General features: G+C 45.5%; 69 protein-coding genes and 1 pseudogene (2 of these 70 only partly in view). 26 read left to right on the forward strand and 44 right to left on the reverse strand.

The annotated features are described in order from the left end of the window. Positions 1–217, forward strand: partial view of a hypothetical protein gene (locus MJ595_RS19825; protein ID WP_263079816.1) — the 3' portion only. It extends 47 nt beyond the left edge of the window; only the last 217 of its 264 coding nucleotides appear in the window; its start codon lies off the left edge, out of view; the stop codon is at positions 215–217. Positions 218–417: 200 nt separating this feature from the next. Here MJ595_RS19825 and MJ595_RS19830 read toward each other — a convergent pair whose 3' ends face one another. The 3 genes from MJ595_RS19830 to MJ595_RS19840 are packed head-to-tail and all read right to left on the reverse strand — an operon-like array spanning position 418 to position 2,852. Beyond that, positions 418–1,743, reverse strand: a complete 1,326-nt coding sequence (locus tag MJ595_RS19830) for a transposase (RefSeq protein ID WP_263078492.1) — start codon at positions 1,741–1,743, stop codon at positions 418–420. Between the two features lie 60 nt (positions 1,744–1,803). After that, the gene (locus MJ595_RS19835; protein ID WP_263322427.1) at positions 1,804–2,457 is read right to left on the reverse strand and encodes an IS630 family transposase; all 654 of its coding nucleotides are present in this window, start codon (positions 2,455–2,457) and stop codon (positions 1,804–1,806) included. After that, a complete protein-coding gene (locus MJ595_RS19840) occupies positions 2,379–2,852 on the reverse strand; it encodes a helix-turn-helix domain-containing protein (protein ID WP_263078037.1) in 474 nt (157 codons plus the stop codon). Before MJ595_RS19840 ends, MJ595_RS19835 begins: the two co-directional genes overlap by 79 nt. Positions 2,853–2,977: 125 nt before the next feature. Between MJ595_RS19840 and MJ595_RS19845 the strand changes: the two genes are divergently transcribed. Then, entirely contained in the window at positions 2,978–4,312 is a 1,335-nt protein-coding gene (locus MJ595_RS19845; protein WP_263078000.1) for a transposase, read from the forward strand. Positions 4,313–5,549: 1,237 nt separating this feature from the next. Here the strand turns inward: MJ595_RS19845 and tnpA are convergent. Both tnpA and MJ595_RS19855 read right to left on the reverse strand, forming a co-directional pair. Continuing rightward, positions 5,550–5,753, reverse strand: a pseudogene (gene tnpA, locus MJ595_RS19850) (IS200/IS605 family transposase); the annotation flags it as partial. Positions 5,754–5,855: 102 nt separating this feature from the next. Further along, positions 5,856–6,095, reverse strand: a complete 240-nt coding sequence (locus MJ595_RS19855; RefSeq protein WP_263079817.1) for a helix-turn-helix domain-containing protein — start codon at positions 6,093–6,095, stop codon at positions 5,856–5,858. A 505-nt stretch (positions 6,096–6,600) separates the two neighbouring features. Here MJ595_RS19855 and MJ595_RS19860 point away from each other — a divergent pair. The 3 genes from MJ595_RS19860 (at position 6,601) to MJ595_RS19870 (ending at position 10,974) form a co-directional block, all read left to right on the forward strand. Then, positions 6,601–8,478, forward strand: a complete 1,878-nt coding sequence (locus MJ595_RS19860; RefSeq protein ID WP_263079818.1) for a S8 family serine peptidase — start codon at positions 6,601–6,603, stop codon at positions 8,476–8,478. Between the two features lie 21 nt (positions 8,479–8,499). Beyond that, the gene (locus tag MJ595_RS19865; RefSeq protein ID WP_263079820.1) at positions 8,500–8,949 is read left to right on the forward strand and encodes a hypothetical protein; all 450 of its coding nucleotides are present in this window, start codon (positions 8,500–8,502) and stop codon (positions 8,947–8,949) included. 138 nt (positions 8,950–9,087) lie between these two features. After that, positions 9,088–10,974, forward strand: coding sequence for a fructose-specific PTS transporter subunit EIIC (locus tag MJ595_RS19870; RefSeq protein WP_263079821.1), 1,887 nt, complete (start codon positions 9,088–9,090; stop codon positions 10,972–10,974). A 97-nt stretch (positions 10,975–11,071) separates the two neighbouring features. Here the strand turns inward: MJ595_RS19870 and MJ595_RS19875 are convergent, their stop codons facing one another. The 11 genes from MJ595_RS19875 to galE form a co-directional block, all read right to left on the reverse strand. After that, the gene (locus tag MJ595_RS19875) at positions 11,072–11,671 is read right to left on the reverse strand and encodes a cyclase family protein (protein ID WP_263079822.1); all 600 of its coding nucleotides are present in this window, start codon (positions 11,669–11,671) and stop codon (positions 11,072–11,074) included. Positions 11,672–12,103: 432 nt separating this feature from the next. Next, the gene (locus tag MJ595_RS19880) at positions 12,104–13,066 is read right to left on the reverse strand and encodes an ATP-binding cassette domain-containing protein (RefSeq protein WP_263079823.1); all 963 of its coding nucleotides are present in this window, start codon (positions 13,064–13,066) and stop codon (positions 12,104–12,106) included. Between the two features lies 1 nt (position 13,067). Then, entirely contained in the window at positions 13,068–14,066 is a 999-nt protein-coding gene (locus tag MJ595_RS19885; protein WP_263079824.1) for an ABC transporter ATP-binding protein, read from the reverse strand. Between the two features lie 18 nt (positions 14,067–14,084). After that, on the reverse strand, positions 14,085–14,999 hold the full coding sequence (locus MJ595_RS19890; protein WP_263079825.1) for an ABC transporter permease: 915 nt from the start codon (positions 14,997–14,999) through the stop codon (positions 14,085–14,087). 10 nt (positions 15,000–15,009) lie between these two features. Then, a complete protein-coding gene (locus MJ595_RS19895) occupies positions 15,010–15,936 on the reverse strand; it encodes an ABC transporter permease (RefSeq protein ID WP_263079827.1) in 927 nt (308 codons plus the stop codon). Positions 15,937–16,008: 72 nt separating this feature from the next. Further along, complete coding sequence (locus MJ595_RS19900) at positions 16,009–17,526, reverse strand: glutathione ABC transporter substrate-binding protein (RefSeq protein ID WP_263079828.1); 1,518 nt, start codon at positions 17,524–17,526, stop codon at positions 16,009–16,011. Between the two features lie 512 nt (positions 17,527–18,038). After that, complete coding sequence (locus MJ595_RS19905) at positions 18,039–18,398, reverse strand: VanZ family protein (protein WP_263079829.1); 360 nt, start codon at positions 18,396–18,398, stop codon at positions 18,039–18,041. 1 nt (position 18,399) lies between these two features. Further along, entirely contained in the window at positions 18,400–19,197 is a 798-nt protein-coding gene (locus MJ595_RS19910; RefSeq protein ID WP_263079830.1) for an undecaprenyl-diphosphate phosphatase, read from the reverse strand. 313 nt (positions 19,198–19,510) lie between these two features. Next, positions 19,511–20,398: a DUF368 domain-containing protein gene (locus MJ595_RS19915; protein WP_263079831.1), complete on the reverse strand. Its 888-nt coding sequence runs from the start codon at positions 20,396–20,398 to the stop codon at positions 19,511–19,513. Between the two features lie 394 nt (positions 20,399–20,792). Further along, positions 20,793–21,623 (reverse strand): UTP--glucose-1-phosphate uridylyltransferase GalU, encoded by an 831-nt coding sequence (gene galU, locus MJ595_RS19920; RefSeq protein ID WP_263079832.1) that lies wholly within the window; start codon positions 21,621–21,623, stop codon positions 20,793–20,795. A gap of 174 nt (positions 21,624–21,797) precedes the next feature. Next, a complete protein-coding gene (gene galE, locus MJ595_RS19925; RefSeq protein WP_263079833.1) occupies positions 21,798–22,814 on the reverse strand; it encodes a UDP-glucose 4-epimerase GalE in 1,017 nt (338 codons plus the stop codon). A 145-nt stretch (positions 22,815–22,959) separates the two neighbouring features. On the opposite strand from galE, the gene MJ595_RS19930 reads away from it, so the two are divergent. From MJ595_RS19930 to MJ595_RS19945, 4 genes are all read left to right on the forward strand, one after another. Further along, positions 22,960–23,877 carry a hypothetical protein gene (locus tag MJ595_RS19930; protein WP_263079834.1) on the forward strand — a complete coding sequence of 306 codons (918 nt, stop codon included), beginning with the start codon at positions 22,960–22,962 and terminating at the stop codon, positions 23,875–23,877. Between the two features lie 116 nt (positions 23,878–23,993). Beyond that, positions 23,994–24,935: a KTSC domain-containing protein gene (locus tag MJ595_RS19935; RefSeq protein ID WP_263079835.1), complete on the forward strand. Its 942-nt coding sequence runs from the start codon at positions 23,994–23,996 to the stop codon at positions 24,933–24,935. A gap of 161 nt (positions 24,936–25,096) precedes the next feature. Beyond that, positions 25,097–25,690 (forward strand): hypothetical protein, encoded by a 594-nt coding sequence (locus MJ595_RS19940; RefSeq protein WP_263079837.1) that lies wholly within the window; start codon positions 25,097–25,099, stop codon positions 25,688–25,690. A 78-nt stretch (positions 25,691–25,768) separates the two neighbouring features. Continuing rightward, complete coding sequence (locus MJ595_RS19945; protein ID WP_263079838.1) at positions 25,769–25,969, forward strand: hypothetical protein; 201 nt, start codon at positions 25,769–25,771, stop codon at positions 25,967–25,969. Here MJ595_RS19945 and MJ595_RS19950 read toward each other — a convergent pair. Then, positions 25,941–26,795, reverse strand: a complete 855-nt coding sequence (locus MJ595_RS19950) for a transposase (RefSeq protein WP_263079839.1) — start codon at positions 26,793–26,795, stop codon at positions 25,941–25,943. The two genes, MJ595_RS19945 and MJ595_RS19950, sit on opposite strands and share 29 nt — an antisense overlap. A 164-nt stretch (positions 26,796–26,959) precedes the next feature. On the opposite strand from MJ595_RS19950, the gene MJ595_RS19955 reads away from it, so the two are divergent. The 6 genes from MJ595_RS19955 (at position 26,960) to MJ595_RS19980 (ending at position 29,053) form a co-directional block, all read left to right on the forward strand. Continuing rightward, complete coding sequence (locus MJ595_RS19955) at positions 26,960–27,181, forward strand: hypothetical protein (RefSeq protein ID WP_263079841.1); 222 nt, start codon at positions 26,960–26,962, stop codon at positions 27,179–27,181. Continuing rightward, complete coding sequence (locus MJ595_RS19960; protein ID WP_263079843.1) at positions 27,157–27,495, forward strand: type II toxin-antitoxin system PemK/MazF family toxin; 339 nt, start codon at positions 27,157–27,159, stop codon at positions 27,493–27,495. Before MJ595_RS19955 ends, MJ595_RS19960 begins: the two co-directional genes overlap by 25 nt. A gap of 119 nt (positions 27,496–27,614) precedes the next feature. Further along, the gene (locus MJ595_RS19965) at positions 27,615–27,812 is read left to right on the forward strand and encodes a type II toxin-antitoxin system VapB family antitoxin (protein ID WP_263079844.1); all 198 of its coding nucleotides are present in this window, start codon (positions 27,615–27,617) and stop codon (positions 27,810–27,812) included. Then, positions 27,809–28,219: a PIN domain-containing protein gene (locus MJ595_RS19970; RefSeq protein ID WP_263079845.1), complete on the forward strand. Its 411-nt coding sequence runs from the start codon at positions 27,809–27,811 to the stop codon at positions 28,217–28,219. Before MJ595_RS19965 ends, MJ595_RS19970 begins: the two co-directional genes overlap by 4 nt. A 260-nt stretch (positions 28,220–28,479) precedes the next feature. Then, the gene (locus tag MJ595_RS19975) at positions 28,480–28,734 is read left to right on the forward strand and encodes a toxin HicA (RefSeq protein WP_263079846.1); all 255 of its coding nucleotides are present in this window, start codon (positions 28,480–28,482) and stop codon (positions 28,732–28,734) included. After that, positions 28,727–29,053, forward strand: coding sequence for a type II toxin-antitoxin system HicB family antitoxin (locus tag MJ595_RS19980; protein ID WP_263079848.1), 327 nt, complete (start codon positions 28,727–28,729; stop codon positions 29,051–29,053). The genes MJ595_RS19975 and MJ595_RS19980 overlap by 8 nt, the downstream gene beginning before the upstream one ends. Positions 29,054–29,121: 68 nt before the next feature. On the opposite strand, the gene MJ595_RS19985 is transcribed toward MJ595_RS19980, so the two are convergent. Then, positions 29,122–29,994 carry a transposase gene (locus MJ595_RS19985; protein WP_263079849.1) on the reverse strand — a complete coding sequence of 291 codons (873 nt, stop codon included), beginning with the start codon at positions 29,992–29,994 and terminating at the stop codon, positions 29,122–29,124. Positions 29,995–30,153: 159 nt separating this feature from the next. Here MJ595_RS19985 and MJ595_RS19990 point away from each other — a divergent pair, with 159 nt between their 5' ends. Both MJ595_RS19990 and MJ595_RS19995 read left to right on the forward strand, forming a co-directional pair. After that, entirely contained in the window at positions 30,154–30,393 is a 240-nt protein-coding gene (locus MJ595_RS19990; protein ID WP_263079850.1) for a DNA-binding protein, read from the forward strand. Beyond that, on the forward strand, positions 30,380–30,796 hold the full coding sequence (locus MJ595_RS19995) for a type II toxin-antitoxin system VapC family toxin (protein WP_263079852.1): 417 nt from the start codon (positions 30,380–30,382) through the stop codon (positions 30,794–30,796). The genes MJ595_RS19990 and MJ595_RS19995 overlap by 14 nt, the downstream gene beginning before the upstream one ends. Positions 30,797–30,878: 82 nt before the next feature. Here MJ595_RS19995 and MJ595_RS20000 read toward each other — a convergent pair whose 3' ends face one another. Together MJ595_RS20000 and MJ595_RS20005 are read right to left on the reverse strand one after the other, a co-directional pair. Continuing rightward, positions 30,879–31,286: a hypothetical protein gene (locus tag MJ595_RS20000; RefSeq protein WP_263079853.1), complete on the reverse strand. Its 408-nt coding sequence runs from the start codon at positions 31,284–31,286 to the stop codon at positions 30,879–30,881. A 77-nt stretch (positions 31,287–31,363) separates the two neighbouring features. Next, a complete protein-coding gene (locus MJ595_RS20005; RefSeq protein WP_263079854.1) occupies positions 31,364–31,681 on the reverse strand; it encodes a hypothetical protein in 318 nt (105 codons plus the stop codon). 16 nt (positions 31,682–31,697) lie between these two features. Between MJ595_RS20005 and MJ595_RS20010 the strand changes: the two genes are divergently transcribed. After that, positions 31,698–31,841, forward strand: coding sequence for a hypothetical protein (locus tag MJ595_RS20010; RefSeq protein WP_263079855.1), 144 nt, complete (start codon positions 31,698–31,700; stop codon positions 31,839–31,841). Between the two features lie 185 nt (positions 31,842–32,026). Here MJ595_RS20010 and MJ595_RS20015 read toward each other — a convergent pair whose 3' ends face one another. The 4 genes from MJ595_RS20015 to MJ595_RS20030 all read right to left on the reverse strand — a co-directional run bounded on the left by MJ595_RS20015 (position 32,027) and on the right by MJ595_RS20030 (position 34,453). Continuing rightward, the gene (locus tag MJ595_RS20015; protein ID WP_263079856.1) at positions 32,027–32,314 is read right to left on the reverse strand and encodes a putative addiction module antidote protein; all 288 of its coding nucleotides are present in this window, start codon (positions 32,312–32,314) and stop codon (positions 32,027–32,029) included. After that, positions 32,307–32,612, reverse strand: a complete 306-nt coding sequence (locus MJ595_RS20020) for a type II toxin-antitoxin system RelE/ParE family toxin (protein WP_263079859.1) — start codon at positions 32,610–32,612, stop codon at positions 32,307–32,309. The genes MJ595_RS20015 and MJ595_RS20020 overlap by 8 nt, the downstream gene beginning before the upstream one ends. Positions 32,613–32,727: 115 nt before the next feature. Beyond that, complete coding sequence (locus MJ595_RS20025; protein ID WP_263079861.1) at positions 32,728–33,582, reverse strand: transposase; 855 nt, start codon at positions 33,580–33,582, stop codon at positions 32,728–32,730. A gap of 277 nt (positions 33,583–33,859) precedes the next feature. Next, a complete protein-coding gene (locus tag MJ595_RS20030) occupies positions 33,860–34,453 on the reverse strand; it encodes a GDP-mannose 4,6-dehydratase (RefSeq protein ID WP_263079862.1) in 594 nt (197 codons plus the stop codon). A 216-nt stretch (positions 34,454–34,669) separates the two neighbouring features. Here MJ595_RS20030 and MJ595_RS20035 point away from each other — a divergent pair, with 216 nt between their 5' ends. Beyond that, positions 34,670–35,002 carry a type II toxin-antitoxin system RelE/ParE family toxin gene (locus tag MJ595_RS20035; protein ID WP_263079863.1) on the forward strand — a complete coding sequence of 111 codons (333 nt, stop codon included), beginning with the start codon at positions 34,670–34,672 and terminating at the stop codon, positions 35,000–35,002. 5 nt (positions 35,003–35,007) lie between these two features. Then, a complete protein-coding gene (locus MJ595_RS20040; RefSeq protein ID WP_263079864.1) occupies positions 35,008–35,331 on the forward strand; it encodes a transcriptional regulator in 324 nt (107 codons plus the stop codon). Between the two features lie 184 nt (positions 35,332–35,515). Here the strand turns inward: MJ595_RS20040 and MJ595_RS20045 are convergent, their stop codons facing one another. From MJ595_RS20045 to MJ595_RS20080, 8 genes are all read right to left on the reverse strand, one after another. Then, positions 35,516–35,779 (reverse strand): DUF2442 domain-containing protein, encoded by a 264-nt coding sequence (locus tag MJ595_RS20045; RefSeq protein ID WP_263079865.1) that lies wholly within the window; start codon positions 35,777–35,779, stop codon positions 35,516–35,518. Then, positions 35,772–36,038 (reverse strand): DUF4160 domain-containing protein, encoded by a 267-nt coding sequence (locus MJ595_RS20050; protein WP_263079866.1) that lies wholly within the window; start codon positions 36,036–36,038, stop codon positions 35,772–35,774. The genes MJ595_RS20045 and MJ595_RS20050 overlap by 8 nt, the downstream gene beginning before the upstream one ends. A 194-nt stretch (positions 36,039–36,232) precedes the next feature. After that, on the reverse strand, positions 36,233–36,562 hold the full coding sequence (locus MJ595_RS20055; protein WP_263079867.1) for a hypothetical protein: 330 nt from the start codon (positions 36,560–36,562) through the stop codon (positions 36,233–36,235). A 117-nt stretch (positions 36,563–36,679) separates the two neighbouring features. Beyond that, positions 36,680–37,839 (reverse strand): IS3 family transposase gene (locus MJ595_RS20060; RefSeq protein WP_263079868.1). Its coding sequence is split into 2 segments (ribosomal slippage): positions 36,680–37,569 and positions 37,569–37,839, totalling 1,161 coding nucleotides; the frame shifts between segments, so codons are not numbered across the junction. A 53-nt stretch (positions 37,840–37,892) separates the two neighbouring features. Beyond that, on the reverse strand, positions 37,893–38,306 hold the full coding sequence (locus MJ595_RS20065; RefSeq protein ID WP_263079870.1) for a glycosyltransferase: 414 nt from the start codon (positions 38,304–38,306) through the stop codon (positions 37,893–37,895). An 89-nt stretch (positions 38,307–38,395) separates the two neighbouring features. After that, complete coding sequence (locus MJ595_RS20070) at positions 38,396–38,947, reverse strand: WcaF family extracellular polysaccharide biosynthesis acetyltransferase (protein WP_263079872.1); 552 nt, start codon at positions 38,945–38,947, stop codon at positions 38,396–38,398. After that, entirely contained in the window at positions 38,944–39,846 is a 903-nt protein-coding gene (locus MJ595_RS20075; RefSeq protein WP_263079873.1) for a glycosyltransferase family 2 protein, read from the reverse strand. Before MJ595_RS20075 ends, MJ595_RS20070 begins: the two co-directional genes overlap by 4 nt. Before the next feature lie 36 nt (positions 39,847–39,882). Then, positions 39,883–41,358 (reverse strand): hypothetical protein, encoded by a 1,476-nt coding sequence (locus MJ595_RS20080; protein WP_263079044.1) that lies wholly within the window; start codon positions 41,356–41,358, stop codon positions 39,883–39,885. Positions 41,359–41,585: 227 nt separating this feature from the next. Between MJ595_RS20080 and MJ595_RS20085 the strand changes: the two genes are divergently transcribed. Then, a complete protein-coding gene (locus tag MJ595_RS20085; RefSeq protein ID WP_263079874.1) occupies positions 41,586–42,419 on the forward strand; it encodes a transposase in 834 nt (277 codons plus the stop codon). Positions 42,420–42,449: 30 nt separating this feature from the next. Here the strand turns inward: MJ595_RS20085 and MJ595_RS20090 are convergent, their stop codons facing one another. The 10 genes from MJ595_RS20090 to MJ595_RS20135 all read right to left on the reverse strand — a co-directional run bounded on the left by MJ595_RS20090 (position 42,450) and on the right by MJ595_RS20135 (position 49,095). Beyond that, entirely contained in the window at positions 42,450–42,782 is a 333-nt protein-coding gene (locus tag MJ595_RS20090; protein ID WP_263079875.1) for a type II toxin-antitoxin system RelE/ParE family toxin, read from the reverse strand. After that, on the reverse strand, positions 42,779–42,994 hold the full coding sequence (locus MJ595_RS20095; protein ID WP_263079876.1) for a hypothetical protein: 216 nt from the start codon (positions 42,992–42,994) through the stop codon (positions 42,779–42,781). Before MJ595_RS20095 ends, MJ595_RS20090 begins: the two co-directional genes overlap by 4 nt. A 420-nt stretch (positions 42,995–43,414) precedes the next feature. After that, on the reverse strand, positions 43,415–43,750 hold the full coding sequence (locus MJ595_RS20100; RefSeq protein WP_263079878.1) for a nucleotidyltransferase domain-containing protein: 336 nt from the start codon (positions 43,748–43,750) through the stop codon (positions 43,415–43,417). Between the two features lie 3 nt (positions 43,751–43,753). Continuing rightward, positions 43,754–44,182, reverse strand: a complete 429-nt coding sequence (locus tag MJ595_RS20105) for a nucleotidyltransferase substrate binding protein (RefSeq protein WP_263079879.1) — start codon at positions 44,180–44,182, stop codon at positions 43,754–43,756. 274 nt (positions 44,183–44,456) lie between these two features. Further along, positions 44,457–45,740 carry a UDP-glucose/GDP-mannose dehydrogenase family protein gene (locus tag MJ595_RS20110; RefSeq protein WP_263322550.1) on the reverse strand — a complete coding sequence of 428 codons (1,284 nt, stop codon included), beginning with the start codon at positions 45,738–45,740 and terminating at the stop codon, positions 44,457–44,459. 268 nt (positions 45,741–46,008) lie between these two features. Next, positions 46,009–46,398: a hypothetical protein gene (locus MJ595_RS20115; RefSeq protein ID WP_263079881.1), complete on the reverse strand. Its 390-nt coding sequence runs from the start codon at positions 46,396–46,398 to the stop codon at positions 46,009–46,011. A gap of 70 nt (positions 46,399–46,468) precedes the next feature. After that, positions 46,469–46,786: a UPF0175 family protein gene (locus MJ595_RS20120; RefSeq protein WP_263079882.1), complete on the reverse strand. Its 318-nt coding sequence runs from the start codon at positions 46,784–46,786 to the stop codon at positions 46,469–46,471. A gap of 325 nt (positions 46,787–47,111) precedes the next feature. Further along, positions 47,112–47,276 carry a hypothetical protein gene (locus MJ595_RS20125; protein WP_263079883.1) on the reverse strand — a complete coding sequence of 55 codons (165 nt, stop codon included), beginning with the start codon at positions 47,274–47,276 and terminating at the stop codon, positions 47,112–47,114. Positions 47,277–47,315: 39 nt separating this feature from the next. Continuing rightward, entirely contained in the window at positions 47,316–48,503 is a 1,188-nt protein-coding gene (locus MJ595_RS20130) for an AAA family ATPase (RefSeq protein ID WP_263079884.1), read from the reverse strand. A gap of 91 nt (positions 48,504–48,594) precedes the next feature. After that, on the reverse strand, positions 48,595–49,095 hold the full coding sequence (locus tag MJ595_RS20135; RefSeq protein ID WP_263079886.1) for a hypothetical protein: 501 nt from the start codon (positions 49,093–49,095) through the stop codon (positions 48,595–48,597). A 301-nt stretch (positions 49,096–49,396) separates the two neighbouring features. On the opposite strand from MJ595_RS20135, the gene MJ595_RS20140 reads away from it, so the two are divergent. Together MJ595_RS20140 and MJ595_RS20145 are read left to right on the forward strand one after the other, a co-directional pair. Then, complete coding sequence (locus MJ595_RS20140; RefSeq protein ID WP_263079887.1) at positions 49,397–49,831, forward strand: nucleotidyltransferase substrate binding protein; 435 nt, start codon at positions 49,397–49,399, stop codon at positions 49,829–49,831. After that, positions 49,806–50,174, forward strand: a complete 369-nt coding sequence (locus MJ595_RS20145; protein ID WP_263079888.1) for a nucleotidyltransferase domain-containing protein — start codon at positions 49,806–49,808, stop codon at positions 50,172–50,174. Before MJ595_RS20140 ends, MJ595_RS20145 begins: the two co-directional genes overlap by 26 nt. A 38-nt stretch (positions 50,175–50,212) precedes the next feature. Here the strand turns inward: MJ595_RS20145 and MJ595_RS20150 are convergent, their stop codons facing one another. Further along, on the reverse strand, positions 50,213–52,300 hold the full coding sequence (locus MJ595_RS20150) for a hypothetical protein (protein WP_263079889.1): 2,088 nt from the start codon (positions 52,298–52,300) through the stop codon (positions 50,213–50,215). 496 nt (positions 52,301–52,796) lie between these two features. Further along, complete coding sequence (locus tag MJ595_RS20155) at positions 52,797–54,134, reverse strand: ATP-binding protein (RefSeq protein ID WP_263079890.1); 1,338 nt, start codon at positions 54,132–54,134, stop codon at positions 52,797–52,799. Positions 54,135–54,211: 77 nt separating this feature from the next. On the opposite strand from MJ595_RS20155, the gene MJ595_RS20160 reads away from it, so the two are divergent. The 3 genes in view from MJ595_RS20160 to MJ595_RS20170 are tightly spaced (at most 40 nt apart) and all read left to right on the forward strand, a layout consistent with a single transcriptional unit that may run on beyond the window. Next, positions 54,212–54,490 (forward strand): toxin-antitoxin system HicB family antitoxin, encoded by a 279-nt coding sequence (locus MJ595_RS20160; protein ID WP_263079891.1) that lies wholly within the window; start codon positions 54,212–54,214, stop codon positions 54,488–54,490. Positions 54,491–54,511: 21 nt separating this feature from the next. Further along, on the forward strand, positions 54,512–54,748 hold the full coding sequence (locus MJ595_RS20165) for a hypothetical protein (RefSeq protein WP_263079892.1): 237 nt from the start codon (positions 54,512–54,514) through the stop codon (positions 54,746–54,748). A gap of 40 nt (positions 54,749–54,788) precedes the next feature. Then, positions 54,789–55,059: the 5' portion of a hypothetical protein gene (locus MJ595_RS20170; protein ID WP_263079893.1), read on the forward strand. 338 nt of this gene lie beyond the right edge of the window; the window shows 271 of its 609 coding nt (coding positions 1–271); its start codon is at positions 54,789–54,791; the stop codon falls past the right edge of the window.

A 55,059-nucleotide genomic window follows, 5' to 3' on the forward strand; every position in this document is an offset into this window, starting at 1 on the left:
CATTTCGGTTGTTGATAACGAAATAAAAAAAGAACCACCTGATCCTTCAGACGCAGCTTTGCGCGATTTCACCAATAACAAACCTTTATTTTTAGGTGAAGAAGGTTTTTTAGAAAGATTCAATGAAAGATTAAACCCTAAAAAAGAAAGTTTATATTTGGGTGCAGAACATCAACATGTCTTAAAAAAAAAACAAGATATATATTTAAACAAATAAAAGCGATTATAGCCAACCCTAAAATAGATACAGGTGAAACGGTTATGGATATATTTTTAGAGGTGGTGTTGCATCAATCTTAACTTTAGAGTTATTATGACATGAACGTTTGGTTATATTTTAAAAATTGTGTGCAAAAATACATCCAAACGTTTTTTCAGATTCGGTATTATTCTTGATTATTGCGTTGTTGCCGCTATTTATGCCGCTTTTTTCTTTTCTTTGACTATTCCGTCAGTCAAACTATTAAAATTGAACTCATATTTTTGGCTATATCGGTTCCAGCCCTCACGAATAGGTAATCTGGGGATAATTCCTGCGAGTGCAAATCTTAGCATGCCAGCGGTGGTTGTATCCTGATCCCGCCAAGGAATCCTTGAAATGCCCACGCTTGCTTGATTTTTACAGACGGTCAACAGTTGCAATAATGCGTATCCAGCCATCTTCAGATGCATCCACCGCAACAGAGTTCTCAGCTTTTGCTGCCATAACTGGCGGCAACCAAATGAATGTTTAATTTGCTGAAACATGGGTTCAACCGGCCATCTTTTCGCATAAATACGAAGGATGTCTATACCTTCAAGTCCAGTATTGGTTGCAATGAATATACGGCTTTCTGTCAGTCCTTTATCATTTTCAAACCGACCCCAGACAACCCGAACCTTGCGGCCTTTCAGGAAGCGAGCCCGACATACCCGGGTGCGATAACGTATCTTTCGAAATCTGCCGTATATTCTTACGGTTGTTTGATATTCCGGTAGCTTCTCCACTTCCGGGGGCGTCATTTTGATGCCATACTTTTTGGGTCGCCCACGTTTTTTTGCAGTGGACTCCAACGGTAAGGCATACAATGCCCGGTTTAACGGGATTTGCCCTACTACTTCATAGCCCATTTCCAGAACGGGTTGCATTAGCGTCCAGTTCATATACCAACAGTCTGTCAGCAAGCGCAGTCCTTGCACCTTCACCTCTTGCCTCACTACTTTTAGCATGGCAACAGCGATTTTTAGCTTACTGGCATTGCCTGAAGCAGGAGATGGAAAGGAAAGCACAGGGATGGCAGTAAATACTTCATCTTTAGCCCGCTCAAATACAACAGCCAGGGATACCCAGCATTGTCCCCAGATATACGTTGGCCGGTTCCTTTTTTTACTGTGCTGGTGATGGGTTCGGCAAGCGGGAGCCTTGTCAGAAAAACGCTCCACCACCCAATCATCAAGACCAATGTTGATAAGTTCACCCCGTGGTACTTTTGAGCATACCAGCTGAATGAGCCGGCATGCGAGGCTCCTCCACCGCCACTTGCCTTGAGAGAGCCAATGGTGGTAACTGCTCCATACGCATTGAAAGTTATTAATAGATAACAGCGCCTGAGTGACAAAGCCTTGCCCGGATAGCATGCAGCCAAAAAGAAGTTCGCAGAACGTAGGTACTGCTGTTGGGGATAGCGCTGAAGCAAGAAACGTTGTATATAAGGCAAGCTCCCGGAGGATCTCTTTATGATCTGAAGTGAGCATAGCAACCATCTTTGTATTTTGTTTGGAGATGGTTGCTATTAAGTAGTGTATAGATTGCTTTCGAATAATTTAACCATCCAGTCGGACAGTATTAGAAAATGAGATCATATACTCCTCTCCAAATGAAAAAAGCACCCGTTCAACTTCTTTTTCAAATTCCGCAAAGCTCTTGATTGACAAGAGGTTGAGCCATTCATACTTTATTTTCCTCCACAGGATTTCAATCAGGTTGAGCTCAGGTGAATATGTTGGCAGAAAGCAGACCAGCAATTTCTTTTCAATCATCCAGTCATCAATTCTGGCACAAAACTTTTTGCTGGTGTGAATGCTGGCATTATCCACCATAACTACCGTGTAACGATCATTTGAGCTGTATTTTTCATCTGCCATTTTCTCTGCAAAGTCATCAAAGGCCGCAATCACCGTATCGCTATTCACTGAACCCACAACAGGATAATGAAATAGCTCACAGCTTCGGTTCATAAACCCCAGTACGTTGATGCGTTTACTTTTGACTGATGGTATTCTGAGCTGCTTTCCTTTTTCCTGCCAACCGTATGGCACACAAGGTTCCTGGGTAAAGCCGGACTCATCAAAATAAAATAAATTGATTAACCCTTTGCTCTCGGCTTCCTGGGCATCTTTCAGAGCAGTTTTACAGTCATGGAATTGCTCTTCGTCCCGTTTATGTTTGCATGATTTACGGAGTCTTTTGTAAACCAGCCCTGCTTTTTTACAATGTTTGCCAGAGTAATTTTTGATGAAGATTTACCGGTTTCATCCTCGATCTTGGATTTGACATACGATAAGCGACGAGGCTCTTCAGCCACTAATTCTTTTATGCGTTGCACTTCGGATTCGTCATATATGCACGGCCTACCGCCACCATGCCCCTTGTACAAGGCACGAATACCATATTCTTCCCAATCATCAATCCACTGAGAAGCAGTTTGATATCTAATTTCAAGTATTTCGGCAATTTGCTCAAGGGTAAAGCCACGATTGCTCAATAAAAGGCTATGGGCTCTTTCCCTTATACATCTCAGAGGTCCGTAGTGTTTGGCGAATTTCAAAGTTAATAAAACAGCTTCATCAGTGATTGTAGTGACGTACTTCATAGCAGCAATTCCCGCAGACTTGATTAAAGCCCTTAATAACAAGGGCTGTAGCTTGGTAGCCTCTTGCTAAAATCGCAGACTATCCGGTAGAATTTCACCACAATAATAATAACGATGCTCATGTTGTGCCGCTAACGAAACCAAGAACCATTGCTGAAAAACTGCTCAAAATAGTCTCTGATGAAGCGGGTCAAATTCCAGACTTTCGCAAGAAAAGCCAACATGACAAAATTGTCCTTCATGATGCGGTCATGAGTGGCCTGGCAGTCATGCACCTGAAATACCCTTCATTACTGGCTTTTGATCAGGATTGTGTCAATAACCCAGATAGGCTCAAGAACTTAAAGTCGATGTACAATGTCAGCTGTGTCCCCAGTGATACCTATCTGAGGGATCTGATTGACCCTATCGAAACACGCTATTTAAGGAAGTTCTTTACCCGCCTGTTTGCCTTTGTGCAACGATCTGGGCGGCTTAAGCAGTTCACTTATTTTGAGGAAGGGTATCTTGCGCCTATCGATGGTACGGGGCACTTTTGCTCAGGGAAGATTAGTTGTCCTGAGTGTTGTGTAAAAAAGCCAGGCAGCAAAAATCCGCAATACTACCATCAGTTACTGGCCTGCTGTCTGGTAAAGCCGGGCAAGAAAGAAGTATTACCTTTAATGCCTGAACCCATCATCAAACAAGTTGATGCGTCAAAGAATGATTGTGAGAAGGTAGCGCTCAAGCGGCTATTGGCGAATTTATCCAGAGAGCATCCGCACCTGCCACTGGTTCTGACTTTTGATGACCTGTACTCAGATGGACCGACCATCAAGTTGGTAAAGTCCTTTGGCTATAGCTTCATTATGGTGGCAAAGGATTCAACCCATGAGTCGTTATACCAGGCCGTCGATGAGCTGGATTGTGCAGACAAAGTGGTGCGCTATGAATATACCGATGATAAAGGGTTTACGCACTGGTTCCGGTTTGTGAATGGTGCCCCCATTAACAAGTCACACCCGGATGTGCTGGTTAACTTTCTCGAATATATAGAAATTGATCCAGAGGGCAACAAGAAGTACGTCAACACCTGGGTCACGGACATTGAGCTTTCAGCCGAGAACGTGAATAAATTCATGCGAGGAGCACGCGCTAAATGGAAAATTGAAAACGAAACGTTCAATACACTGAAAACACAGGGCTACCATCTCGAACACAATTACGGGCACGGAAAGCAGCATCTGGCCAGCAATCTGGCATGCCTGACTTTTACGGCCTTCCTCATCAACCAGATAGAACAACTGTCTTGCAAGCTCTTCCAGGAAGCGCTCAAGATAAAAAAGTCTAAAAAGGCATTCTGGCATGCCATACGAGGGCTGTTTGACTGGTTCTGCATTGATAACTGGACAGACGTATTTACAGCTATCATTGAAGGGCGAAGTGTGAGCTTGAAGTTGCTGACTGTCGATACGACATAGAGCGTTGATGTTAGCCCTGTGACCTGTGTTACCTGTCATTAAAACCGACTGCCGATATAGCAGCAGTCTGGCTCTGTTCATCCGCGATAAAATCATTTTTAATTAACTGAAAATGTGCCAGCCGGAATCTGGTTTGCGGGAATTGCTGACTTCATAGGGAGAGGGATTTAAAGACCAGTACTCTCTTTATAATAGAGTAAATGTATCATTCAATAGCTATCTGATCGTTAGATCAAGAAGTAGATTTCTCGTACTGGCCGAACATCCAGTTTATTTGAAACCAAACTATGACCTACTTAACCGATTTCAGATGAAAATCGTACTATTGTTCTTTGGTAACTCTAAAGTCGAGATCAAGAAAAACACCTTGAAAAAAGAAGAAAAAACAATGATACTTTAAAACGATGGCGCCTTAATAAGGCCAGAAAGATTGACTGTTTAAAAAAAGAACTTGAGACAGTCGAGATATTACTTAACACCGAAAGAAAAAAACCTGGAAATGGCGGCTCAATGACAACCTGGCAGAAATAGAAATTTATCATTGACAGTATGATTCAAGGGGCTTTATCTCTATAGGCTAGTTGAATTCATAGAAACCCATGAAATCAGCAAATTGTAGTAATTCTATAAATCACACATATCAAAAGGCGCTAACATGTGTGATTCATAGACATCATTTCACTATTATTCAGTGTTATGAACAGAGAAGTACAGCAGCGTCTTGGATGATCTGCTAGCTGAGTGGCAACACTACTACAACTAGCAGCAGCCTCATAACGCCCATTACTGAAAAACGCCGATGGATAGACTATCTGAGCTTATAGATAAAACGCCATATGCAGAAGAAGTTCAAGCTGAATACGAACCTGCACTGGAGCGCACTCAGCATCCTGTTTACAAAGTGAACCTAGAGCTTAGAACGTTGAAACGATGTCTATGAATCACACACTGGCATTGGTTTAGACTCAAATTCACAGAGCATGGAGACAAAATAACGTCCGGACTTGTCCTTGCTGATAGTGACACTTGAAGGTTCAGAAGGCCGCTCTCTGCTCCATTTGATAGCCAGTGGCTCTTTACTCTTGGCAATAAACAACTGGCTGCCTTTCATATTGAAAGCAGCCTTTGTTAATCGAATACTTTGCCTTGCTGTTTTCTTTTTGAAGCTTAGGTACTTTGCTCTGCCAGCCCAGAAATTCTTAAAGGCTTCCTGCTGATCTCGTAGGCACTGCTGAAGAATCATCAAAAGCATATGGATATAATCCCGCATTGCATACCCTTCAACCAACTCAACACCCTGCTGACAACAGAGTTCTCGCAATATTTTTCCAATATCTCGACGCAATGCCCCATAAATAGCCTTTTTCCGATATTTCGGAACAATAACAACGTGATATTTGCAATAATGCTTCACGTGAGTCTGGCTTTGCCAATCTCGCATATGGCCTCCTTCAAGAACTTGCCGGTTCAAAGGAGGCCATTTTCCTACTCTGCACGCCGTTTCGGCAGAGCCTATTCGAGTCTCACCGCCAAAAGCGGTGGTTTACCAAGATTTAATTACACTGGAAAAGTCTTTTAGAAAAGGAAATTCTTTCTTGAGTGAAACAAGCCTTTTTTCAGCTTGTGAATGAGAAATACTGGTGCCGTCTTTGTAGTAGGCATCAGTACGAAAACGCAGTGTATTGTTATAAACAAAGCGAACGCAACCAAACGACTGAGCGAGTAAATTGGCTTGCTCTGGTGTTGGGTAGAATCGTTCTTTATAGGCTCGTTTATAGTTCATATCCCAAACATCACAGAAACTCTAAGCTTCTGTAAAGTCTCATAACTTCCGGTTTTGCAAGCCCTCTGGGGGTTTGTTGCTTATATCACCACCCGACTGGGTGATGCTTTACGCAAAGTTTGGTAAAGCCGTCAAACCCATCGAAATAATGCACCAGTTCACATTATCTCCACCCAAGGTGAATAACACCTTAACACCTCACAACAGGCAACAAACCTTTACAACACTTATTACCCTTATTGCCTGACCTAATGGTTAACATAGATATAAATCAATAAAAAAAGGTAAGCATTCTGTCATGTTTAAGGGGTTTTTTAGTAATTCTCTGTCTTGTACTTTGTAAACAGAGAATCACAAAAAGACCTACACCTCCCCCTTATGGATGCACAGCAATATCAGTTACAGGACTGCAGGTTTTATATCCAAGGCTCCCTGTCGCCCTTATTGTCCGGGAGTGTAGCCTTCGCCAGGGAAAATAGAAAAATTGATCTTGTTAAGGCTGTAAATGAACAAGAACAGATTACTGCTGTTAACTCTATGTGCGGTGTTTGCCCAAAACACAATAGCGGGAACCGACAAGCTGGATCGGAATTATCCCGGACGAAAGCTGGAGTCAGGAGATCCACTGACTTACCAGCAATGGTATCTATTAAACACGGGGCAAGATGCCTTTGCTAAAAACGGGGGTGTTCCAGGCATCGACCTGAACCTCTGGCAAACCCATAAAAAAGGTATTTACGGCAAAGGAGTGACCGTTGCCGTTGTAGACGACGGGTTAGCCATTCGCCACCCTGATCTGTCACCCAACATAAAGCAGGGTTCCTACAACTTCCTGGATGGCAGCAGCGACCCTACCCCTGCCGATCCTAATTCTGCCCACGGCACCTCTGTATCTGGCATTATTGCCGCCTCCGGGTTTAATAATGAGGGTATCCGCGGCATCGCACCAAGAGCAGGACTGAAGGGCTTTAACTGGCTCAAGAGTCAAAGCCATCAAAACTGGTTGCTGAGCCACGGCCTGGATAACCGTTCCTCCGATGTGCGCATTTTTAACCAAAGTTATGGTTCATCCCCCATCAGCAGTGATCCTTATGATTCTGATGTTCCTTTTGATCCGGACAACGTGATGAAAGTGGAACAAATGGATTATCAATACAAGGATATGTCCCTGAATGCATTCAAAGGCAAAGGGGCCCTTTTTGTAAAATCCGCCGGTAATGGTTATCACAAATTTAGCGGGACCGTTCGGGGAATACGGTTTAATTTCTTACCTGCCGATTATGATTCCGACAATCCTAACGAAGGCTTACCCTGGCAGAACAGTAACTTTACCCACGATAATGCCAACTTCTGGAATATGACTGTCAGTGCCATTAATGCAGATGGCGTACGCTCTTCCTATTCCAGCGTGGGCAGCAGTGTTTACCTGACAGCTCCCGGAGGAGAGTACGGTGTTGACAAACCCGCTCATGTGACAACAGACCTGATGGGCTGCTACCGGGGTTACAACACCTACGAAAATGTATCCAATGGCCTCCACGGGGGAACTCCGGAAGCGCCTAACTGCAACTATAACGGTCGCATGAACGGAACCTCTTCCGCTGCACCTAACACCTCTGGTTCTGCCGCGCTGTTGATGTCCGCCTATCCAAAACTCTCCCAGCGGGATATACGTGGACTGTTGGCTACTACAGCCACCAAGGTTGACCCGGATTATGGCGATATCGATATCACCTATACCACTAACGATGGCACAAAACGCACAGTTACCGGTCTGGAAGGCTGGTCCACCAACGCCGCAGGTTACGACTATAGCCCCGTCTATGGATTTGGCCTGATTGATGTGGATCGTGCCATGAAAATGGCTAAAACCTGGCATAAACTACCCAAGCTTAAGATGACTGACTGGGCCATTCGCACTCCCCGGATGCCTATTCCCGATGCAGGTAACCAGCCTGTAGCTGATTCTGTCTGGGTCAAGAAGGATCTTGTGGTTGAAGCCGTACAGGTTAAAGTGGACATTGACCATGACCGTATCTCTGACCTGCTGATTGAACTGGTATCCCCTTCCGGAACCCGCAGCGTGTTAATGTCCCCAAGGAATGGCCTGGTGGGTCGCTCCCTCAAGGAATACTTGCAGGAAGAGCCAGGCGAACTGGAACGGGGCTATCGTGATCATTTAATGCTTAGTCATAAGTTCTTTGGTGAACAGGCCAGGGGAGACTGGCGCCTGGAAGTAACCGATACCAGCGGCGAAGACCAGACATGGGTGTTACAGGAATCCGATCACAGGGAAAGAATCCGTACCGTACCATTGAAGAACAACAGCAAGCCTGGCCTGATCAATCATTGGTCCCTGCGTGTGCTTGGTCATAAGCAATAAAGTTGATTCAATTAGAGGGAAATGATGATGAAGTTTAAAGCTGCTTTTTTGGCATGCTCTCTGGCATGTGGGTCAGTGATGGCAGATTCTGGCTTACCCAATCCTGCCACCAACGGGCAGCCCGTGGTAATTAATGGTCAATCCTTCCACAAGGTAGTCCCCAAAAACGGGACTACCCTGTTCTTCGCCAGGCAAGCCCCTGATAAAGGCGTTTATGCTGGCGACAAACTGATGGATCCTGCCGGTATCAAGGACTATACGGCCACTGGTACCATTTTTATTCGAATTAGTGGTAATGATGCCCGACAACTGGCTAATAAGCATGGCCTGAAAATTATTCTTTCAACCGATAGCATTACTTCTTTCCAGACAAAAGAAGGTACAGAGTTAACGGGCTTAATGAATCGGCTAAAAGAAGAAGGACGGCAGGCACAACTGGAGCTGGCTAATGAAACAGCAAGCCCCATGTAAGGTGAAGGTGTCGTAAAAAAACAAACCCTCGTTCCCATGCTCTGCATGGGTCGGGGGTTTGTAACAACCGCGTGGAAACATCCGCTTTATTACCCTTTGGATAGTCTCTTCCTTACCACCCTTCCTTAGGGGCCATAGATGAATATAAACGAACTCACACACCCCAAACTGATTGTTCTGGATCAGGGATTCAACCACCGTGATGAGGTGATTCACTGTCTTGCCAATAAACTGGAAGAGGCAGGAAAACTGGTAGATAAAAACCGGTTTGTTGAAGTAGTCATGCAGCGGGAACAGGAAGGTCCCACCGCCCTGGGTGAAAGCCTGGCAGTACCCCACGGTAAGAGTAATGGCGTCAAAGAAGCCGCTTTTGCTGTGGCACGCCTGAAAAATAACCTGGCCTGGGAAGGCGTCGATGGCCCGGAACCTGTCAATCTGGTTATTATGCTGGCCATTCCCCTGGCTGAACAGGGCACAACCCATATTGAAATATTAACCGAACTTACCCGTGCCATTGCCGATGATGAACTACGCAATAAACTGATGGAAGCCAGCACACCTGAGCAGTTTCTGGCATTACTAACAGGCAATACATCGGGTAACAATACCCCTCAAGAACATCAACAAACTTCAGATAATGAAAAAGTCATCGTTGCGGTAACCGCCTGCCCTACCGGTATCGCCCACACCTATATGGCGGCAGATTATCTGGAAAAAGCGGCAAAGAGAGTGGGTATAACCCTCTTTGTGGAAAAGCAGGGAGCAAAAGGCATTGAAACCCCCATTACAACAGAACAGCTTCATCGTGCTGATGCTGTTATTCTCGCTTCCGATGTGGCATTAAAAAACACAGAGCGATTTAATCACCTCCCTGTTTTAACGATAAGTGTCGCAGAACCTATTCGAAATGCAGATGCAGTGATTAAAAAGGCCCTGCAACTGCCCAAGTCTGCCCGACAAATAAAACATCCCAAAGACTCCAACGCTTCCCAAAGCCACAATAAAGAACAGGGCAGCATCAAACAGGCATTGCTAACCGGGGTATCCCACGCCATTCCATTTATTGCCGCTGGCGGTATCATGATTGCCACGGCCATCGCCTTTGCTCCCATGACAAGCCAGGGCCCGGACTTTTCACAGCACGCCATTCTCAAACTGGTTTCTGAAATTGGTGGGGCTGCCTTCGCAGTACTCTTACCAGTACTGGCGGGATACATTGCTTATGGTAAATCCGGCAAACCAGGCCTGGTGCCCGGTTTTATCGGCGGCTATCTGGCGGGCACCACAGGAGCCGGTTTTTTAGGGGCCATTCTCGCCGGATTGTTTGCAGGTCTTATCGTTAATGGCATCAAGAAACTGCCGGTCCCTCCATTACTGCAACCATTAATGCCCATCATCATTATCCCGATTATATCCTCACTGATTATTGGCTCAGTGATGCTGGAGCTCATAGGAGTGCCCATAGCCAATATTATGTCTTTTATGGGTCATTGGTTACGCTCTATGGGGGATGCCAATGCGCTTATGCTGGGCCTGATTCTTGGGGCAATGATTGCTTTTGACATGGGGGGGCCCATTAATAAAACCGCCTTCTTTTTTGGTGCAGCCATGATTCAGGAAGGCCATTATGCGGTTATGGGGGCGGTTGCCGCAGCCATCTGTGTACCTCCAATAAGCATGGGACTGGCGACTACTATCAGAAAAAAACTCTGGAGTGAACAGGAAAGGGAAGCAGGTACGGCAGCCATGGTCATGGGCATGATCGGGATTACAGAAGGCGCTATTCCCTTCGCAGTGGCTGACCCACTTAGGGTTATCCCCTCCATTGTCACAGGTTCATCCATTGCGGCCGGCATTGCCATGGTCTCCGGAGTGGGTAATCACGCTCCCCACGGTGGGCCTATAGTTCTCCCTGTGATTGATGAACGATTAATGTATATTGTTGCCATTATCACTGGTGTGCTTGTCAGCGCTGTTATGATTAATTTGCTGAAGTCCTATGGTCAATTAAAAACCAGACATTAAGTACCCAGCCTGATGAAATCCTATATTTCTGGCTGATTGATGGTGACGAGTTAAAATGATTGATTCGTCACCATCAATGATTAATTATTCAAAAATATTAATGAACCATCGCTGCTGCCCTGACTGGACAACCTTCCCCTTTAAACTTGAGCGGGAAACAACTGAAAAAGAACTCTTTATCCAACAACGGTTTCAAACCGGTCAAGTTTTCTACAATAATTTTACTCTTGGCCAGTATCTGATGATGAATTGAGAAGTCCGTTGATGTCACCGGGTCAACAGAAATCATATCCAAACCAATGCCTTTTAAATTGGAATCAGCAATCTTTTGGGCAGCTTCTCTATCCAACACTGGAAAATCATTAAAATACTGGTCATTGTTCCAATATTGATCCCACCCCGTATAAAGCAATAAATAATCAATTCCCGTTAAATCCGTTGTAGCCACTTTATCCAAAGGCACACACTTTCCTTTTCCACAAAAGTCAGCCACCGAATAGTCCGCCAGGCCTTTTGCCCCCTGTATCATATGCATGGGGGTATCAAGATGAGTACCAATATGTGTGGTAAATGTCAGGGACATTTCATGATAACCATCTTTTTCTACAGAAAAGGCCTCTTGTATACTCGGCTGGGGAGCTCCAGGGTAAACCAGTATATCGTTATTCAGTTCGTGGGTAAGATCAATAACTTGCACGTGACAACCTCCTATTTAAAAAAACATCAAACAGGTACTTATTACTATTTAGGTAAAACAGCTTTTACAAGCTGTTTAAAAAATAATATTTTCTACATATCTATGAAATAAATTACGCATATTCTAACCACCGTAATAAACATAGCTATCTGAATAGCCCTGCTTCTAAAGTTCAGGGCAATACCTGATAACTATTTACGTTTGATCAAGAATCCAGCGGCTCGTGAAGTGTTTTTCCGTCAGGCAAACTGGCGCAATAGGCCTCAACATAGACAGGTATTCTGACTACCAGTACAGTGGCGTAGTTAGAAAACGTAGACGAGATTATACTACCACCCGCAAGGCAGGTGGTATGGTTTTTTTTGTTATCAGTCGTTTAATTATGTATTAATTTGAAATAGCTCGAATCAAATCACTTAATCCAGCCCAAGGTTAGTGAAGGATGCCTGCCGCCTGGTAACAAGCAACAAAATGCCCTTCACGTACTTCTGCTAAATCCAGATCAGTGCCCGTACACTGTTCTGTCGCATATCGACACCGCTTGGCAAAACGACACCCCGGGGCAGGATCAACAGGTGACGTAATTTCTCCCTCCAGCACTTCCCGCTCCATCAGATGATCCAGGTTGGTCGTGGGAATAGCTGACAACAAAGCCCTGGTATAAGGGTGACTGGGTTTCTCAAACAAATCACGGGCAGATGCTTTCTCAACCAGTTGCCCCAGGTACATGACCGCAATATCATCTGAAAAATGCCTGACTACTGACAAGTCATGGGTGATAAAAATATAGGTCAGCCCCAGTTTATCCTGTAGATCCTGCATCAGGTTTAACACCTGCGCCTGAATAGATACATCCAGGGCAGAAACCGGTTCATCACAAATAATAAACTTTGGGTTTAATGCCAGCGCCCGAGCAATACCAATACGTTGACGTCTGCCTCCATCCAGCTCATGAGGGTAAGTATTAATCAGACGTTTGCTAAGTCCCACTAACTCCATCAACTCTTCAACCCGTTCAGCCAACTCGACCTTATTTTGTACCATCTTATGAATAATCAGTGGTTCACCAATAATCTCACTGGCTGTCATTCGGGGATTAAGGGAAGCAAAGGGATCCTGAAAGATTATCTGCATCTCTTCCCGTAGCTTGCGCATCCGCTTCTTATTAAACTGTCTGATGTCCTGACCTTCAAACAAAATATCGCCACTGGTAGCCTCCAGCAAACGTAAAATCACCCGTCCCGTAGTCGATTTACCACAGCCGGATTCCCCAACGATCCCCAGCGTTTTTCCTTTCTCCAGTTGAAATGTCACCCCATCAACAGCATGCAACATACCTTTAGGGGTTTTAAAATGCTTTTTCAGATTTCTAACTTCCAATATGACATTGGACATATTACTGCACCTCCATTGCCATTGACATTTCTGTAACCCGTTGTGACATATGACACTTGACCGCATGCCCTGCCTCAGTAATCACTGCATGAGGTTGAGCCGTAGCACAGGTTGCCACTGCTTCTGGACAGCGGGGGTGGAATTTACAGCCTGATGGCAGATGGGTGGGATCAGGCATTAACCCTTTAATAGGATTTAATCGATCGGCGCTACTCTTAAGATCAGGGATTGAGCCAAACAGACCTTTCGTATAAGGATGCCGGGTATTTTGATAAACGTCACGAATATTGCCACTCTCAACCACTTCCCCAGCGTACATAATCGCTACCTTGTCACAAACCTGGGCTACTACACCCAGATCATGAGTAATGAGAAGCATGGCAGTGTTGTATTTACTTTTCAGCTCTTTCATCAAGTCCAGCACCTGAGCCTGAATGGTGACATCAAGAGCCGTGGTGGGTTCATCTGCAATTAACAAATCAGGACTACAGGCCAGGGCAATAGCAATGACTACCCGCTGCTTCATACCGCCTGAGAACTGATGGGGATAGTCCCCTGCCCGTTCGCCCGGGATTCCCACCAGCTCAAGCATTTCCCTGGCCTTAGACTCAGACTCTTCCCGGGAAACATCGTCATGAATCAAAATAACTTCAGCAATCTGCTCCCCAACGGTCATCACCGGATTTAAAGATGTCATAGGGTCCTGAAAGATCATGGAAATCTTATTGCCACGAATCTGTCGCATTTCATCTTCTGAAAGTTGTAATAAATCCTTGCCCTCAAAAACAACCCGACCGTTGATAATTTCACCCGGAGGATTTGGTACCAACCCCATAATACCCAATGCTGCGGTGGTTTTTCCCGCACCGGTCTCACCAATCAATCCTAGTGTTTCACCTTTTGCCAGGGTGAAATTCAACCCGGTTACGGCTTTAACAATGTCTCCATCGGCTTTATAAATGATGCTTAGGTCTTCAACCGATAATAATTCGTTATTCATTGTCATTTTTCCTCCCTGTTAATGCTTCAATCTTGGATCCAGTGCATCACGCAGGCCATCCCCCAACAAGTTCAAGGCGAGAATGGTGATCATAATGGCCAAACCGGGGAATGTTGTGACATGCCACGCATGACGGAGATATTGACGACCACCGGCAAGCATTGCTCCCCATTCAGGATCGGGAGGCTGGACACCCAAACCGATAAAGCTAAGACCAGCCGTCGCCAGAATTGCACCAGCAACACCCAGCGCACCCTGCACAATAACCGGAGCCAGGCAATTTGGAACAATATGACAAAAAATAATCCGGGCATCGCTGGCACCAATGGCCCTGGCTGCTTCAATAAACTCCTGATCCCTTAAAGACAGAACCGAAGCCCTGACAACCCTGGCATAACTGGGAATAGAGGACACTGCAATAGCTAACATCAGGTTCATCAGGTTGGCACCCAATGCAGAAACAATGGCTATTGCCAGCAAAATACTGGGAACCGCCAGAAAAATATCCATGATTCGCATGATGATATTATCAAAACGACCACCGTAATAACCGGCAACAGCACCCAGCGCGCCCCCCAGGATAATGGAAATACCCACAGAAAAAATGCCCACCAACAAGGACACCCGGGCACCATGGATCATCCGGGCAAAAATATCACGGCCAAACTCATCTGTGCCTAACCAGTACTGGGCGCTGGGTCCCTGCAATCGATCCTGCAAGTTCTGGGCAATAACCACCGTGTCATAATCAGCTATATAGTCTGCAAAGATAGCCACAAAGACTACAATAGAAAGAATAAACAGCCCCAACATGGCCATCTTATTCTTTTTCAGGTGATACCAGACTTCCATCCACTGACTTCTTTTTTTCGGCGCGGCTCTCACCACACCCTGCTCATCCCGGCAGTTTTCTAATGTCAGATTCTCAGACATAACAGCGGCCCTACTTATATTGAGACTTGATACGTGGATCGACAAAACCATAAAGAATGTCAACCATCAGGTTTACAAGGCTGAAGGTTGTAGCAAGAAAGACCACTGTACCCAAAACAGTAGGAGTATCCTTCTGCCGGATGGCATCCACCATCATTCTTCCAACACCGGGCCATGAATACACCGTTTCGGTCAACACGGCGCCCCCCAGCAGATAACCAAACTGCAGGCCGACTACGGTAATAATCGGAATCATCGCGTTTTTCAGGGCATGACGGTTGATGACCACGCTCTCTGAAACACCCTTGGCCCGAGCAGTCCGGATATAATCCTGGCGAACCACTTCCAGCATAGAAGAGCGAGTCATGCGGGTAATAATGGCAGCAGATCCCGTACCCAGAGTAATGGCTGGCAAAATCAGCGAACTCCAGCTGGAGTAACCCCCAGAAGGCAGCCAGCCCAGACCCACAGAAAAGGTCAGTATCAACATAAGGCCAAGCCAAAAATTCGGCATTGAGACCCCCAGCAAGGCAATGACCATGGAGGAACTATCAATCAGGGAATACTGTCGGGTGGCTGAGATAATGCCCACGGGTATGCCTATTAACACGGCGATAAGCACCCCCAGCCCTGCCAGGATTAAAGTATTGGGAAAGCGGGAAAAGATTTCGCCAGCCACCTCCCTACCCGTAGCGTAAGATCGGCCAAAATCGCCGATCATGGCATTACCCACAAACCGAACATAGCGGATGATAAAAGGATCATTCAACCCCATTTCTTCCCTAAGGTCTTCAACCGCTTCTACTGGTGCATTTTCACCAAGAATCAACTGAGCCGGATCACCGGGGGTAAACGACAAAATAGCAAATACCAGTAAAGATACCCCCATCAGCACTGGTATCAGAAAGGCCAGCCTTTTGAGTATGAATTTATACATATTTCACCTGAACAGGATAAAAAATGTCTTTCAAGGCCTGTTACAGGCCTTGAAAATCAGCACTGTAAAGTATCAGCTTGAGAAATGAACACCACGGATTTTATAGTGGCCTGTAGGTAACAGACTGAAGCCTTCAACATTTTTTTGCATGCCGGCATTGTAGTATTGGTAATAAAGGGAAATAATCGGCACTTCTTCCTGAAGTACATTCTGCAGTTCAGCATACAATTTCTGGCGTTGCTGCTGATCAGTGGATTGACGGGCTTTTATAAGCAACTCATCAACGACAGGATTACTGTAGAAAGAACGGTTACCCGCCCCTCCGTGCGTTTTAGAGCTAAACAGGGCATACAGGCCATAGTCTGCATCGCCAGTCACAGACACCCAACCCATCATAAACATTTCATGCTCACCACGGGATGTCCCATCCAGAAATGCACCCCATTCAGTCACCTCGATCGCCATATCAATACCCACTTTACGCAACTGGGCCTGCAAGACCTGAGCCGTTTGAATGGAACCGGGTGTATCATTCATCCAGATTGAAGTTTTAAAGCCGTTAGGGTAGCCGGCTTCTTTCAGCAGTTCACGAGCCTTTTCCAAATTTTGATGATACTGCTTGGCATTCGGATTATAACCAAAAACTTTTGGCCCAATAGGTGAGTTTGAAGGAATACCTGAACCCAACAGCACTGCATCAATAACATCATTGGGGTTTAGTGCATAAGCCACTGCCTGACGCACTTTGACATTATTGAAAGGTGCTTTGTTAACATTAAAACCCACATAAGCTTGAGAAAGTGATTCCTCCTCAGCCAATGCCAGGCGCTTATCGTTTCTGACAACGTCCTTATCAATGGCACTGATGTCGTAAGCAATGTCAATTTCGCCAGTTTCAAGACCTATTGCCCGGTTAGTACCTTCAGGCACATTTCTGAACACGACCTTTTCAACATCCTGTTTTCCACCATAATAATCATCAAAGGCTGCCAGTACGATTCTGTCCCCTGCCGCCCAACTGTCTATTTTAAAAGGTCCGGTACCGACAGGGTGCTGCCCAAAGTTGTCTCCCTCTTTCTTCACTGCCTTTTCACTGAGAATAGAAGACGATGTATGAGCCAGATGATAAAGCAAAGGTCCAAATGGGTATTTAGTGACAATCTTAACCGTGTATTCGTCAATAATCTCCACTCGATCAAGTGCTCCAACAATATGGGCAACAGAAGGCGAGGCCATCATTCGGTCAAATGAGAATTTAACATCCGAGGCTTTCATTTCCTCGCCGTTATGAAATTTAACACCCTCTCTTAAATGGAAAACAGTGGCGTAATCATCAACCTGCTCCCAGGACTTGGCCAGCCCTGGAATAATATTCATATCGTGATCGATTTCCACCAGTTGGCTAAACAGCTGGGCAGTTACCCTTGAAGAGGTCTGATCATTAGTAGCATGAGGGTCAAGAGTTTTTGCATCAGCCATCTGAGCCACCACCAGCGAGTCTTTATCTCCACTTGACTCCGGTGCTCCCCCACATGCTGAAATAAGTACAGACGCAGCCATTATTACGGCAAGTCTCAATCTTTTATGCATTTATAGTTACCGCTTTACATATAATACGCACCAGTACTTTACCTAACAAAAATAAACAAATGTACCAGTATTAGCGGAAGTCTTTACCTTTTATTGATATACGTCTGTTTTTGGAGTGATTTAAAAAAATGATTGTTTATAAACTAACAGATTCTAAAACCAGAATAACCTAAAACACCACCGGGGAACCATGACCTATCGGTATAAAAAAAATAGCGCCGCACTTCGAACACTTGTACTTCTTTTTAGTACGCTGAGTCACTACACGCTCAATAAATCCTCTTTTAACCCTCAAAGCCGTTGACTTCTGATGGCACTTACGACACATACCCCCCCCAATTACAACAAGAAAGCTATCACCTTTAGCTTTTATTTTTATATTGTAGTCAAATGCATTTTCAAATCAATACACAACAGTGGATTTGTATATAAAAAGAACGCTAAACCGTGCCCAGTCAGAAACCCATTGTTTTATGGATCTGCGAAGGGCACGCATTAGGGGCTGTTGACGTTTAATAGGCAATAAATCTCACCAGAAGGTATCCGCCAATACCCAAAAGGTCAGCAATGATATCTCCCATACTGAACTCCCGATACCCGGTCATTTTCTGGAAGACTTCAATGAGCATCCCAAAACCTAACAGACAGGCAGGCTTCCATAGAGGCATGCCTTCTGTAGGAAATGCCATATCCATCATGGCAAATAACACCAAAAAGGTCAGTGCATGCTTCACCTTGTCGTTCATAAACCCCGTAGGGTCAGCATGACCAGGGATCAGTGCCATAAATAAGGCAAAGGCAGCGGCAGCAAAAAACAGTCCCTTAAACCAGATAGATGGGATTTCCTGCAAGAAGACCATCAGCTTTTCCATACTACACCATAAACAGTAGAACCAGCCCTAGTGCCAAACGATAAACCACAAAAGGCATAAGCCCCATTCGATTAATCACTCCCAGGAACAGGTGAATACATAGCATGGCACTGACACCTGACAACACTGCACCACCAGCCAGCACACCCCAGTCTACAGCCACCGGCGATTTAACCAGATCCAGGGTTAGCAGCAGGCCCGCCCCCATAATAACAGGGATAGACAACAGGAAAGAGAAGCGTGCCGCGGCTTCCCGGTTAAAACCCATCATCAGCGCTGCCGTCATGGTTATACCAGAACGGGATGTACCGGGAATCAGAGAAAGCATTTGTGAAAAACCAATAATCATAGCCTGCCCCAAGGTCATCTTTTCAAGACTGATCACTCGTTTGCCATAATGATCCGCGACACCCAAAAGAGCACCAAAGATAAGGGTTGTAGACATGATAATCGTAACAGAGCGCATTGATTCATCCAGCCCCGTGCTTTTCAGCAATAAGCCAAAAAGCACCGCCGGAATCGTTGCCAGTCCCACAAACCAGGCCATACGGCTGTGTGGGGTAGCACCTTTACCGGCCAGGGAGAGTACCCAGTCACGAATCAACAGGCCGATGTCCTTGCGGAAATAAATGATCACCGCTGTCAGTGTTCCGATATGCACGGCCACATCAAAAGCCAACCCCTGATCAGGCCAGCTCAGCAACTGGGCAGGAAGAATCAGGTGCGCCGAACTGGAGACCGGCAAAAACTCGGTTAATCCCTGAATCAGTGCCAGGGCAACAATTTGAATTAAATCCATAACAACAATGAGGTACTCAATTATTTCTTGCTACAAAGGTTAAATGGTAGTCTCGTTCCCAGCGTCCCCGCTGGGAATGCATACGGATATCTCTACCTGTTACAGCTTGGAAAGATATGCATTCCCAGGCTGGAGAGGGTGTCGCGAAACTAAATCCAGCGTGCACAAAACGAGATTGATTCTCTTTTTTTTAACCGCAAAGACACGGAGGCACGGAGATTTATAGTTTAAAGATATAAAAACTCTGTGCCTCCGTGTCTTTGTGGTTAATAAAAATACCTTTCGCGACACCCTCTGGAGCCTGGGAACGAGCTTACCGTTGAGCCAGGCGCTCAACAGCCAGCACTATGATAATCGCCAGTAGCGCCATAGGAATAGCGATAGCCAGCTGGGCACTTTCACCGGTCAGCTGCTCATACGTCTGCGGCAGGATATTAACCATGGTATCGGTATCCACCTGTTTCCATGGCCAAAGTTTATTAACCGATCCCAGCATTAAACCGGTCAGGAATGCAAAGGTCATGGAACGAACATGTATCAGCAACCAGCTTAATACCCGGGAGAATATCAGCAAGCCAATAACGCAGCCAGCCGCCAAAACACCCAGTACCATAAAATTCAATGTGCTGACTGCATTTAGTACGGGCTGGTAGACCCCCATTAATAACAACAGAAAGCTTCCGGAAATACCCGGCAATATCATGGCACAAACGGCTACCGCACCACAGGCAAAAAACACCGGCAGGCTGGGGTCTGCCGCATGGGCCGGAGTCATTCCGGAGATCCACCAGGCCAGGCCTGCACCCACGACCAAACTGACAAAGGTGGTTATCTGTAATCCCGGCAGCTGTCTCAACATATGCCATACCGATACCAGCACCAGCCCCACAAAGAAAGACCAGACCGGAATGGGATGGGTTACCAGCAACCAGCTAATCAATTTGGCCAGGGTAAACAGGCTAAGAAAAATACCACAGCCCAGGGTCAACAGAAACGAGCCATTAATAAAGTGCCAAAAAGCAAAGAAGCCCTGACGGAATAACACCCCCAAGGCTTCAGGCCCCACTTTTTTGATACTGCCCAGCAGCTCATCATAAATGCCCGTAATAAATGCGATGGTGCCACCGGACACCCCGGGTACGACATCCGCCGCCCCCATCGCGATGCCTTTAAAAAAAAGCAGGAGAGGATTTTTTACCATACAAATTCTTTTTGGGTTGATGGTTAATTTTCTCGTTCCCAGCGTCCCGAGGGTGTCGCGAAACTTAGTTCAGCGTGAAAAACCGGGAGCTGTTTCTCTTTCTTTTCACCACAGAGGCACAGAGAGCACAGAGGTTTACTGCTTTAAGAGTATGAAAACTCTGTGTCCTCTGTGCCTCTGTGGTGAATCAAAACATCTTTTGCGACAGCCTCTCCCCGCTGGGAATGCATACGGCTACTACCAATCAGCACTGCACTCTATAGCATGGGGAGGTCTGCATTCCCAGGGAGGAAACGAGGCTATAAATCTCCGTGCCTTTGTGTCTCCGTGGTTAATAAAAATATCTTTCGCGACACCCTCAGGACCCTGGGAACGAGGCTATAACCATTAACAATTAACTGGAGTGGTACAAATTGTCATAACAGTAGTTAGTGGCTTCAATAAAGCCTTCTACACTGCCACAGTCAAAACGTTTGCCCTTGAATTTATAGGCCAGCACACATCCCTCCCTGGCCTGCTTCATCAATGCATCAGTAATCTGAATTTCACCGCCCTTGCCTGGTTCAGTGTCTGCAATCAGATCAAAGATATCCGGGGTCAGGATATAGCGGCCAATGATAGCCAGGTTACTTGGTGCATCTTCCTTCGCCGGCTTTTCCACCATATCAGTCACCCGCAGAATATCCTCACGGATTTCAGTGCCGGCAATAACACCGTATTTATGCACTTCGTCTTCCGGCACTTCCTGAACAGCAACAATAGAGCAACGGAACTGATGGTAAAGCGCTGCCATCTGGCTCAGTACACCCGGGCCATCCGGATTCACACACAGGTCATCGGCCAGGACAACAGCAAAAGGCTGATCACCCACCAGCGTCTGACCGGTCAGAATAGCATGTCCCAGGCCTTTCATTTCCATCTGGCGCGTATGGGAGAAAGTGCACTCATTAATCAGGGCACGGATATCTGTCAGCAGGGCTTCTTTACCGGTGCCGCTGATCTGGTGCTCCAGCTCGAAATTAGTATCAAAATGGTCTTCCAGCGCACGCTTGCCACGACCTGTCACCATACAGATTTCATTCATTCCGGCATCACGGGCCTCCTCCACACCGTACTCAATAAGCGGCTTGTTCACCACCGGCATCATTTCCTTGGGCATGGACTTGGTAGCCGGCAGAAAGCGGGTACCATAACCAGCAGCCGGGAATAAACACTTCTTAATCATTCGTTTTCTCTTAATTAACATTTTTTTCAAGGGGAATTTCTCGTTCCCAGCATCCTGAGGGTGTCGCAAAGCTTAATGCAGCACACAGAAAGCAGGTCAGCTTCTCCTTTTGCGACAGCCTCTGGAGCCAGGGAATGAAGTTAAAACTACCGACCATCCCCTATTAACTATTCTCTAATTCCCATAACCCGCGGGATTCTCGGACTGCCAGCGCCAGGAGTCCACCATTATATCATCCAGGGTATGCTCCGCTTTCCAGCCCAGTTCCCGCTCTGCCTTCTCCGGATGGGCATAACAGGCGGCAATATCACCCGGGCGGCGGTCAGCAATCACATACGGGACTTCACGGCCTGAAGCCATTTCAAAGGCCTTTACCATCTCCAGTACACTGAAGCCTTTACCCACGCCAAGATTCCAGACATGGCAGTCCCGGTTATCATCCGCCAGTTTTTCCAATGCCCTGACATGACCCCGAGCCAGATCCACCACATGAATATAGTCACGGACACCGGTGCCATCTTTGGTGGGGTAATCATCACCAAAGACACTCAGGCGCGCCAGCTTACCAATAGCCACCTGGGAAATATAGGGCATCAGGTTATTGGGAATATCATTGGGATCTTCACCGATCATACCTGATGGGTGTGCTCCCACCGGGTTAAAATAGCGCAGCAGGGCAATATTCCAGGTATTATCAGACTTATAAAGCGCCCGCAACATTTCTTCAATCACCAGTTTGGAATGACCATAGGGATTGGTTGCTGACAGTGGAAAGTCTTCCTTAATAGGGAGCGCATGGGGATCACCATAAACCGTGGCAGATGAACTGAAAATCATCTTTTTGACATCAAATTCCGCCATCACCTGACACAGGGTAATGGTACCACTGATATTATTTTCATAATATTTCAGGGGCATTTCACAGGACTCACCCACAGCCTTCAGGCCAGCAAAATGCATGACAGCATCAAATTTATGAGCTGTGAACATCTGCCGGAGCAAGTGCTTATCACGAATATCCCCTTCAATAAACGGAATAACGCCACCTGTGATTTGTTCGACACGCCTCAGCGCTTCCGGGGAGCTATTGCACAGATTGTCCAGCACGACAATATGGTGGCCTGCTTCCAGCAATTCAACGCAGGTATGGGAACCGATATAACCGGCTCCTCCGGTAACGAGTATTTTCATAAATATCTTTTCTATATACGAACTTTTCCTAAGGTGCGCTATGGTACACCTAAAGAAGAATAGATATAAACCAATAACCACAGGCAAAGTTTGCTTTATGGCTGCCGATCAATACCCTCTATAATCATCCTGGGGACCTGATGGCATGCCTGCTTTTCCACCACTTTTTTTATTGCTTTTCCTCTCTATCAGCAATGGTGCCTCCGGATCGGTATCCGGCCCTATTGAGCCTGCCTATGGTGACGGCAATCAATGCCTACAGGCCGGAGTCATCCACCGGAGTCAGTGGCCCTCGCAGTTTAAGCGCTTGTTTGCGCATTTTCAGCGGGGCAGGCTACTGCACCTTGCCCGCTGTGACCAAAGTACCCAACAGCAGTGGCAAGTGGATGAGAAGGGTATTACCCATACCGCAGGACGCCTGATGGTAAAAGGCATCGGGCGACGCTTTATCCCCCAAATCAGCCGTACCTCCCGGAGCAAGTCACTTTACCCGGTCTTTCTGGAACAGGGACACCTGGTATTTGAACGAAAAAACCAACGCTATTGTATTACCAGCAATGCCGCACCCTTTTTTGATATTCACCCCCTTGAGCAATGCCTTGAAGATGAATCCCTGAAACAGTCCAGTCGCTGGCTGTTTGCCCTGCCACCCGACCCCGGGGATGCCGGTCTGGTTGGACTCACCGGCATTGACAGCAACCGGGATGGTATCAGGGATGATGTGGAGCGGTTTATTGAAAAAGAGCTGGCTGATTCAGGGCAGGCCAGGGAAGTGGCTAGAAAGTTGGCTGTTATTGAGCAAAAAATGATAACTAACAGTAATGATAAAGAATTTATTCTAAATATTGAACCCACCCAAACGGCCAACTTCCTATGCCTAATGCACACTATGGAAAATCAAGATATTAGTGGTTATAGAACAAAGAAGAAGGCTCAAACATTTAACACAATCGAAAGATTAAAGGCCTGGAATAAAATCAATAGCTACTTCAGCGGGATGACATTTTCTATACCAGATGATTTGTCAACGCAATGCGACTTTGACAATCATGTAAATAATTAGGCCCAGCTATGAAAAAAACAATCAGTTTCTTTATAATTATATTTTTAAACCAACATGTATTAGCAAATACATGCTCAGTAAAAAATCCAGAAATCAGAGTCTATTTTGGTAATGGAATGCTGAATAGCACCAAGGATGCTATTCAATCTCAAATAGAACTAAAAAAGCTTTTAAGAAATAACCTACCTGGCTATAAAGTATCGTACACTTTATCCTACAACCACAACGAAAACCCCCTATTCCAACTACTCGAACTCTCCCGCCAGAAAGGAATACAAGACTGGGGACAGTTATTTCTCTGGTTATCCGGCCTTAAGGTGGCGCCTGACTGGTTTCAGGAAGGCCTGCTTGATATAGCAGCCCATACCCGATCGATTGATTACCTGATTGACTTCGATTTAAAAAAGCATGTTATCAGTTACAAGCAAGCCATTGAAAACTGTCAGAAAGTGCTGCTGGTTGCCCACTCACAAGGTAACTTTTACGGCAATGCTGCCTGGTACCAAGTCTATGCTGCCACTCTGCAAGGGCTACCTATCAACAAATTACGAGTCATGGGCATGGTGTCAGTGGGCACCCCGGCAAGCCATATGGGGGCACCACTATTTTACGAAGGCGACCATCGCTTAATCACGCGCTATAGCACCCTGGATAGTGACCTGATTATCAATGCCTATCGATTGATTGGCCTGACTCCCATGGCCGCCAACCTGACTAATAGCCAGAGTAGCCCTGACTGGCTGGATCATAGCTTTACCGACGCCTATCTGGGAGTTAACCACAGCCGCAATGTCATAAGAAACCAAATACGACAGGTTGCCTACTCTCTGGAAACCCTGCCCTTTGACCGCCAGCCCCTGAATTCCTCAGCCCTGGCCTCGGCAGGCTATGACCCTGCTGCACAAATCCTTGAAGTTGAGTTTGCCGGTAACGGCAGTGTTTACCGCTATTATGATGTGCCTGAAACGATTTACCAAAGCCTGATCTCTGCCAGTTCAGTGGGTGGGTATTACAACAGTTCTATTCGTGGACAGTTTATTTCCCGACGGCTGTATTAGGCAAAAAGAAATAAGTGGTGAAAGCCCAGCGTTACGAGTAATATCACTAAGGGCTGAGCAAGGATGGCCTAGATAGCCTATACCCATTGGTAAACATAACGAATAAGAAGTAAACCTCAGGGGAATGTATGAAAAAGAGCCTTGTATCCCTAACTGTTGCAATGCTGTTAACTGCCGGCTGCTCGAGTCAAAGTGGTACAACATTGTCTTATAATAGCCCGGAAAAAGACAACGGGTTTCAGGCCTTTATGCCCGTAAAAGAAGCCGGTGTAACTGATAAGGCCTATCAGCCCTCCGATATTTCAGAAATAGAAAAAGTACGTTCCGGGATTAACACCGCATTTATTGCTGCTCAACCTGTCTATGAGCAATTTCTGACTCACTTAAAAACAGAGCCTGCCCTGGGAGACTATTTTTCCAGCGTTCATTCGGCAACAACAGAAACAGAGAAACAAAATGCCTTTGAGTTACTCAGTTCAGAAAACCAGTCTGCACTGATTCAGTTTATCAGCTCAGAAGCCAGCCAACAGATCATGGCGGGGCTGGTGCAAGCAGCAAAGACTGCCATGGCCAATATTGACCTATTCCAGGCCCTCGATACCCAAAGTCTGATGAGCAATGTAGGTTTAATGGAACTGATCAGCGAGAAAGATAAACTGGCGCAAACAGTGAACCAGATCGATTACCTGAATAGCACCGTAATTTCGGCCTATAACGACTATTCACAAATTGCAAAACTGATCAAGACCCAGTAGTAGCCCCCCCCTGACAACAGTATCTATAGAGCCCCCCCGCACCGGAGAGGGGGGTGCAAAAGTCTGAAATAGGGAAAAATGGGAAAAATGGTGTCAGGAAAAAGGGAAAAATGGTGTCAGGTCTTGATTCTTGCAGGAAAAATGGTGTCACAGGAAAAATGGTGTCAGGTCTTGATTCTTGAACAGGCTATTTTTCTTCGGGAAAAATGGTGTCAGGAAAAATGGTGTCAGGTCTTGATTCTTGAACAGGCTATTTTTCTTCTGGTCGCTGCCGGGTAATCATCTTACTTACCGTTGAATAATGAAGCCCGAAAAAATCAGCAATGGCCTTTTGGGTATAACCACCAGAATTAAATGCTGCACAGACAGCCGCCTCTGCCGGTTCATAACGTTTTTGATAATAAGTTAATGGCTTAGCAGGCTTGCGGCGCTGCTTATGGGGTACTTCTGAAAGAGTCTCACGAGTGATGGGCTTCTCAATATGCTGTTGCTGCTCTTCCACAAACTGATCGTCACCGAGATAGATCTGCTGCTTGAGATTTAACCAGATATTAATACCCACACCCTGCAACACAAACGCAGTAAAGCGCTCGCAGGCCTGCTTATGGTCATGGGAAAATTGCAGTAACATGGCATCGGTGGCCAACCAGTCTGGCGATGAAAGCTCGCCCAGCGTGTAGAGGTAACTGCTCCACTGCCAGTCTCCGGGATGATCCACCATGCGAGCACGAACAGGGTTCAACACAACATAGCGACTTAATTCTAGAAGGTATGCAGATTTATCAACAAGAATCCCTTTGTAGCGACCCTGAAACAGATGCCCAACCCGCCCATAACGGCGGTTAAACTTCAGCGTATAAACACCATTCAACTGTCGCATACCGGCAGAGAGATTACCGTTGGGTGTTTCCACCACCAAATGATAATGGTTGGACATCAGGCACCAGGAATGAATCACCCAGTGAAATCGCTCGCAGACCTCAGCCAGCACATCGAGAAACAGCTCAAAATCGGCTCCTTCACGATAAATAGCCTTACGCTCATTCCCCCGTGAAGTCACATGATAAAGCGCACCTGCATACTCAATCCGCAATGGCCTGCTCACAAAACAACCCCTTATCCTGATCCGGCGATTAAACAAAAGAAGTAATAAAAGTAGAACAGGATTTTGGGGTGTCAAGAATCAAGACCTGACCCCAGTTTTCCTCTTGCACAGAAATCACAATCAACCTAACCTATCAAAACAGGGATAAATTCAAGGAGAAGCTAATGCCTGCAACCTATGAAGCAAAAACCGATGAGCAGGGCAACCTCTGCTTACCACCCAATATTAAACTCCCGGAGGGCTGTCGTATCCTTGTGACAGTTCTCGACGAACTACCAAAATTGCAACAAATTAATGATGAAGCATTGCTAAGTGAGAAAGCACTGGCAGAAGACTGGGATAAACCAGAAGAGGATGAAGCATGGTCAACCTTGGGCAAGGAGTAGTTGTTCCTGTCAAATTTCCCTTTTCAGACCTGACTCGAACGAAGTGGAGACCTGCCCTGGTTTTGGCTTATGCAGAAAAAGGTGACTGGGTATTGTGCCAAATCACCAGTAAAGCCTACAGTGACCAAAGTGCAGTAATTATCCAACAAGAAGATTTCATCCGAGGTGGTTTACCACTCACCAGCTACGCCAGACCAGGAAAATTATTCACAGCAAACGAAACACTGCTGGAACCTCCAGTAGGTCAATTGGCTAAAGAAAAACACGAAGAAGTCATTGATGGAATAATAGCCATTTTAAAGCAGAATATTTAACAAATTTAAAACAGCGGGGCAGCGTCTTCTCAAAAAGTGTGTTCACAGACAAAACAACCGTCTACACTCTACATGTTATGTGTATAACATTGTGTAGACTGTGTAAAAAGGAGCGCCAAATGCCTACAAACCTTGCCATAGATGATCAGCTCATAGCCCAGGTACAAAAAATAGGCGGCTATAAAACCAAGCGAGAAGCGGTAAATGAAGCACTGGCTGAATTTATAAAGCACCGAAAACAACTTGAACTCATTCAGTCATTCGGTGAAATAAACTACGAACCGGACTATGACTACAAAAAGGACAGACGCTCATGATGGTGCTTGTCGATACCTGTGTCTGGTCAACAGCTCTTAGGCATAAACGAAAAACAAACGATACGCTGCCCGAAGAAGTCATACTGTTAAAGCGGCTGATACAACAACGTCGGGCAGTCATAATCGGAGCAATACTTCAGGAAGTGCTGACCGGCATTCGTGAAGACAAACAATTCAACAAACTGAAGGATCAGCTATCCGCTTTTGATTTACTGCCCCTGCAACAAGAAAATTATATAGAAGCCGCCCACCTGTCAAACACCTGCCGAGCCAAAGGTATACAAGGTTCACACACAGACTTCCTTATTTGCGCAGCCGCTATACATCATCAGGTACCCATTCTAACCACCGACAAAGATTTCACACATTACGCAAAGAACTTGCCATTAAAAATTTTCCTGAATTAACTACAAAAAAAGCTTTTCTCCGTGCCTCCCTTCCCTGGCAAAAGAAAGCAAGTTAATGGCTATCCTTTATTTTCATTGGGTTTGAATGCACAATGAAAGACCTAACCCCGGTTTTTTCAATGAAAGACCTAACCCCGGTTTTTTTCCGCGGGAGGTGACATGATATAACGCACCGGCGTACTGAATCCTTAGCGGCCTGTGACCCTGCTTTCTTCACTGCTTTCCTTGAAAATAGTATCATTAGTGATACCATGTAAGGTATGGGTAATATCATAGATTCTGTCCAGCAAATGAGGGCAAATCCAAAAGGGGTTTGCTTTAAAGACTTATGCAAGGTCTGCGATGCTTATTTTGGAGCTGCTCGGCAAATGGGATCAAGCCATCGGATTTATAAAACACCGTGGCAAGGTGACCCAAGAGTAAATATTCAAAATAACAAGGGTATGGCAAAACCGTATCAGGTCAAACAGGTACTACAGGCAATTGATCGTATGGAGGCGCAAAAGCATGGCTAAAGAGATTGATCGTTACACCTATCGTGTTACCTGGTCTGAAGAAGATCAGGAGTATGTTGGCTTGTGCGCAGAATTTCCCAGTTTAAGCTGGTTGGATGAATCACCCGATAATGCTTTGACCGGGGTTCGTAAGCTGGTTAAAAGCGCTGTTACTGATATGGCTGCCAATAATGAAAAGATCCCTGAACCGATATCAACACGAAAATTCAGCGGTAAATTGATGGTTCGTATACCACCAGAGGTACATAGAATGCTTGCACTTCAAGCGGCAGAATCTGGAGTTAGCCTGAATAGGTATATATCCAGCAAGCTCAACTAGCATTACTAAGGTACCAGGTATTGAATGTTGACTGCTCTGCTCAAGTGGTACTTTTCTAATCCACGCAATCAAACGCTATCGACCTCTCCTATGAGGCCTGAATGCTGCCGGGCAATCATCTTGCTCACCGTTGAATAATGAAGGCCGAAAAAATCAGCAATAGCCTTCTGGGTATAGCCGCCGGAACCAAATGCTGCGCAGGCTGCTGCTTCTGTAGAAACATAGTGACTCTTATAAAAATCAAGTGATCTGGCAGGCTTACACCGCTGTTTATAGGGGATCTCGGAAAGCGTCTCACCTTTCGCTGGCCTTTCAATATGCTGTTGCTGCTCAGCAACAAACCGGTCATCTCCCAGATAGATTTGCTGTTTCAGATTCAGCCAGATATTAACACCAATGCCCTGCAAGACAAAAGCAACAAACTGTTTGCAGGCTTGCGCCCGTACTTTTGAAAATTGCAGCAACATGGCATCAGTAGCCAGCCAGTCCGGAGAGGGAAGCTCACCCAGGGTATAAAGGTAACTGCTCCACTGCCATTCGTCAGGGCGATTGACCATACGAGCCCGTACAGGGTTTAACACAACATAGCGGCTTAACTCCAGAAGATAAGCTGACTTATCAACAAGAATGCCCTTATAGCGCCCCTGAAACAGATGCCCTACCCGCCCATAACGACGATTAAAGCGCGAGGTATAAACACCATTTAACTGTCGCATACCAGCCGAAAGATTACCGTCTGGTGTTTCCACTACCAGATGGTAATGATTGGTCATCAGACACCAGGAATGAATCACCCAGTTAAACCGGTCACAAACCTCCGCCAACACATCCAGAAACAGATCAAAATCCGCTTCTTCACGAAAAATAGCTTTGCGCTCATTCCCCCGTGAAGTCACATGATAAAGCGCACCTGCATACTCAATCCGCAGAGGTCTACTCACGTCTATACCCTAAAGAAATAAACAAAGAGCTATAAAAATAGAACAGCTTTATTGCTTGTCAAGAATCAAGACCTGACACTAATCTTCTCCCCTTGATTATTTGCAAGAAATGATATCATTGCTATCATTTAAAAAGGAGATCATCATAGCAGGCAAAAAATGGCAAATCTTATCGTAAGAAATATTGAAAAAGACATTGTTGATGCCCTGAAAGCCCAGGCTGGTAAAAATGGCCGAAGTGCAGAGGCAGAGCATCGCCAGATTCTGAAAATGGCCCTGCTAGCCCCTAAAAAACGGAGCTTTGCAGAAGTACTACAGGATATCCCCGATGTAGGCAACGACTCTGATTTTGCCCGGGTTCAGGATCAAGCAGGATCAGACCAAGATGTATTTGATTGATACCAATATCATCAGCGAGACCCGAAAAAAAAACAGGGCCAATCCAGGGGTTATTGACTTTTTTAAAAGAGCCAGAAAGCAGTCTACCCCCTTATTTCTCAGTGTTATCACTATTGGGGAACTGCGAAGAGGTGTAGAAAAAATCAGGCATAGAAAAGATTACCAGCAAGTCGCCCAGCTAGAAGCCTGGTTGAACACAGTAGTGACCGAGTACAGGGATCATATTCTCGATTTTGGGCTTGAAGAAGCGCAGGTATGGGGCCATTTAAGAGTGCCCCACTATGAAAACGCCATTGATAAACAAATAGCAGCCATTGCCCTCACTACCGACTTGACTATTGTAACCCGAAATACCAATGACTTTATAACAACGGGCGCTAAGATGTTAAACCCTTTTGTTTAGGCCGTTGCCGGACGTCAAGAATCAAGACCCGACCCCGGTTTTCCCTTGTATCGCGGGGCGAACCATATATGACCCTAGCTTCTTACAGGTTGATTCTATAAATGAAAGCATCTTCTATAAACTGGCCATTTATAGCTTCCCTTGAAATACGCTCTTTTGAAATATGCTCTCTCTTGTCACAGACATTGGTAAGTGCTTGCAACATTTTATCTGAATTATCTGTGACACTAATATCGCTAAGCGACAGAGTTAACTCCTTATCGTTAATATCCTTCAATGCATCAAGCACTTTTTTATAATATTTTCTTGGCCCTTCTGACTTAACTAACTCTGATGCAAAAAACAAACGCCATACTCTTTCTTCCGGATCGTACAGCCAGAATGTTGAAGAAACCTGAGCATCATTTTTATCCAGCGTGTTGAGAAGCACTTCACCGACAGAAATCATATCATCTGTCAAATTATCTCTTACCAGAATTTCTCTAGCCATTGCAACACTCCTGCCTCTTCATCATTAATAGCTTTAATTAAATCACAAGCTTTACCCTTTGTGATGTTTACTTGATATCATGCAGTTTCTTTCCAGTCTTTAATAATAGCCCAGTTCAACCTGAAGGCTTCACTCTCCTGTTCCTCTATTTTGAGTTTTTGCTTGAGTCCCGCAATAGTAACAAGTTCAGTTAACCTGTGAGTATGACTATCCTGAGCCAGCTTTTTATTGGGGAAGTCTAAAGCTTTCACTTGCCTACAAATACAGGCCTTTAAAGCACACTCAACAGAGTAACCAGCAAGATAATATGCACCACTGTACTCATCGCACTCCAATAGCTTTATAGCTTCTCTTATCCTTATCCAAGATAAGCTCTCTAACTCAGCTTTATTCATATAGCTAAGGCTACTCATGAAACTGCTTGAGTTATTAAAAGTAGCTGGTTTTGATCTTGGCATGCAAAAGCTCATAAAAAACTGGGAGCAAGTCTTGGATGTGACATCTCAACGTCAGGAATCAAGACCTGACCCCGGTTTTCCGGGTCAGGGTCCGTAGAGGCCGAAGACTTGATGAGGTGGGAGTGAGCGGATTCCATCAGGGCCAGAGGCGATTGTGACCTCACCCCAAGGCCGGATATATGGAAGCATTACTCTTTAACTGTCATTGTGAAAACTTTTCCTTGCATCGCGGGGCGGACTATATATGACCCCGGTTTTTGACCCGGTTTTCCTAGTTTACACCTATATTGACTTTCCAATCTTCAATGTAATACCAAGAGCTGCACACACCACCAGCAACGTTTTTAAACTCGGATTACCCTGCTCACTAAGGGCTCTGTACAGGCTCTCCCGTGATAGTCCTGTTGCCTTCGCAAGGTCACTCATTCCTTTTGCTCTTGCTACCACACCAAGCGAATCCGCTATAAAACCTGCATGACCGGTTGCTACCGCTTCATCTATATAGTGTTGAATAGCCTCATCGTCATCCAGATATTCAGCCGGATCGAAGTTAGTTATTTTTTCACTCATTTTCTGACCTCCATTCTTTGTAGAGCGCTTTGGCTAACTCTATTTGCTTTTGCTGATCCTTCTTCTGACTTCCACAAAGCACAATAACCAGCTCATCACCCTGCTGCGTAAAATAGACCCGATAACCCTTACCTGTGTCAACCCTCAGTTCACTGAGCCGTCCGCCAACCGGTTTTACATCACCGAAAAGCCCGAACGCCAAGCGTTTTATTCGGGATAGTATCGATGATTTAGCCTTCGGGTCTTTGACCGTCTTAATCCACTGTTTAAAAGCATCATGCTGCTTTACTTCTATCATAGGCTTAAATGTAGCTTAAAAACTACAGCACCGCAAATTCAAATCTATGACCTACAAGAAAGGCAAAAATGGTGTCAATAACAAAAATGGTGTCAGGTCTTGATTCTTGAACAGGCTATTTTTCTTCTGGTCGCTGCCGGGTAATCATCTTACTTACCGTTGAATAATGAAGCCCGAAAAAATCAGCAATGGCCTTTTGGGTATAACCACCAGAATTAAACGCTGCACAGACAGCCGCCTCTGCCGGTTCATAACCTTTTTGATAATAAGTTAATGGCTTGGCAGGCTTACGGCGCTGCTTATGGGGCACTTCTGAAAGAGTCTCACGAGTGATGGGCTTCTCAATATGCTGTTGCTGCTCTTCCACAAACTGATCGTCACCGAGATAGATCTGCTGCTTGAGATTTAACCAGATATTAATACCCACACCCTGCAACACAAACGCAGTAAAGCGCTCGCAGGCCTGCTTATGGTCATGGGAAAATTGCAGCAACATGGCATCAGTAGCCAGCCAGTCCGGAGAGGGAAGCTCACCCAGGGTATAAAGGTAACTGCTCCACTGCCATTCGTCAGGGCGATTGACCATACGAGCCCATACAGGGTTCAACACAACATAGCGACTTAATTCTAGAAGGTATGCAGATTTATCAACAAGAATCCCTTTGTAGCGACCCTGAAACAGATGCCCAACCCGCCCATAACGGCGGTTAAACTTCAGCGTATAAACACCATTCAACTGTCGCATACCGGCAGAGAGATTACCGTTGGGTGTTTCCACCACCACATGATAATGGTTGGACATCAGGCACCAGGAATGAATCACCCAGTGAAATCGCTCGCAGACCTCAGCCAGTACATCGAGAAATAGCTCAAAATCGGCTCCTTCACGATAAATAGCCTTACGCTCATTCCCCCGTGAAGTTACATGGTAAAGCGCACCTGCATACTCTATCCGCAGAGGTCTGCTCACGTCTATACCCCAAAGAAATAAACAAAGAGCTATAAAAATAGAACAGCTTTATTGCTTGTCAAGAATCAAGACCTGACCCTGGCTTCTCTGATCAAACGATTAAACAAAAGAAGTAATAAAAGTAGAACAGGATTTTGGGGTGTCAAGAATCAAGACCTGACCCCGGTTTTTTGTTTAACGGTTTTTAACGGTTTTTAACGGTTTTTAATAGTGCAGGCTTTCCTAATAATCAATCCGCAATGGTCTGCTCACACAACCCCTTATTCTTATCAAATGATTAAACAAAAGAAGTAATAAAAGTAGAACAGGTTTTTGGGGTGTCAAGAATCAAGACCTGACCCCGGTTTTCTCCACGGTAGTTAACGGTGATCCAGTAGGCATACATTTTAGCAACAGCATAAGGGGAGCGAGGGTAGAACGGTGTGGTTTCTTTCTGTGGAATCTCCTGAACCAGACCGTACAGCTCAGAGGTAGACGCCTGATAAAACCGTGTCTTTTTCTCCAGTCCCAGAAAGCGAATGGCTTCCAGCAGTCTCAGAGTACCCAGAGCATCTACATCAGCAGTGTATTCAGGGGATTCAAAAGAAACCGCCACATGGGACTGTGCCGCCAGGTTATACACCTCATCAGGCTGAACTTCCTGAATAATACGGGTCAGGTTAGAGCTATCGCTCAAATCCCCGTAGTGCAGCTTAAAATTCTGGTTTTCCATATGAGGATCTTCATAAATATGATCCACACGTTCTGTGTTAAAGGAAGAAGCACGGCGTTTAATGCCGTGTACTTCATAGCCTTTTTTCAACAGAAACTCAGCCAGATAAGAGCCATCCTGGCCAGTGACGCCGGTGATTAATGCTACTTTTTTAGTCATTGGTTTACCTTACGAGGGGTTAACCACGGAGCACACGAAGTACACAAAGGAAGAAAAAGCTTTTCTTTGTGCTCTTTGTGATCTCTGTGGTTTAAAAACACAAATTAATGCGCGGTGTACAGTGCAAGGCCTGAAAACCCCACTACCTTAAACCTGCATCAGAAAAATAAGCTGGCTAGAATATTGACAATAGTAACATATAGGTTACCTTTAACTATGACACTGAAAGTGGTCGAGTACATTCAGCCTGATGGCAAAAGCCCTTATGCTACATGGTTTAACGCCCTGCCAGCTCAGGCAGCCGCCAAAGTGGCTACAGCCCAAATAAGGCTGGAAAGGGGCCTTACCTCATCGATCAAATGGTTCGCAGGGCTGGGAGAGTACAGAATCAACTGGGGTAAAGGACTCAGAATCTACCTTGCCAAAGACGGTGATGAGCTGATTGTACTGCTGGGTGGTGGAGATAAATCGTCGCAAAAACAAGACATCATCAAAGCAAAAGCACTGTTGAGCGAATACAAACAACGCAAAACCCAAAAACAGGTATAACTATTATGCCCTTAACCCGAGACTACAAAGAAACATTGCTGGAACGGGCACAACAAGACCCGGCGTTTGCCCAGGCGCTGCTTGATGAAGCCATTGGCCTGTTCCTTAACGGTGACCCGGTCACCGCTCGCATTGTGCTACGAGACCTGGTCAATGCCACCATGGGTTTTGAGGATCTGGCACAGCAAACAGAAAAAACCAGTAAAAGTCTCCACCGAATGCTGTCCGACCGGGGCAACCCGACGATGGACAACCTGGCCAAAATATTCACCGCCCTGCGACAAGCATTGAATGTTGATATCGTTGTGCATGTAGAGACAGCAGCCTGAAGGTTAACCACGGAGCACACAAAGAACACAAAGAAAAGCGTTTTCTTCCTTTGTGTACTCCGTGTGCTCTGTGGTTCAAAAAAAATTAGTGATGACGCTGACCCGCCAGGCCGTGATGGCGAGCCTTATTCTTGAATAAAAACTCAGAAATCTTACGGGTATTTTTTACAGCCAACACCATTTACTAAGCCGCGGGCTTCACCAGTTTGCCTTTAGCCTCAAGCTTCTTATAAAGACTCCTGCCACTGAACTCCAGACCATTCGGCCAGCAAAGAGCCCCTAGCTCCAGAAAAAAACGTTGAAAAAAAACAGTGTCTCCCAACGCATTGGTCAGACTGGTTTTTTGTGCCAGAACTTCATGGAAATCCATAACCCCAAAACTACCATCAGAAAAGTGCAGCTTAATCTCCACACCAGACTGGTAAACCGCTCGAGTTATTTTAATCATTATCAGCTCCCGCTATACGCTCAAGTGGCTCGAGATTAATAGCCTTTCTCCAGTTTTCTTCCAACTCAGACCGATGAGATAAACACCACTCACCAACAAGCTTTGCTGCTTTTTTGGGTAAGTGGCCTTCCATAACATGACCAGTGGATATATCTACCAGCGCTTCATGCCCTTGATATGCTGCATGAATATGAGGAGGGGCATGGTCTGCATGGTACATCCGGATATAAATCCCGAAAAAACTGGATATCACTGGCATCACAGTACTCTGTTTTAGGCACGATTATAGCCGTCAGGTTAGCCCAACCTCTAGCACGTATCAATCAACTAAACCGGAAATTTTTCATGATGAAAGCCCTGACCAAGGGTTCCTTAACCACGGAGCACACGAAGTACACAAAGGAAGAAAAAGCTTTTCTTTGTGCTCTTTGTGATCTCTGTGGTTCAAAAAAATTAGTGATGACGCTGACCCGCCAGACCGTGATGGCGAGCCTTATTCTTGAATAAAAACTGAGGAATCTTACTGGCGTTTTTCATAAACAAGGCCCGTGACCCGCCAACCTCATTCACCTTCAGCGCCCGATAATCTTCACGACTTTTATGGATAATGTTCTTTAGGGAGCGGTTACTGGCACCACCTACCCGCATACGAACCAGCACTTCAGGAATATAATGGGTCGTTACTCCGTGCCGTCCCAGATAGCGCAGCATTGAATCATAATCTGCCGCAATTTTGTAGTTAAGGTCAAAACCACCAAACTTTTCATAACAGCTGCGTTTCATATAAAAAGTAGGGTGTGGTGGCATCCAGCCCCGGGCCAGTTTCTTGCGACAATAATCACCGCTTTTCCAGTAACGGATAATCTGGCTTGATCTGGCAAGAGTTTTCCGGACACTTTTTTACGCTGCCTCGGCAATTTTCTGTTCATATTTGAAAGGTGCCAGGTAGCCATTACCAGAGTGTTTTCTCTGGCGGTTATAATAGACCTCAATGTATTCAAAAACTGCCTGCTTCGCCTCTTCCCTTGTCTGGAAGTCTTCATGGTGAACAAGCTCAGCTTTCAGCGTATGGAAGAAGCTCTCTGCCACCGCATTATCCCAGCAATTTCCCTTACGGCTCATACTGCAAATAAAGCCATTTTCTTTCAGCAATTTCTGATAGCTTTCCGAGACATACTGGCTGCCCCTGTCACTATGTACCAGCAGCCCTTCTGTTGGCCTCCGCTTCCACATAGCCATCACAAGGGAGTCAGTGACCAGTGATGCCGTCATGCGATCTCTCATAGACCAGCCAACCACAGCCCTCGAATGCAAATCAATGAATACGGACAAGTACAGCCAGCCCTCCCGGGTACGAATATAGGTAATGTCTCCCGCGTAAGCCTCATTGGGCTGCTCCCGTTTGAAATTGCGGTTCAGCAGATTCTCGGCCACCGGCTTGTTATGGCGGGAGTCTGTTGTTGCCTTGAACTTGCGCTTTGTTTTGCAAACAATGCCTTCCTCCTTCATTAGGCGACTGATTCGTTGACGGCTAACGTTTTTACCCTGATCAGCAAGATCGTCTTTTATACGGCGCTCACCATAACGCTGGCGGTGTTTTTCATGTATCACGCGGATATCTGCCTTCAATGCACGGTCTTCCTGACTTCGGTTCGATTCTGGACGAGAGCACCAGTCATAAAAGCCTGTGGTCGATACAGACATAACCCGACACATGGCAGTAATACTGAAGCGCTCCTGGTTGTCCTTAATGAACTGAAATTTCAGAGACTTTCTCTTGCAAAGAAGGCTGCCGCCTTTTTTAAAATAGCATGCTCCTCTTTGAGTATTTTCAGCTCTTTACGCAAACGTTTCACTTCATCATACACATGCTCATCATTTTTCCTGGGCTGATTAGCCACCTTATGGCGGTGGTACTTTGTTATCCAGGTATGCAGGGTATTCGCATTAACCCCAAGCTCCTGAGCAGTTTCAGTCACTGGCTTATCTGATTCAACTGCCAGCTTCACAGCAGATTCCTTGAACTCAGCAGTGTAATTTTTTACTTTCTTTTCCGACATGCTTCACACCTTAGTAGGGTTTCAAGATTACCCTTGTTTGTGTGTCCGGAAAACTATAACCACTTCAGGCTGGTGTCTTCCTTGTTGACATAAACAAGGTCGCCGTAAACGGAATCGACCTTGTTTTTCTGGAAGGCTTTAGCTACTCGTTTCAGGCTGTTTTTATCCTGAAATAGATCATCGGAGTGCATAAACCCGACTATGTCGCCGGTGGCGTGTTTTACACCTTTGTTCAGGGCATCGTAAATGCCCTTGTCGGGTTCACTGATAAGGGTATGGATTTTTTTGCCGTATCCTTTGAGTAATTCAAGGGTACCATCGGTGGAGCCGCCATCGATCACTACCAGCTCTATGTTTTTATAGGTTTGGCTTAGGGTTGAGTCGATGGAGCTGGCGATGGTGTTTATGTTGTTGTAGACGGCAGTGACTATGGATATTTTGGGATTTTTCATGGTTTTTTTAACCACAAAGACACGAAGGCACAAAGGTTTCTTTTTTTAAACCCTGTAAACAGGATTTGTTTATAAAAAACTTTGTGTCTTTGTGCCTTTGTGGTTCAACAAGAAATGGTTCTTTGGCGTTTGAGGATGGCAGGGTTGCCCTGATAGATACCGGAGGCTTCAAGGTCTTTGGTGGCAACAGAGCCTACAGAAAGAATACTGTGTTCATTTAAGGTAACACCAGGACAGACTGTGGCTTTAGCTCCAACCCAGCTACCTTGTTTAATGTGAATAGGCTTGATAATTAGGTCAAACGTAGATTTACTAAAATCATGGTTGCCGGTTAGAAGATAAGCTCCCTGAGAGATACAGCAGTGATCCTCAATAGTGACTTGCGCAAGGTTATCAATCCAGCATTGCTCACCAAGCCAAACAAAATTACTAATAGTTAAAAACCAGGGGTATTTGACCTTGCAACCTGGCTTTATAACTACTCCTTTGCCAATATTTGCGCCGAAAAGTCTTAACAAACTTACTTTTATACGATTAGGAATAGGAAGAGAATGTTCAAAAAAAGCAAAGGAAGTAATGATCCATAAAAGTATTTTTAATTTCCCAGCAGGCTGATACCAGCTGTTGTTATAACTTGAAAGATTTACAGCATTCATATGTCAATACCATAATCATCTTTAAGACAAGCTTTAATGGCTTCTTTGTTTTTACCTGCTTTACGGTAAATGTCATAAATTTTGGCATCGACAAGGAACCGATACCAAAAGCCCTGAAGGAAATGCCATATCATCCCTTTTTTTCCGTCTAGAAAGCCCAGCCGAACAAAATATCTATATATAAAGTATAGGAATGGTCTAATAAATAAAGGCATATTCGCATATTTTACTTTTAACCAGCGCTTCCTCTCTTCTTGGCTTCCAAAAAGCTTTGCATCAACCTCATCATAATCTAAAAAGTTAAAAATGATATTCAATATATCAACCACTTCTCTGGTCGCATAATTGTTATGCTTGGTAGTCCACCAAGTTAAATTATTTAAGTTGTCGTCCACAATGTCATGATCAAAGTTAACGGATGTTCCTTCCGTTAGTTTGATATGCTCATCCATCCAGCGTTTTTCACAAAAACCTTTTTTATGACGCCATAAGCGCAGAAGCCATGTGGGATAATATGCGCCATTTTTTATCCACTTATCCATAAAATGGACGCGCCGCTTTACATACACACCGTTTGTGTTTTCAGGCAATGAGGCGATTTTTAATTTTATTTCATTTGCAAGTTCTTCTGTGACATATTCATCAGCATCCATTCTCATTACCCACTCGGTATCGATTGGGCAGTTATCAAGACCCCAGTTGTATTGCTCTGAGTAGTTTATCCATTTGTTTTGGTAGACTTGTGCGCCCAGTGATTTTGCGATTTTTACAGTTTCGTCTGTTGAGTATGAATCTACAACGAATACGTTAACCCCAATACTCTTTAAAGAAGTTATACATCTCTCAATGTGTTTTTCTTCATTGTAAGAAAGGATTAAAGCAGATACTTTGGTTGTCATTAACAAAAATGGGTGAAAGTCTCATATTGACCACAACTAAACACTGCCACCTTTCTCTGGGAATGGTATGACATTGCTTGTAGCAGCCTTGGTGACTTTCCCGCAATAAGTTGCAGCAAATAACTTCCAGCCATTTTCAAACCAGTGGCTCTGAACTAATGACCGAAGCGTCAATACGCCCTGACCACCCGGATTTCGCCAGCGCATACCTGAGCACTTCATCCGCTGGGTAACCAAGGTTTTACAGGCTGCCTCTACCACACCAGAGCCGATCGGAAGGTTATTCGACAAGTGTTCAGCATAGCGCATACGCTGGCGATTTTTTCTGAAATACTCCAGCTCGGTCTTTAATTTTGAGCGGCGCGGATGCTTTTTATGCTGATAAGCCAGGGCTTTAATAATGCGCTCAACCCCATCGAGTTCCTCTTTTAGGACGTGTCGGTAAGTGACAAACTTTTCTTTGGACTTGATGCTGTTTTCTCCATAAGCCTGGTCAAATGCTTTCTTCAGGTGATCGGCTGCGTGGTAGTAATCAATAACCTCAACACCCGCTGGTAGTTCCTGGGAAAGGTATGACCAGTTGTCCTTGGCGCCATCAGCGACTTTGACCAGTGACAGCTGTGGCTTTTGTCGCAACGCTTCTTGCAATAGTGCTGACAAAGACTGCTTGAGTGTGAGTTTTTTAGTTTCTGGCATTCGTCCTATGCGGACTGTTGATAAACGCTCCCCCTGTTGATCGTAAAACGACAAAGTTCCGCAACTGGCCTCCTTGCAACCTGTTGGCCCTTGAGTCCGTTTGCCTTCAGAAGCGCTCCTGGCTCGCTTTTCTACTCGTTTGCCATCTTTCATGGGCAGCATAACGCCATCCAGGGAGGCGGCTACTGTGACCGCATTGGTGGGCACGTTAAGTTTCTCAATAAGCATCTCTTCAAAAGGCTCACGGTGCTGTTCCCACTGAGTATTAAATTGCCTGGGGAAACGAGCAAGACTGCTTTCTGAGGGAGACATACCTCCCATGAGATCAAGGAGGCTTTTTGCTTCACCGGGAGACATTTGAGCAACAACCCAGGCAGCTTGCTTTGCAGCCCGAGGCGTCCAGAAGCCTTCCACGATCCCGGCTTTCAACTCCATGGGCACGATACACGGCTCTTTGCCGTTACGGTAAAGTGTTCGCATAACCCGGACTGAACCAACCGCTGTCTGGTAGGTTTTATAACTGCGCAACACCTGCTTATAAGTGATCCCGCTGACCTCAATAGCTGGGGTATCAATATCAAGCTCAGCCAGCGCCTCTGCTAAAAAATCTTGCTGAGCTTGATTAAAGAGAGCATTAACGGTCTGCTCAAACTCTTCAAAGTGCCTGATAGGATTGCCAGACTCTCGCAGAGCCTGCAATTGGTGGCCTAACCGTTGAATCGCATCACAAGAAATGGTGGCGGCTTCAGTCCGTAGCTGACATACTTCCATGGGGCGGCCTCTCACTGGCAAGGTGTTGTGTGCTATCAACATCATACCTGTGATTGGCTGCCTTCTGTTTAAGCATTGAAAAAATAGCTGCCTACTACTTTCCCCGGTTGGCAAGCTGAAGAAGCTCGGTCAATTTGAGACTTTCACCCACAAAAATCCAGTGAAATGTTAGTCTATATCCCCTTAAAAATCAGGGTCAGGTCTTTCATTGTGCATTGTTAATTTTATGGTCTACCTTTTCAACTCCATCAATAAAAATGAAGTGTTTAAAAATGAGCAGACCCCTACGAATTCAGTACGCTGGTGCGTTATATCATGTCACATCCCGTGGTAATGAGCGCAAGGCTATTTACCGTGAAGATGCAGATTTCTGTTTGTTTCTCGATACTCTTGCAGACGTGTGTGAACAGTTTAACTGGGTCATTCACTCATTCTGCCTGATGACTAACCATTACCATCTGGTAGTAGAAACACCGGATGCGAATCTTTCCCAGGGGATGCGACAGCTTAATGGCGTGTACACAGTCAGGTTTAACCGGAAGTACGGCAGGGTCGGTCATCTTTTTCAGGGTCGCTATAAGGCCATTCTTGTGGATAAAGAGGCTTACCTTATGGAGTTGAGCCGGTATGTAGTGTTAAACCCGGTTAGAGCCAAAATGGTCAAGTCGCCTGATGGATGGCCGTGGAGTAGTTACTGCTATACCTCTGGGCTGTTAGATTCACCACAATGGCTGGCAACAGATGCCACGCTTCGCTATTTTGGTAGCGACCGTGATGAAGCCATTGTCAAATTTACCCGGTTTGTTGCCGAGGGGGTTGGCGTTAATATTTGGGAACATCTTAAACAGCAGATCTATTTGGGCGACGATAATTTCATTAATGATCAGTTGGCCTATAAACCCAAAGGCAAGAGTGCTCTTTCTGAAGTGCCCCATAAACAGAGGCGAAAAACGGCACCACCACTCAGCTATTTTCTGAAAGAAACCAGTCAGCGTGATGAGGCTATTGTTTCTGCCTATCAATCCGGCTGTTATAGCCTTACTGAGATTGCTGATTATGTTGGCCTACACTATACAACCATCAGTAGAATCGTTCGAAAGCGCTGAAAATGAAAAAACGGAGCTAATGCAATCAGCTCAAGATAGAACTTTATCTACAATAGACTGTATTTCACCAGTAGAAATATCAGCCTGCTCAGTCTTGCTGTAGAGGGTGATGAGTATAGTTTCTTGCCTGGTTTTTAGATAATAGATAACACGATAGCCACCTCTTTTGCCCCGGTTAGCATCACTGTTTTTTAATCGCACTTTGTATAGAATTGCACCCGATATTTGCAGGCGGTCACCCGGCGTTTTTCCATCAACCAGCTCGTCCAGTAAGGGCTGAATATCTGCACGTAAACTGCGGTATTTTTTTGATAGCCTGGCCAGTGATCGTTTAAATTCCGGAGTAAAAAACAGGTTATTCAATGGTCTAGCCCTTTCCACAGGTCTTCTACCGGCTTATAGTGGCCTTCAAGCGCTTCTTCCCATCCTTTTTTAAAGGAGTCTTCAGCACTACCTAGTGACACGCTTTCTCGGAAAGTATGCACTATAGTAAGTAATGCTGGGAGGTACTCCCCTGGAATTTTACTGATTTCTTCTTCTAGCAGTTGGTGCACTTTCGCATCATTTTTTTCCACGACCTAACCCTTATAAAAATTCCTGTTAACCCAAGTCAAGAGCTTAGCTTCAAGGGGAAATAGGTGTCAACAAAGTCAGAAAACGAGGTGAAAACGGGTCAGGTCTTGGTACTTGAACCCCACCCCACATTCTACAGAGCGACACGAAAAAACTCAGTGCCTCTGTGTCTCCGTGGCAAAAAAATCACCGCCCAATAGCAGAATAAACAAACCCTTTCCGCTTCATCATTGCCGGATCAAAAAGATTTCTACCATCAAACAGCACAGCCTCATTCAATAATTCAGCCATCAGCTCAAAATCAGGAGCCCAAAAACCGGGGTCAGGTCTTGATTCTTTACACCGCCCCGCCTTTAACCCACATTCTACAGGACACTACCCAAAAATCCTTGTGCCCTTTGTGTGTGCTGTGGTTCAAAAAATCAACAACGATAAAAAGTAACACCCACACGCCGAACATGGTCAATTAATGCCGGGTTTTCAAGGGACGCCCTATCTGATAAATCAATCGTGTAGGGCAGCATCAGCTCATCCAATGCTTCATCAATACAATTAACGGTGGTTAAGCCCAGGGGCTGCTGGTCAACGCCGACCAGTGTCAGATCTATGTCTGAGCCATGGCGATAGTTACCCATAGCGCGGGAACCATAGAGAATCACTTGGGAAATAACAGGGAACTGCCTGAAAACATTGCGTATTTTTTCGATGTCATCGGGTTTCAGTCCCCACGGCTGGTTTGGTTGACTTTCCATCGTCATGCATTACTCCTCACCGTTAGCCAGGCGTTTTGTTAGCGTTTTTTCCAATGCCACATAAGCTGGGTAATACTGAGAGAGTATTTTCTGGCCAATTTCCCTGGCAACTTCCTCACGGTAAGTGTGGGAGGTCAGGTTACGGCTTTTGATCATATCCATCCAGGTATCACCCTCAGTTATCAACTCAGTTTTAAAAGCGGCACGGGTCGCGTCCCGTGAGCCAATGATCTGGTTGATGCCTTGATAGGTCAGAAAATCTTTCAGGGTATTCCAGGCGAGTTCATGGGTAAATTCAAACCCCTGAATCACGCCCTGCCGCTCAAGATCAGTCAATGTTCGCTGCTGTGCAAGTTCAACGGCACTTTTCAGGCTGGCAAGGGCTTTTCTGAAATTTTCAAATCGCTGCACCCAACGAACATCTTGCTGTTCTGTCATTATTGGCCCCAACTTTTGCCTGTGTTCTGTTTTATACGCGAAAATACGTTTGACTAACGCCAGCCTAACTATAGGTTGATTAACTGTCAAAAAAACCGAAAAGAAGGCCGGGGTCATGTCTTTATTCTTGACCACTAACCCCATCACATAAAACCAGTAAAACCAGGGTCAGTTCTTGTGGAAACGGGGCAGGTCTTGGTACTTGAACCCCACCCCATATTCTACAGAGCGACACGAAAAAACTCCGTGCCTCTGTGTCTCCGTGGCAAAAAAATCACCGCCCAATCGCAGAATAAACAAACCCTTTCCGCTTCATCATTGCCGGATCAAAAAGATTTCTACCATCAAACAGCACAGCCTCATTCAATAATTCAGCCATCAGCTCAAAATCAGGAGCCCAAAACTGCTTCCACTCAGTACAAATCACCAGTGCATCTGCACCCTTTAGCGCGGCCTGGCGAGTACCACAAAGCTGAAGGTCATCACGAACGCCATAAATACGCTGTGCTTCTTCCATGGCTTCCGGATCGTAAGCCTGAACTTTTGCACCACGTTCCCAAAGCGCTTCCATCAATACACGGCTTGGGGCATCACGCATATCATCGGTGTTAGGTTTGAAGGAAAGTCCCCAGATGGCAAATGTTTTGCCAGCCAAGTCGCCTTTATAGTGACCACTGATTTTGTTAAACAGCACTTCTTTTTGTTTAGCATTACGATTTTCAACCGCACGTAACATCAGCGGTTCAAAATCAATTTCTTCCGCAGTGCGCTTCAATGCCTGAACATCTTTCGGAAAGCATGAGCCACCATAACCACAGCCTGGGTAGATAAAGTGGTAACCAATACGGGGGTCAGAGCCAATACCCTGGCGCACCATTTCAATATCAGCACCCAGTTTTTCGGCCAGGCCAGCCATTTCGTTCATGAAACTGATTTTAGTGGCCAGCATGCAGTTAGCCGCATACTTGGTCAGCTCTGCACTTTTAACGTCCATAAAGATCATACGATCATGGTTACGGTTAAAGGGTGCATAGAGTTCACGCATGGTATCAATCACATCGTCGCTGTCGGTTCCAACAACAATACGATCAGGTTTCATGCAGTCATTAACGGCTGCACCTTCCTTCAGGAATTCAGGGTTAGAACAGATATGGAAGGGATGATCTACACCACGGGAAGCCAGTACTTCAGCCACTTTGGCTTTTACTTTATCGCCTGTACCGACGGGGACTGTGGACTTGTCCACGATGATCTTGTGGTCGTTCATATGGGTAGCGATGGTCTCTGCTACAGCCAATACATATTGGAGATCCGCAGAACCATCTTCATCCGGTGGTGTACCTACGGCGATAAACTGGATTTTGCCATGCTCAACACCTTCCTGAGCGTTGGTGGTGAAATGCAGACGACCAGCTTCATAATTTTCCTTAACCAGAGGTTCCAGACCCGGCTCATAGATGGGGATGATGCCTTTTTTCAGGTTATCCACTTTGCTTTGGTCGATATCGACACAAACAACATCATGGCCCACTTCGGCCAGTACCGCAGCCTGAACCAGACCTACCTAGCCAATACCAAAAACAGTGACTTTCATTATTACTCCTTTTTATTAACCACAGAGATCACAAAGATCACAGAGAAAAGCTTTTTTATTTAAAAGAAAGAAAACTTTGTGCTCTTTGTGTGCTTTGTGGTTCAAAAAATTAAACGGTTTGATCTATAAGGAACTAAGAAATGATGAAGAAATGCCGGGGTTATTCCCCAGCTAGCGCTAATGTCTGGTCTATCAGCGCTTTGGAGTAGCGATAACCATGGGACTGTAACTGTTAAAATGCCGGTTTAAGCTCAGTGAGCAACCCTGTTTGTTTTGCCTGAATTAGTAGGGCCAGACTGCCGGTAATAGCGATATTCATTTGTCGTGCTGTGGCCCGACCCAGTTTTTCGTCAATCAAGAGCCAGGCATTCATTTTTTTTGCCAGATAGATCGCTTGAGACTCCCCAGGGTCAAGGCAAAGGTTGAGCCGCTGAATAACATCATCACTGGGTTGGTCTGGCTTAACCTGAATAAGCCCTTCATCTATTGCGGCAGCAATAGCATGGCTGCCGGGTGCATTGGTTTTTATCAGGCATTCTTTTCTCACTGTTTCAGGTATCCAGACCGCTTTTGCAAGGGTGGGTAACACCGCAAACACATCAAGAATACCCAGCGCGATCAAAGGGCTGCTATCCGAATAACCAGTGGTTTTAAGGTTTTTTGCTTCTGGGGCACGGGGTGTCTCCTGTGAGTTAGCCCAGTATATCCAGATCACTGTCTAATTCATCAGGCGAGTAATCAACGGCCTCAATCCCCATTAACCCAATGATTTGTATAAATTCAGCCAATGGTTTGTTGGCTATGCGTGCTGCTTTTGCCAATGTGATGGCCTGATTCTTGTAAAGTTGCACAGCGAGATTGACAGCAACCCCTTGCTCTAGTAGCTCTTGCGTGAAAGGTACGCCAACCATCAGCGGTGTGTCGCGCTTGGTGATGACCGCCAGCTGACCTGCTTCAGCGGTGCGGCTGAAATCACCGCTGCGCTCACGAAGGTCTCTTATGCCAAACATTTCCATCGCTATTATTTCAACCCGTTTTGCTATGCTGTGTACACATAAGATAGCGCATAATTAAACGGTTTTTAAGAAAACCAGGGTCTTGTGCATCTAAACCCAATACCAATAGCCTACTTCTGCCAGTACAGCAGCCTGAACCAGACCAACGTAGCCAATACCAAAAACGGTGACTTTAATTATTACTCCTTTTTATTAACCACAGAGATCACAAAGATCACAGAGAAAAGCTTTTTTATTTAAAAGCAAAGAAAACTTTGTGCCCTTTGTGTGCTTTGTGGTTCAAAAAATTAAACGATGTGCAAGCAGCCCATCATATGATTTACAGACTTTCTTGAACCTGCTCAATATAACGATGAACACCAGAGATGAACTGTTGAAAACTGACTGATGTATTACGCTCAAGAGAAAGATGAGGCGCTATTGAGCGGGTTCCAGCCATTTTCCGATAGCCTGATACCAGCTTCTTGATTTCTTCCCAATACAATTTTTGCAGAGGACTCTTCGAGTAAGAACACCAGTTGTGTCATCGGGGGTCGACTCCCTCAAACAGTCCCTGTTTCCAGAGGGCTCCAGGGAGATCACCCCCTTTGATCAGGCTTGCCAGTAAGGTATTGTCTGCTGCCCGCTCTATGGTTGTGACACCGTCTTTTTTTCTGAGCCAGAAAATTTCATCCAGGTGAATACTGTTGAGCATATCGGGTGAATGGCTGGAAACCATGACTTGCCCGCCGCTCTCAGCGTAGCCCCGGAATTCTTCGGCCAGCTCTGGCATCAGGCTGGGGTAGAGCTGATTTTCAGGTTCTTCGACACACAATAGCGGGTGTGGCGATGGGTCATGCAGCAGCAGCAGGTAGGCGAACATTTTGATGGTGCCATCGGAAACATAGCGTGCGATAAAGGGGTCTTTAAAGCTGCCATCCTGAAATTTCAGGACAATCCGGCCATCATCGGTTTCTACGGCTTTAACATCTTTGACCCCTGGTACTCGCTGTTTCATTTTTTCCAGTACTTGGGCAAAAATATCCGGGTGTTGTTCATATAAGTACTGGGCGACCAGTGCAGTGTTATCGCCTCGTGAGGAAAGGTGCTCTGCATAGCCGGCATCCATGGAGGGACGGGCTTCATTGATATGAAAGTCAGAGACATGCCAATTCTCGATTAATTGCCGGAAACCATTGGCGGCCTTAAAGCGCTGAAACTGGCCAAGCCCTTTAACGGCCAGAATATCCGGGCTATCAAGCGTTTGTTCTTCCCGGTCTAGTTCAGAATCTTTTTTATTGAAATCCTCCTCATTCAGAATGGCGTAGCCTGAACCGTTTCTGAAATCAAGAAAATGGTAAGGTGAGCCATAACTGCCACGTTTATAGCGGAGGACTTCCCGGGTGATGACCGGGCGATTATTTTTCAGGCAAATTTCCAGAAGGTAGGTCACCAGCCGTTCAACACCGCTGATCTCCATGCGGAACTGCAGGGAAAATTTAATGGGTTGATCCGTATGGCCACGGGTGACGACTTCCTTAAAGCCCCCGCGTTTTTGTAGTGCCTGGCGAACATTGCCGGTGAGTGCATCCTTGAGAAAACCAAAGAAATCAAATAGCGTACTCTTACCACTGCCATTAGCACCTACAAACACACACAGCCCCGGCATATGTTTAAGCTGCACATGTTGAAATACCCGATAATTTTTAATGGTCAGGGACTCAATTTTCACAAGCAGTGTCCGTCATTTTTTGTTGGGAGTTTATTGTAGCCAGCATAACATGTATTGCCATGGTTGATTTGGGCCGCTGTGACAATAAAAATCAAACCGTTTGATCTTTATAGATATGCTTTTCTTTCGGCTGATGAGTCAGATGATCAGCCATACCACGTTCGGCCAGTTTGTCTTTACTGTGGCTATAACGGGCAAAGAGCTTGCCTTTTCGAATGGGGTTTCGTTCACCACGAAAAAACTGAATAATCTGGCTAAGACGAAAGGCATGAATAACAGCCTTATAATAAATACCGCAAACACCCAGGAAAGCCACTAGCTGAACCCAGTCCGGTGCTTCGGCATAATGAAGTGCGATGCCCAGAATATGGAACAGGCCGCCTACTACAATAATAATGGCCAGGGTTTGTCTTGGTGTGAATCCGGCATGCAAAAGAATATGATGCACATGGGTACGATCCGGCTTTAATGGGCTTTGCCCCTTTTTAATACGGCGGTGAATATTTCCTTTAGTTAACCGAAATTTTCCTTTAGTTAACCGAAAAAAATGAACGCCTAGTAGTTTTCCTTTAGTTATCCGAAAAAATGACAAAAAAATAGATTTTTATTTTCCTTTACCTGGCAAAGTTAGCCGAAATTCTATTTCATTAAACATAGATCAGGTTTATAGATGGTCAATAATAACAACGTGACCTGGTTGTCCAGCCCGACAAAAAAACAAACCAAGTTGTATTCTACTCAACATTTACGAGAACGTTTCATCCCAACAAAGCTCTTTTTTCATAGAGGATACCAACGAACATTCAGCAGTACCAAGACCTAAAGGGTACAGTAGCTCGGAAGTTTAGAGTAATTAAGGTATACTGACAGGCTAAGATGATAAGGGCCTATTCATGACTATCGACACTACTTTTTTCCAGCGCTGTATTGATACGCTGGGCAAAGCCTGCCAAATGCTCGATAGCAGTGAGAGAGACAGTATCGAATACGATATGTACCGCTCAGCCTGTGTGAAAGAGTTTGAAATTATTCTGGAGCAAGCAGGCAAACTATTAAGAAAATGCCTTAAAGATTTTGCCCATAGTCCCAAGGCAGTAGACCGGTTAGTGTTTAAGGAGGTTTTTCGTCAGGCAGCTCAGCACGGTTTACTGAGCCTGGAAGAAACAGAGCGCTGGCTTGTTTACCGGGACAATCGCAACAACACCGCTCATGACTATGGCAAAAAATTTGCGGAAGAGACCAGGGCATTGCTTCCCGACTTTATTACTGATGCTCAAATGCTGGAAAACAACATAAGAGCTCATGTACAAAGGCTCGCAGATGATTGACCTGAGAAAAAAAGATCGCTTGGCCATCTGTCAGCTGGCTGAAAAAACCTTTCCTGCCGGAACTGAAATCTGGGCTTATGGCAGCCGGGTGAAAGGCACCAACCATGAAACCAGTGATCTGGATCTCGTCGTACACTTTCCCCAAACGCTGAACAAAACAGAAAGCTACAGCCTACTGGCGGACTTTATCGAAGCTCTTCGGGAATCCACTATCCCTATCATTGTCCAGGTCATGGCCTGGCAGGGTATACCGGATCATTTTAAAGACAATATTCAAAGCCACTATCAGGTGCTATGGCCTGAAGCCAATGATGAAAAACTGTCGACATTAAACAAGGGGTAGCTATTTTGACTACCCCTGAGATGTCGCCGCATTTTCTATCAGATACATTTTTTAGCGATCGACGATGTGAACTTGATGTCTTTTACTGCCAGGTCTGAATGCCTGAGCAACCAGCTGACTACGGCAAAGTCTTTGCTTTGGTTTTGCCGACGCTTGCTCGTTGCAGCCTGGCACCACAATGCCATCCTGCCCATGCGTTCACCCCACTGATGCCTTGATGATTCTAAAACCTCATCAAACAGCCGGTTTAAGTTCTTTTTGTTGAGGGGGCGGAGAGGGTTCACCTTATCCGGATGCTCAAACCAGCTATCACCCAGGGCACCTTTTGGCCAGTTACCGGAACGCTTTTGGGCAACCTCTATCTCTGCACTGGAAGGCGGGTTTTCCAGAAGGTTCTCGTAAAGTGTGCTCAGGTCTGCAGACTGCGGATTCCAGCTTTCCAGCCCAAGCAGCTCCATAACCTGAACAAACTCATGGTCTATGGCGACCTTACTCGTTAAATTCAGGGCAACAAAAAAAGGCAGCTGCTGACGGATCAGGTCAACAGAAACCTCTTCAACATTTCTAAGGTTTGCCTTGGCCTGTGCCGTATACGGAATTAAATCAAAGCGCTCCCCGGGTGGGCTGACCATAACATCAACAACCCCAACAGCCTCCTTAAGGACAAAGGCAATCAGCCTGAATGCCTGCGAATCACGTACCAGAAGCATAACGCCCTGAGCTCCACTTCCATCCACACCGGATACATAGGTCTCAACAATATCCTTATCGGCTATCGGTGCAGGTGCACCCGGGGTAATGCCTTTTTTCCGGGCGTTGCGAATCAGCTGGTCCACTGGCTTTTGAATAGCAGGCGATAGCCAGTTACGTATCCGAATCAAACGGGACAGGGTTTTGGGTGTCATCACATCAGGCCGGGTAGCAAGCACTTCTGCTATTGCTGTGGCATTGTCTTCATTATCATCCAGCACCATCAGTGCGAGCGTATCAACCGCTTTATCACCTGTTTCCATCAACAACGCTGTCAGCATCTGAAACGCTTCAGCCGGAATAAAGCCTATACACTCTTTTAATAGGGACAACGCCACAAACTCATCCGGTACTTCATTGATCATTGCAAGAAAGTGTTGTTGTAATGCTTGTGGGGTCGATTCCTCAGGTGAAGCCGTACCAGCGTGCGCCATATGCCATTTCTGGATGAAAGCCAGAAAATCCTGCGACATAAACTGCTTGAATTCCACCAGGGCTGCACATAACAATTTAACCGCTATAGGTTGCAGTTCGCCGCTTTCATAAGCTCCCTGAATATTTTCTTCTGTCTCCTGCCATAAACTTTTTGCGCCTGTATCCCCCTGTCGAACGAGCATAAACAGATTATTGCAGGAAAAGTGAAGTAATTCGCCCACTGCATTAACAGCATCAGGCTGACTTTCATCGAAGCCATAAATACAGATATGGTGAAGGAACTGGGCAAAATGGAAAGGGTTGGTGAGTATCAACCAGTTCTCAGGAGGACCCGAGTGGTGACGGAGCGAATTCAAACTCCGGGCCGTCTCCTCTATCAGCTGTATGACCCAGTCATACCCGTCGTCATTTTTGGGCGACAGACGATTATCAAGCAATGTTTCAGGGTCAAGGCCGTATAATGGTCCAACGGGATGAACTTGCTCATCTTCTCTTTTATAAATCTTAAGGTACTGGCTTTTTATACTTTGCAGGAATTGAATAACCTCCTCTGCATACTTGAGCTTTCGCCTCTTGCCACTATTAAGCTCGCGATCGAGGAATTGCCAGCAGGCCAGAATATCAGGAACGATAGTTTTTGCCTGAGTATCAGAACAAATTAACTTGCGTGGAAACAGATCCAGCATGATTTCTCTGGCATCCTGTTCATCAAGGTCTTTCAGGTCTTCCCCTATATAATGGAGAGACAATTCCATAAACAATTCAAACCATTCACCTGTCGCTTTTTTGTTCGCCTTCGACAGTTTTTCGTATTCAGGCGATGCTAGATACTGTGGAACGATTACTTTCAGCCACCCCTCCAGCAGTGCTTGCCCGGCATCCGGGTCGTCAATCATACTGATACGGCCTAGCTTGAATGGCGTAATACTCATGGCAATCATTCCGCTTAAAAAGATCAGACACTGGATACTTCTTTTTATGATGGACTAGGCTCTGTTGACATAAGAATTCAAACTCAGCAAAAGCCAGAGCCACTGTGGCTAGGCGCGGTTACGCAGGAATACTCATGTCTTTCAAGTGACCGCAACGACGTCCACAGTGGCTCTGGCTTTTGCCCTTCGGGTGACAAGGAAAGCGGCTTTCTGACTGCGTTGAGCTTGATTTGACGTAGATGGCTACGCCTTCACAAGCTCGCCTTGCAGAAAACCGCTTTTCTTGTCACTGAGATTGTATTCTTATGTCAACAGAGCCTAAGTTCTATTTAAAGAAGCATCTCTTCCATTAAAATAGTGGGCATTCTATACCAGCTTGGTTAGGTCCAGTAAGCTGGTCACATAAATAAGTGATACTGGACTCTCGCTCTGATCACCTGTGACGAGGATGGCAAAATTTTGATTACTTAAGAACACATTCCACCACTTGAAGCCCGGCAGCAACTTAACGGACAACACTATTGAAGTCCTCCAGGTCTTTCAGGCAGAAACCCTTAAACTCGATGTCATAGTTTTTTAGTTGCTTACGCACTTTTTCTGCTTTCTCTTGCAGGCGGGATAGACGGATATTGGCAGCGTTCCGCTTCACTTCTGCGATCAGGGCAGTTTTTTCTAGTTCATTGATAGCAACAATATCAATCTCATTCTGGTTACCTCTCTCCCAGTAGCTGCCCACGATATTATACAGGCCACTGGCTGCAACCCGCTCACGATGCATTTGCTCCAGCCACTGCCCACTCCATGTCGGGTAATCCCGCTGAATAGCCTGATGAATAAAGGTATAGTTACCAATTTCAACAGCACTGCGGTGACGATAAATAAAACGGAACCAGAAAGCTAAAAACGCATCAATCATTCGATACTTCACCAACCGGGTGCCGGGTTTTGAGAGTACTGGCCGGTGTCGTTCAATAATCTCAAACTCTTTTTCTAGTCGATCCAGTTGCGGCCCCACTGAAATTTCCAGTAAGGACTCAATAGCGGGACGACTCGTGTGACCTGCTGCTATGGCAGAGAGTATTGAAAAATAAGTGCCATGCTCAGGACCAAACTCCTCTGCCAAGCGGTAATGGCCTTCTTCAATCAATAAACTGTGTTCACTGATCAACGTTTGCCAGATGTCATCATGAGCACCGGTGTTAACCAGCCATTCCAGGTATTTCGGAACGCCCCCACTCAGCATGTACCATTGCAGTAACATTTCTGCACTGAATCGCTTTTGATCACAAAGCAGCTCAGCAATATATTGAGCCTTCAGGGGTTGCAAATTAATACGGTTATCAGCCCGACCAAACAGGGGTTCTTTACTGTTCTGGAACAGATTAGTCATCAGGCTATACAGGGAGCCACAACAAATCAGATGCATGTGGCTTTTGTCTTTATACTGATCCCAAAGATGCTGCTGCTCTGAAAAAAAAGCGGGGTTTACCCGCTGAATATCCTGAAATTCATCCAGGATCAGAGTTAAGGGGTTGGTGCAGCTGTATTGGAGGAGAATCTCCATGACCTCTCTAAGTGAAGATGGCGTACCAAAAATAGGAATAGACAGCTGGGCGCGCACCTGGCCAACAAACTCCTCACAAAGCAAACGCTCTTGCTTTCTTGAAACAAACAGGTAAATAGAAGAGTGGCTGCTATCTGGAGAAAATGCATGGTTCAACAAGGCGGTCTTTCCGACGCGCCTCCGGCCAATGACAACCGTCATCAGTGCACGACTATTTGCAGCCTGAGCACTCCAGTTTTGCAAATGCTTAAGTTCTGTTGTGCGGTTATAAAATTTCATCTAAAAAGTTACTGTAACATTTATTACAGTAACTTTAGCACATTAAAGTGATTTGTCGACTCAGAAAGGTTCAAAAAATGGTTAATGAGTGTGATCATTACACCTATCGTGTGACTTGGTCTGAAGAGGATCAGGAATATGCTGGCTTATGTACAGAGTTCCCTAGCCTGAGCTGGCTGGATGAAATCCCTGGCAATGCCTTGGCCGGAGTTCGTAAACTGGTAAAAAATGCTGTTGCAGATATGGCGGCAAGCAACGGAGAGCACCCTGACCCGATATCAACAAGGAATTTCAGCGGTAAACTGGTGGTTCGCACCACCAGAAGTTCGTCGGATGCTGGCGCTTCAGGCAGTTGAGTCGGGAGTTAGTTTAAACCGGTGCATTTCCAGCAAGCTCAACTAAAGTTACTTTTGGAGGTCATCAAAATGGAGAAAAATCTAAGCAAAGAAAAAGACTTGGGGTGTGAAAGTTTGATGAACACCGTTTCAGAAAGTGTGTGGCTAGAGCTTGCAGCCCGAGCAAATCCGGATTTGCCTTTATCCTTTATAAAGGATTTGTTCGAAGCAGAAAAAGAGAGGCAGGAAGGCTTGTTAACGGAGTATCAATTTGGCTAAAAAAGACAGAACTATTGTTCGAGAAGCAATAAAAAAAATATTGGAACTAAAGAGAGACTCTCAATTCTCTGACCAGCAGTTGAGAGAGCTTCGTGGTCATTTTGTTACTGAAAAACCAAAAATAACTCTGGAAGACCTACTCGAAAACAGTCCAGAAGGCTCTTTTGGTAGCCCCTGTGTGCCTGGTGATGATGCACTCTGTCAAGATGAAGCAGTTGATAACGTGAACTCAATGGAAGCCATTGCCGCTTTTCTGGCTGATGCCATAAAAACCCGCAGCTGGAACCAAGTGAAAGAAGCGCTGAAAGTGA

The sequence above is a fragment of the Endozoicomonas sp. Mp262 genome, from assembly GCF_025643335.1.
Taxonomy (GTDB): domain Bacteria; phylum Pseudomonadota; class Gammaproteobacteria; order Pseudomonadales; family Endozoicomonadaceae; genus Endonucleibacter.

Excerpts from the sequence above, each read along its gene's own strand:
- MJ595_RS20120 (WP_263079882.1), bottom strand. The coding sequence starts at position 46,786 with ATGTTTGGCATAAGAGACCTTCGTGAGCGCAGCGGTGATTTCAGCCGC.
- MJ595_RS19945 (WP_263079838.1), top strand. The coding sequence starts at position 25,769 with ATGGGAAAAATGGTGTCAGGAAAAAGGGAAAAATGGTGTCAGGTCTTG.
- MJ595_RS19980 (WP_263079848.1), top strand. The coding sequence starts at position 28,727 with ATGGCTAAAGAGATTGATCGTTACACCTATCGTGTTACCTGGTCTGAA.
- MJ595_RS20005 (WP_263079854.1), bottom strand. The coding sequence starts at position 31,681 with ATGAATAAAGCTGAGTTAGAGAGCTTATCTTGGATAAGGATAAGAGAA.
- MJ595_RS19830 (WP_263078492.1), bottom strand. The coding sequence starts at position 1,743 with ATGGTTGCTATGCTCACTTCAGATCATAAAGAGATCCTCCGGGAGCTT.
- MJ595_RS19870 (WP_263079821.1), top strand. The coding sequence starts at position 9,088 with ATGAATATAAACGAACTCACACACCCCAAACTGATTGTTCTGGATCAG.
- MJ595_RS19915 (WP_263079831.1), bottom strand. The coding sequence starts at position 20,398 with ATGGTAAAAAATCCTCTCCTGCTTTTTTTTAAAGGCATCGCGATGGGG.
- MJ595_RS20010 (WP_263079855.1), top strand. The coding sequence starts at position 31,698 with ATGAAACTGCTTGAGTTATTAAAAGTAGCTGGTTTTGATCTTGGCATG.
- MJ595_RS20145 (WP_263079888.1), top strand. The coding sequence starts at position 49,806 with ATGTACAAAGGCTCGCAGATGATTGACCTGAGAAAAAAAGATCGCTTG.
- MJ595_RS19990 (WP_263079850.1), top strand. The coding sequence starts at position 30,154 with ATGGCAAATCTTATCGTAAGAAATATTGAAAAAGACATTGTTGATGCC.
- MJ595_RS19885 (WP_263079824.1), bottom strand. The coding sequence starts at position 14,066 with ATGAATAACGAATTATTATCGGTTGAAGACCTAAGCATCATTTATAAA.
- MJ595_RS20100 (WP_263079878.1), bottom strand. The coding sequence starts at position 43,750 with ATGACGATGGAAAGTCAACCAAACCAGCCGTGGGGACTGAAACCCGAT.
- MJ595_RS20150 (WP_263079889.1), bottom strand. The coding sequence starts at position 52,300 with ATGATTGCCATGAGTATTACGCCATTCAAGCTAGGCCGTATCAGTATG.
- MJ595_RS20155 (WP_263079890.1), bottom strand. The coding sequence starts at position 54,134 with ATGAAATTTTATAACCGCACAACAGAACTTAAGCATTTGCAAAACTGG.
- MJ595_RS19890 (WP_263079825.1), bottom strand. The coding sequence starts at position 14,999 with ATGTCTGAGAATCTGACATTAGAAAACTGCCGGGATGAGCAGGGTGTG.
- MJ595_RS20050 (WP_263079866.1), bottom strand. The coding sequence starts at position 36,038 with ATGCCAGTGATATCCAGTTTTTTCGGGATTTATATCCGGATGTACCAT.
- MJ595_RS19975 (WP_263079846.1), top strand. The coding sequence starts at position 28,480 with ATGGGTAATATCATAGATTCTGTCCAGCAAATGAGGGCAAATCCAAAA.
- MJ595_RS20075 (WP_263079873.1), bottom strand. The coding sequence starts at position 39,846 with ATGACAACCAAAGTATCTGCTTTAATCCTTTCTTACAATGAAGAAAAA.
- MJ595_RS20160 (WP_263079891.1), top strand. The coding sequence starts at position 54,212 with ATGGTTAATGAGTGTGATCATTACACCTATCGTGTGACTTGGTCTGAA.
- MJ595_RS19960 (WP_263079843.1), top strand. The coding sequence starts at position 27,157 with ATGGTCAACCTTGGGCAAGGAGTAGTTGTTCCTGTCAAATTTCCCTTT.
- MJ595_RS20105 (WP_263079879.1), bottom strand. The coding sequence starts at position 44,182 with ATGACAGAACAGCAAGATGTTCGTTGGGTGCAGCGATTTGAAAATTTC.
- MJ595_RS19855 (WP_263079817.1), bottom strand. The coding sequence starts at position 6,095 with ATGAACTATAAACGAGCCTATAAAGAACGATTCTACCCAACACCAGAG.
- MJ595_RS19840 (WP_263078037.1), bottom strand. The coding sequence starts at position 2,852 with ATGAAGTACGTCACTACAATCACTGATGAAGCTGTTTTATTAACTTTG.
- MJ595_RS20140 (WP_263079887.1), top strand. The coding sequence starts at position 49,397 with ATGACTATCGACACTACTTTTTTCCAGCGCTGTATTGATACGCTGGGC.
- MJ595_RS19995 (WP_263079852.1), top strand. The coding sequence starts at position 30,380 with ATGTATTTGATTGATACCAATATCATCAGCGAGACCCGAAAAAAAAAC.
- MJ595_RS19970 (WP_263079845.1), top strand. The coding sequence starts at position 27,809 with ATGATGGTGCTTGTCGATACCTGTGTCTGGTCAACAGCTCTTAGGCAT.
- MJ595_RS19880 (WP_263079823.1), bottom strand. The coding sequence starts at position 13,066 with ATGTCCAATGTCATATTGGAAGTTAGAAATCTGAAAAAGCATTTTAAA.
- MJ595_RS20015 (WP_263079856.1), bottom strand. The coding sequence starts at position 32,314 with ATGAGTGAAAAAATAACTAACTTCGATCCGGCTGAATATCTGGATGAC.
- MJ595_RS19955 (WP_263079841.1), top strand. The coding sequence starts at position 26,960 with ATGCCTGCAACCTATGAAGCAAAAACCGATGAGCAGGGCAACCTCTGC.
- MJ595_RS19895 (WP_263079827.1), bottom strand. The coding sequence starts at position 15,936 with ATGTATAAATTCATACTCAAAAGGCTGGCCTTTCTGATACCAGTGCTG.
- galE (WP_263079833.1), bottom strand. The coding sequence starts at position 22,814 with ATGAAAATACTCGTTACCGGAGGAGCCGGTTATATCGGTTCCCATACC.
- MJ595_RS19965 (WP_263079844.1), top strand. The coding sequence starts at position 27,615 with ATGCCTACAAACCTTGCCATAGATGATCAGCTCATAGCCCAGGTACAA.
- MJ595_RS20020 (WP_263079859.1), bottom strand. The coding sequence starts at position 32,612 with ATGATAGAAGTAAAGCAGCATGATGCTTTTAAACAGTGGATTAAGACG.
- MJ595_RS19865 (WP_263079820.1), top strand. The coding sequence starts at position 8,500 with ATGATGATGAAGTTTAAAGCTGCTTTTTTGGCATGCTCTCTGGCATGT.
- MJ595_RS20085 (WP_263079874.1), top strand. The coding sequence starts at position 41,586 with ATGAGCAGACCCCTACGAATTCAGTACGCTGGTGCGTTATATCATGTC.
- MJ595_RS19905 (WP_263079829.1), bottom strand. The coding sequence starts at position 18,398 with ATGGAAAAGCTGATGGTCTTCTTGCAGGAAATCCCATCTATCTGGTTT.
- MJ595_RS20030 (WP_263079862.1), bottom strand. The coding sequence starts at position 34,453 with ATGACTAAAAAAGTAGCATTAATCACCGGCGTCACTGGCCAGGATGGC.
- MJ595_RS20000 (WP_263079853.1), bottom strand. The coding sequence starts at position 31,286 with ATGGCTAGAGAAATTCTGGTAAGAGATAATTTGACAGATGATATGATT.
- MJ595_RS19940 (WP_263079837.1), top strand. The coding sequence starts at position 25,097 with ATGCTGTTAACTGCCGGCTGCTCGAGTCAAAGTGGTACAACATTGTCT.
- MJ595_RS19910 (WP_263079830.1), bottom strand. The coding sequence starts at position 19,197 with ATGGATTTAATTCAAATTGTTGCCCTGGCACTGATTCAGGGATTAACC.
- MJ595_RS20035 (WP_263079863.1), top strand. The coding sequence starts at position 34,670 with ATGACACTGAAAGTGGTCGAGTACATTCAGCCTGATGGCAAAAGCCCT.
- MJ595_RS20055 (WP_263079867.1), bottom strand. The coding sequence starts at position 36,562 with ATGAAACGCAGCTGTTATGAAAAGTTTGGTGGTTTTGACCTTAACTAC.
- MJ595_RS20080 (WP_263079044.1), bottom strand. The coding sequence starts at position 41,358 with ATGATGTTGATAGCACACAACACCTTGCCAGTGAGAGGCCGCCCCATG.
- MJ595_RS20045 (WP_263079865.1), bottom strand. The coding sequence starts at position 35,779 with ATGATTAAAATAACTCGAGCGGTTTACCAGTCTGGTGTGGAGATTAAG.
- MJ595_RS19860 (WP_263079818.1), top strand. The coding sequence starts at position 6,601 with ATGAACAAGAACAGATTACTGCTGTTAACTCTATGTGCGGTGTTTGCC.
- MJ595_RS20040 (WP_263079864.1), top strand. The coding sequence starts at position 35,008 with ATGCCCTTAACCCGAGACTACAAAGAAACATTGCTGGAACGGGCACAA.
- MJ595_RS19935 (WP_263079835.1), top strand. The coding sequence starts at position 23,994 with ATGCTGAATAGCACCAAGGATGCTATTCAATCTCAAATAGAACTAAAA.
- MJ595_RS19900 (WP_263079828.1), bottom strand. The coding sequence starts at position 17,526 with ATGCATAAAAGATTGAGACTTGCCGTAATAATGGCTGCGTCTGTACTT.
- MJ595_RS20070 (WP_263079872.1), bottom strand. The coding sequence starts at position 38,947 with ATGAATGCTGTAAATCTTTCAAGTTATAACAACAGCTGGTATCAGCCT.
- MJ595_RS19930 (WP_263079834.1), top strand. The coding sequence starts at position 22,960 with ATGCCTGCTTTTCCACCACTTTTTTTATTGCTTTTCCTCTCTATCAGC.
- galU (WP_263079832.1), bottom strand. The coding sequence starts at position 21,623 with ATGATTAAGAAGTGTTTATTCCCGGCTGCTGGTTATGGTACCCGCTTT.